Here is a 57,671-nt window from a genome sequence, read left to right on the forward strand (position 1 = left end):
TACTGTGGTGGTACTCCTCAAAGCCGCGTCCGCGTATGGCGGTGACGGGCGTGTTTATGCTTGGTTATGGCTTTAGCCGCTTTATTGTCGAGTTCTTCCGTCAGCCCGATGCCGATCAAGGTTTTATCCTTTTAGGCTGGGTCACCAAAGGGCAGATCTTAAGCGCACCGATGATTATCATTGGTATCGTGCTCATCATTTATGCTTATAAACGTGACATTTATGATTGGGGTAGACAAGCTGCTTATTAGACCCATATTAGACATTAAATAAACTTAGTTGTTATTAAATATTGAAGTTGTAGACCATGATTACTAGCAAAAACGAACAAGCTTATCTTGATTTACTCCAGTACGTGTTGGCTCACGGCACTGAAAAAGGCGATCGCACTGGCACTGGCACCTTAAGTCATTTCGGCGCGCAATTGCGCTTTGACTTGGCAGAGGGTTTTCCCTTACTGACCACTAAAAAAGTACACTTTAAGTCCATCGTGTATGAGCTATTATGGTTTTTAAGCGGTAGCACGCACGTTGATTATTTGCAGCAAAATAACGTACGCATTTGGAATGAATGGGCCACCGCTGAGCAAACCGCGCGCTTTAATCGCCCTGCTGGGGATCTGGGCCCTGTCTATGGCCATCAATGGCGCAACTATGGCGCAACTAAAAACACTGATGAAAGTGACAACAATGTTTATAATGATGACGGCGTCGATCAAATATCGCAGCTTATTGAGCAAATAAAAATTAACCCCAACTCCAGACGTCTTATCGTCTCTGGTTGGAATCCAAGCGAAGCCAGTCAAGTGGCCTTGCCGCCTTGTCATACATTGTTTCAGTTCTTTGTTGCGGATAATAAGCTCTCTTGTCAGCTTTATCAGCGCTCAGCGGATTTATTCCTATTATACCCCCATAACAATAATGCACAATACGGAGTAATAGATCGTATATAATGCAATACATAACTTAGTCTATGTATTGAGATAGTGATTATTATGGATGTTAAAGTTTGTTCTGATACAAAGTTAGATTTATCTAAGTCTTGTTTACTCAATGAGATTCCAAACTTATCATTGAACAAAACCGTAAAAGTGAATGGTGTTGGAGTATTTGATGATGATGGCAAGATCCTTCCTCTTGTTTCTGAGTATTTGTCGTATCGAACCAAACATCAAATAATCTCTTATAAATCAGCAGTTACTTATGGTAGAAACCTAAGCTACTTCTTAAGTTATATTCGTAGTCGTCCAGATTATGATGACAGTGAATCTGATGAAGTATTTATTACAGTTCCAAAATACGTAATTCAAGAATACCTGACATTTTTAATTCGTGAAGATCATAAGAACTCATCTACTGTTAGAAGTAGAGATGAGACAATACATGCCTTCATCGAATACCTTTGTAGCCCTACAGAAGACCGTGATAAGCTTAGAGAAGATAACCCATATAGCGATGGCTTGCTATCAAAACCACCAAAGCGCACACCCATTAGCTCTTGCACACTTGATGACCTTTTTATATTGATTGAATTTACTGATTCAGAACGAGAAAGAGCTTTACTCCAATTTTTATACGACTCTGGCTTACGTCGTTCAGAACTACCTAGAGTTACTCTTCAGGACTTTAACGATACTAACAACTTCAATTCTGAAAAGTTTATTTCCTCCGATAATGAACAGCCTATCCATGCTGATTACGTGCCTTTAAAAGTCAAAGGAAGTAAAGGCCGTGGTAATCAAATTAAGCCACGCTGGACTTTGCTTAGCTTAGCAACTATCAAACGTGTGCAGAAATATCATGCATCTCCCCTGTATAAAAAATATGCCCGTAAATATGTAGACCCGTCTAAAACCCCAGCATTTTTTAATGCTAAAGGTACTCCCTACACGCCTAGTGCAATCAACAAATTGCTTGAACGTATAAGTGAACGTGCAATAAAGAAAGGTCGCCTTGATCGAAGCATCTCTCCTCACAAGTTAAGGCACGGAAATGCTTATTCAATATTGCAGTCAAATGATTTAGGTTCCGATTACTTAGATCGGCTCGTTATTGTGCAAAAAAACTTAGGGCACAACCATCTCCAGACTACACAGATATATACAAGTATCCCCCAAGATATCTATAACAGTATGTGTGATGAGAACGGTGACTTATTAACTAGGGCCGAGAAGATGAGGCGCTTGTCTGAACAAACGCAATTAAGAATTGGCATTAAGGACATCAAATGAAAAACATTGGAATAACCATTGATGAGTTTCATGAGGATTTTCCTGAGCTAGGGATTTTAGGTGCAGACTGTAAAATCGTTGAAGAAAAACAACCAATTAAAGACGCCGAAGCAGCTGTTATAGAATGGGTATCGAAAACAACTGCGGATACAGAAGCATTATGGGAAATACCAATTAGTAAAGCGGATAATACTTTAGGCTTCAGTGTAGCTGTTAAGCATATTCAGAGTGCTGTAGGTGTCTCATACTCTGTTGCACAAAAATATAGGAGTCTTACTACTCCTTTAATTGAAAGGATGATCGAAGAAGGGATTCTAATAATACCAAGTGAAAGCTACGAAGCGGCTGGCATCGAAAACACTAGAAAACTTTTGAATTGGTACAGAAAGCTAACTGTAGAGGAAAAGCACACTTTACCTATTTTCGGCAACAAAATTTCGATAGGAAAAATGTCTCCAGAACAACTACCTATAAAAAAAGAATCCTTAAGATTTAGTGTTGTTAAAGATGCTTGGGAATTCATTCACAAAGACTTAGAAAAAATTGGAATTATTGATCCAAATTATAGAAGCGTTGCTGAAAGAACAAGCGAAGCGAATGTCAATAGAAGAAATCATAGTGAAAGTCAGATAGAGCGTTTTCATAGACTCGCAGCAAGAGAGCTAAATGCAGCTGATGACTTCTTCCCTCCTTCAAAATTAGAACCGTTTATTCAGGTTGAGCAACTGTTTGCTTGTAGTAGCAAAACTGTCTCTTCAAAATCAGGCAAGAGTAATTATAGAGTTGCGAGTAGTTCATTTATAGAGTTCTTATCTAAACTGTATGGAAATAAACCCTTTAGAATCGTAACAACTTTTGATGAATACCTATTATCTAGATATCGGAAATATTTAGAGGACAAGGTAATAAATAAAGAAATATCAAGTTATCATGCAAATACAGTTTTGAGTTCAGTCCGTATAACATTGAATCGGCTGACTCAAGTACGCGATATAGAATATAGCTTTTTCAATATAAATGGATTTGCTACAACTAGAGAAACAGATGTTAAAAAGCCATTTACAATGAACGAGCGACTTCGAATATTAGAGGCTATTGAAAAAGGATTGAGCGAATCTAGAAAAGCCCTCAAACCTTATAAGAAAACGGGTTTAGGCAGCAATCCTTTGGACGAAAAGGGTTCAGTCATTAGAGGCCTTTCGACACTAGAGAATGCGCGATGGCTCTTTGAAAACCGCTTAATGTGTAAGCCAGTTCATTACAATACAGCTAAATCACCTATTGAGAAGTCTTTCTTAAGAATTATTAATGATTCAGATAAGGGTTTGATAGAGGTATACAACGACTGGGGCATTACCCCAATGATAAATATGGATACACTAACGCCTTACGTTTTAAGGCTTGCTCAAATTACTGGTTTAAATGCAAATCCTTTACTTTCTCTTGATATAAACGATTATGTAGATTCCCATCCGGCAACATCGCGGCCTTGTCTTAGATATTGGAAAGAAAGGTCTGATGGTCATAAAGAATACCACCTCGATCTTTTTAATGCAGAACTGACATGGCTTACGTCATCTCAAGCTAAGTCTATAAAAATTATTTTTGAAGAATTAGTCCAATTGACGAGTAGTTTTCGACAAGATATTGAAGATGATGCCTTTAAAGATAGGTTGTTCATCTATCAGTCGAATAGTACAAAAAAGCACGGCAGAGTATCTCCACTATTAGGAAACAAAGAAAAAAATGCAAAAGCATTGGGAGCTAGTTTGTCCAGGTTTGTTAAGAAATATAATTTAAAAAATGATGCAGGAGATCCCCTAACTCTTACAATAAGTCGGTTTAGACCAACATTTGTTAGTGAGATGCTTAGAAATGGCGTAACTGTACGTGAAATTCAACTCATGTTGGGTCACTCCTCACTCCAAACAACTCTCGGTTATATAGATTCTCTAGATTTTAACTCCATGAGTAGAATGAAGATAAATGATGAATTAGAAGAGATACATCAATCGACTCTGGATAAAAAAGTTGAGAAAGTGCCAGAAGATATAGAGTCCAAAAAAAATGATGAGTTGGTAACAACCTTTCATACTCCTCTAGCTGAATGCAGAAATATTTTTGACCCACCAGATTTTGTAAAAAATCTTTCATCCTACATACCTGGTACTCCATGCTCACAATATAACAAATGTTTGGGTTGTGACAATGTCATTATTACAGCTAAGAATCTGCCTGAAATTTTTGCAATGAAGCGTGACTATACGCTTTTGAAAGAGCACTCCCGTGTCATGGATACACCCTATGGGCATGTTATTTCAGAGAATTTAGAACTGATAAAAGGTATTACAGAACCTGAACTATCTAATTTTTCCTTAGAAGAATTAGAAAATGGACGGCGTTTAGCAGAATACATTGAAACGACCACACTAGTTGATGGAGTAATCTAATGGACTATGAAAAAAAGCTGAATGTATTAACAGGTTTTGCAGAACATCGTTTATATGTTTTAGATGCTCTAGACCATGCTACAGTTCAAAAGAAGAAGCACCTTCAAAATAATTACACAGATGACATAGAGTATGTGACGTACCTTATGGACAAACCTGTATCGAAATTATCAAAGTTTTCTGACGACTTTTGGGACTTTAATGACGACTATCCTAATGCTGCACGAAATGTTCAGGGCGCAAAGCTCCGCATTAGTTTTTCAAAGTATACAGATATCCCAAGATTCGTTTTAATAGAAATAAAAATCATATTCGAGTTGGCCTTGCTAAACAATTCGATTTTCAAGCTTCAAAGTAAGGAAGGCCAAAGTCGAACAAAAAAAGTCTTAAAAGCAAACTCTTTAATTACAATTTTTGAAAATGGATTAACGTTTATTAATGAAATATTTAAACAGGCATCTCATGAGTTAGGCCATGAGTTTGTTCAGGAAAAAATCAGAACACTCTCCGATATAACACCCGAACTGTATTCCAAAGCTGCTGAAAACTACGATCGTGTAAAAAATATAGAGCTAGATAAATTTTTCAAATATCTACGCAGTCCAGCGTCGGTTCAGTATGTATTTGAAAAACCTATCGCTTATGTAGAGTTAAATAGCCTGAAATGGAAGAGACTTGCTAATACTAATACTTCGAAAAAAGAACAAGTACTGCCAGATCTGGTATTTGAATCTCTCTCGAAAATGGCTTCCTTTATCATAGTGGACTTTTTAAACGCTATAGGAGCTTCAGCAAAGATATCAGATCCTAACTCCTTAGAAAGATTTAATACAAGCAACCACGTTTCATGGGCAAACGAAGAAGGAGTAACCCACGAAATTTTAAATGCTTATATTGCTATGAGATTAGGAACTAAAGGCTATCCTTCAAGTTTCATTACAAACATAATTGAACCCTATGATTGGATGCTCAAAAAAGACTCTAGTGTCATGGGTGGACGAACTTTACGTAACGCATTGAAAAAACGTGGTTACAAGTTAGATAATCTTAGAGAATACTTTAACCTCGTAGCGTATGCCTGCGCGTATTTAGTGGGTCAATATACAGGTATGAGACCATCTGAACTATCAGAAATAAGAGTTCAGGATTGTTCGTGCTTAATTCAAAGTGACTCCGTCTGGCTGATTGAAAGTACGGTCAAAAAGCATAAAGATGAAGTTAGTACAGGTTTGTTTGACGACAGATGGGTAGCTATACCAATTGTTAAGGATGCAGTATTAGCAGCTTCGTATATCTCAAAAATTAAGGCGTCGCCCTACTTAATTTCTAATGTAGATACTGTTAAACCTGATAACTCCCCCCAGTCAATGACTAGTACTGGTATCGTGTATCAAATGAATAACTTTATTAGCCAACTCTTAGGCGAAAAAGTTGCTAAAGAACTAAAATTCAATCCATATATGTTAAGACACACATTAACATATCAATTGTTTAAGGCTGAAGTTGGATTGCCTCTTATATCGTTTCAATTGAAACATTTTGTAGAGAGCATCTCTAAGTACACATCTACTGGCGCCACCTCGTCAGTTACGTTAGGCTACGGTGATATAGGTGAGATGCTGTCAAAAGACGGCAACCGAAAAGGTGATACGAAATCACTGCGCCGAGCAGCTGAATTAGATGCTATTAAAACTGCCCATAATCCAAATGGTACATATTATGGTGGTAAAGCGAGTGAGCATAAAAAAGGTCTGATCAAGACGTTTAGTGGATATATGGCTGAAGGATACACAGAGGATGAGATTTATGAGGCTATGGTAGATCAAGGGGTTGCCATGGTCTATATGGGACAAGGGCTTTGCTATGGTGGTAGAGCAGAAGAGTATGACTCAAGCCTACCATGTATTGGTTCACTGCGTTGTAACCCAGCTCGATGCAAACAAGCCGTTGTAACTACTAAGCATGCTCCTAAATGGCGTGAAGTTTACATGTTAAATAAAACCAACCTCAATAAACCAGAATATTTGGAGTCTCGTGAGCAAATTCTAGCAGCAATGAACGAGGCCAAAATGGTATTGGAAAATCTTGGTGAGGCAATCGAACTATGAGTAATGAAGCTTATGATCAAAAAAATAATGACGACTATGAAGCAATAACTTCTGCTCTAAATATTGCCTTAATAGATCTTCAAGATAACAAAAAGCTAAAACCCACTATAGCGCAACTTTCGAAGATGACTGGTATTCATCGAAATACTATTACAAACCGTGGTTGGCCCGTCCAAAAGCTAAACCAGATCAAAGATATCAGAAAAGCTGAAGAGAAATCGCGTAAAGACAAAAGAACCATAGATAATGCTGATGTTAAGAATGCGCTTGAAGCAAAGATGATTCAAGCACAAAATGAGGTTATCTACTGGTTTAATGAATATCAAGATATAAAAAGAGTCGCTCAACACTCAGATAAACGGTTACAAAAAATGAAAGAGTCACGAGATTATTATAAAAAACAATCTGATACAGATAAAAGGTCGTTATTAGAAGCTAGACAGGAGATTAAAAAACTGAGACAAATGTTAGCTTTAAAAGATGCAACACCGAACCAGCTGATGCACTAATCTATCGAGACCACCTTTGTTATAAAAGTATAAACTTAATTTCCTTGTACTTAAGAGCTAGCAAGAGCTTAGCTAATAAGCATATACCCTATAGCATAAATCACATATACTGATACTTTATGCCTAATAGAAATTTATCACTTTTCTCGAGCCTTTCCCAAACTCTGTGTAACTGCTTATAATCCACTAACAGGAGAATAAGCAATGACGACTCAATCTGACATTAAAAAACTGGCCGAGCAAATGGCTGGTAGCATGAAAAGCTTTGATGACATTAAAGACTTCCAAAAGCAGCTCATGCAATCCTTTATCGACACTGCACTAGAAGCTGAGATGGAAGATCATCTCGGCTATCCCAAGCATGAAAAGGCGGATAAACCTAATAAGCGCAACGGACACACTAAAAAGAGAGTCCGTAGCGACACAGGCGATATTGAGATATCCACCCCAAGAGACCGTCATGGTGACTTTGAACCTACACTCGTGCGCAAGCATCAAACCCGTATTAGTGGCCTTGATGACAAGATCATATTCCTTTATGCCAAGGGTCAAACCACCACCGAGATTGTAGAGAGCATTAAAGAGCTCTATGACGTCGATATCTCAAGCTCTCTTGTCTCAAGAGTCACTGACAACATCTTAGAGGACATCACAGCTTGGCAGAACCGGCCATTGAGCAGTGTTTATCCTATCGTCTATCTAGACTGCATTGTCGTCAAGGTACGTCAAGACAAGCAGATCATCAACAAGGCGATCTATCTGGCCTTAGGCGTGGGACTTGATGGTAAAAAAGAGCTGCTTGGTATGTGGCTCTCAGAGAATGAAGGCGCTAAGTTCTGGCTGGGTGTTCTTACTGAACTACAAAACCGCGGGGTACAAGATATCCTCATTGCCTGTGTCGATGGTTTAAAAGGCTTCCCTGATGCCATCAACACCGTTTACCCCAACGCTCAGGTTCAGCTGTGTATCGTGCATATGGTGCGTTATTCAATGAAGTTCGTACCGTGGACGGACAAAAAGGCCGTAGCGGCTGATTTAAAGGCCATCTATGGCGCTGATACCCTCGAGATGGCAGAGGCTAATCTTGAGCACTTTGATGATACTTGGGGTAAGGACTATCCGCACGTGGTTAAGTCTTGGCGCAATAACTGGGAGGGCTTAACGGTGTTCTTCGAGTATCCTAAAGATATCAGAAAAGCTATATATACTACCAATGCTATCGAGTCGCTAAACAGTGTCATTCGGACAGCGGTGAATAAGCGTAAGGTGTTCCCCTCTGATCAGGCAGCATTCAAGGTGATTTATCTGGCGACTCAGCAAGCATCGTCAAGGTGGTCGATGCCCATCCGTAACTGGACGTCTGCTCTGAATCGTTTTATGATTATGTTTGATGACCGTATCAGTAAGCATTTAATCTAAATGGCAGTTACACAGAATCTGGGATGGTCTCCTTTTCTCAGCTTTCACTTTATGCTGATATCAAACTGAGAATGGATAGGCAATAGACTCATGATACTGGTATCCTTCAACTCTAAAATCATCCAATGTTACCCATGTTTCAATATCTTCGAGAGACTTAATTTCAGGGTTAATATGAAGCTTAGGTGCCGGATAAGGTTCGCGTTTTAATTGCACGTCACGCATTAATTGTAATTGATCTTCATAAATATGTGCATTTACGATCTTATGATAAGCTTTTCCGGCCTCGTGGCCCGTAATTTGAGCCATGAGAGCTAGTAAGGTAAACACTTGAATCTGATTAAAATTTTGACCTAATGGTACATCACATGAACGTTGTGATGAAGTCAAATAAAGCTTGCCACCTAACAACGAAAATGTATGAGTATGCATACAAGGACGTAAACATCCCATATGAAACTCACCTGGATTGTAGAAGGTTAGAATTTCACCTCGGTCATCAATACCGTTTCGCAAGTTATCATAGATCTTATGAAGCTGGTCAAACTCCTCTCCTACTGAATTACGCCACCTGCGCCCCTGTACACCATAAACTCGGCCCATATCATCCTTACCTTTACGATAAGGATTAGCTAACCAAGCTTCATTTTCATTGGCATTAGCGTTCCATGTATTACATCCAATAGCTCGAAACTGAGCTGCGCTATCATAACCACGTAGATACCCTAATAATTCTGCGATAGCTGCTTTCCAATAACTCTTTCGAGTAGTTACTAAGGGAAACTCATTAGCTCCTACATTGTAGTTTAAATCAGCATTAATAACGGTTAAGCAGCGTTTTCCAGTCCGTTCATTCTCGACCCATACACCCTCATCAACTATACGTTGACATAAATCTAGATACTGTTTCATTCAATAACCTTAGTTGGACTACAAACTTATCTCAAAAGGTGATTTTTGTTGAACTGCGTGGACAATACATTTTACCTTTTGATTTCATTGAGCATTATAAAGTTTCAAGGCTCAATTGTACAAACCTGTTCGTAACAACTAATTGTCTTAATAACTTATCAACAGGCTATGCCCCAATGGATCCAATGAAACCGAATCATTCTATCTAAAACCATTTACCATAATGTACCTTTATGGGAATAAAAAGTACTGCTGGCATACCTAATAACAAGTCCAATGGTTAGGTATTAAGCTCTTCGCTCACCTTTTAATATCATTATTCTCAACAAGATCTAGTGACTTGGCATACCATAGTGATTTGCGATTAGCTCAACGGTGCGATATTGGGCGGGGCGCGAATAGCCCTGAACAACCAGCATTACCTCGTCAACCCCTGTCTTTTCCTGAATATCCTCTAAACCTTTTGCGACCTCGGCAGCAGTACCATGAAGGGTTTGATCAGTATATTTGTCAATAATCTGATGCTCTTGTACATTACCTTGAAAAGCCGCCACTTCATCAGGTGGCAGTAGGGCAAAAGGTTTACGTTGGAACATTCTTAACATTGCCATAGCAGTAGAACTTGACTGGCGACGTGCCTCTACAGGGTCTTCATCTGCAATCGCACCAATACTGACCAAACTGTATGGCTTGGCTAGGATTTTTGAGGGACGGAAATTCTCTCGGTAAATCCGCATGGCATTTAAGACATCAGCACTGCCAAACTGCAAAGCGAATGCATAAGGTCTGCCAAGCTGTGCTGCCAGATGCGCTGAATAAGTCGATGACCCCAAGATCCAGACATCAGCTGTGGTCTTCGATGGTGGCACTCGATTTTGCTCGGCCTGCCATGGGCCTGGCACCGCATGAACCTCACTATAAGGATGGTCTTGTGGAAAACTATTTTCTAAAAAGCCCAACAACTCTGCGACTTGCTGAGGAAACTCATCGTTTGCCGCATGGTGACGACGCAAAGCTGAAGCTGTTGCGCCATCCGTACCTGGTGCCCTTCCCAAACCCAGATCAATCCGTCCTGGCGCCAGCGCATCAAGCATACCAAATTGCTCAGCGACCACCAGAGGCACATGATTCGGTAGCATGATGCCGCCTGCACCAAGCCTAATGCTTTCGGTTTCCCCCGTTAGACGTGCAACCATCATCTGTGGCGAAGGAACCGCGGCGCCAGGCATGGCATGATGTTCAGACATCCAAAACCGCTGAAAGCCCCTTTTATCCGCCAGTTTCGCAAGCGCAATCATCTCTTGAAAGGTGTTCTCTACTGTGTGGCCAACGCCGGTGAAGGCATTGTCAAGCACCGAAAGGACGAAAGGTGCGCTACCTGAATAATTTGGAATATTCATAAGCTGTCTCAGTTGTGCCATATTTATCATGTCTAGCAATACTCAAAAAGTACGACTAGACAAAAGTGATTCTAAAAACAAATCCATAAAGAACTAGAACTTGTAGTACTGACCATCATCAGGGACAAGCGTACGTTGTTTATCCAGATGTTTTTGCTCGATAAAACGGCGCAGCTCTGCCTTCGACAGTGCGCCATGATTGACCGTATCCATGTGCACATTAATTATCTGAGCATTAGGTGAGAATTGATACGCACGGTATACATCGTCTTTACCCATAATGATAGAGTCATCGACAAAGGTAGTCAGCTGTGCATAGCCTGTATTCAAGATAACCGCATCAGGCTTGTAGCGAGTAAGTGCATCTTCTACTTCCTTATCCCAAATGGTATCTCCTACTACATAGACGGTCTTATAGTTTGGCTTTTGGAACACAATTCCCATCGTTTTGCCAAGTAACTGAGCAAGCGCTGGAACTTTATACATCGCATCAGTGCCATGCTGTCCGATGGTTTTATTGATTTTAGTGCCTTTAAACACCACACCTTGCTTTGTCAATACTCTGACATCGGTAAAGCCATCTTTACGTACGATTGCTGCATCGGCTTCATCTTGGGTAAAAATTGGCATGTCACGAGGCACTAAGTTACGTGCAGCATCATCCCAATGATCAGCATGTAAATGGGTCAAAATAATAGCATCCGCCTTAAGCACCTCTTCAACGGATATAGGCAAATCGACCATTGGATAGCGTATTTGGCTATTTACTGTGCCTTCAAACCCTGGATAAGCGTTTTTAGCCGCTAGCATAGGATCCACTAAAAAAGTAGTACCTGCATAATCAAGCTTAATCGTGGCATTACGGATTTGCTGAAATTGAACGGTATTGGTCGCCGTCTGTTTGTCAGCGTTAGGATTAGCCGCTGGAGTGGCAAAGGTGGTACATGCGGTTAACAACATCACGCCACTTAACAGCGTGGTACTGGTGAGCGATTTCGCTATATTCATAATTTGATACCTTGTTAATGAGATTCTTGTTGATGAGTCTGTTTTACGACTTAATGAGGGTTTGGTTAAACACTCAGTATTAACGTGCAATCCAGGTTTGGGTATCAATCACTTCGCCATACATAAACTCAATGGCTGCCATAATAGTGGCATGAACCTGAGCTGCGGGTACGGTCGTGCCATTAAATTCAAGATCAAGCGTGGCACAAGCATCATGAATCGTGGTCGTGGTATAACCAAAGTCCACTGCCGCGCGAACGGTTGCATCAATACACATGTGGCTCATGGCGCCAATTACGGTCACCTCTTTAATGCCTTCTTTATCTAACAGCTCTTTCAGAGTCGTCTCACGGAATGAATTGGCATAATGCTTCACAACGACGACTTCACCCTCTATCGGTTTTACCTTCTCATGGATCTCTACACCATCGGTATTAGGCGTAAATATCGGCGCATCAATAGAGGGCATTTCATGGCGGATATGAATGACGGTATGGCCTTTTTCTCTAGCAGACTCAATCACCAAAGCTGCATTATCAGCGGCTTCATTGATACCTACGAGTGATAATTTACCTTGCGGAAAATACTCATTTTGAATATCTACAACGATAAGTGCTTTTGTGCTCATGATGATTCCTTTTTTTATCAAAGTGACTGTATAGGCGTATATTTTACAAGCTCTATGCTACACTAACGAGTGGCTACATCGACACATAAGAGGTTAATAACGACATATGAATCAAAAATATGCTATTGAAATCGGCTTAATTGTCTATGAGAAAGCACAAATGGCGGCCATCCTTGGGCTAACTGATTTACTGATGGTGGCCAGTAAAATCGCTGCCGAACGTCAAGATACAACCGATCTGCCTTTACAGGTCAGTCACTGGGAGATTACGGGTTCTGAGCAGCAGCCTACCTGCACTTTTTCGAGCAATCCCGATAGTGTAGGAAAATTAAAAGCCGTCATCATTCCACCCACGTTAGAGGCGCCTACTGCAAAGCAAGCAGCAGCACCTTGGCTTGAATGGCTAAAAGAGCATCATTCAGGAGGTGTGATAATGTCATCTGTTTGCGCCGGTGCTTTTTTGTTGGGCGAAACAGGACTACTATCTAAGCGCAAGGCGACTACGCATTGGGGTTATGCAGAGGATTTTAAGCAGCGCTTTTCTGATGTGGATCTTGATGTGGATCGCATTATTATCGAAGACGGCGATATTGTGACCGCTGGTGGCGCGATGGCTTGGACAGATTTAGGACTTAGAATGGTAGATCGCTTTCTTGGCTCACAAGTGATGAATGAGACCGCTCGTGCATTGTTAATTGACCCCTCAAGGCGTGAACAATGCTATTACAGTGCGTTCTCACCCAACCTCACCCATGGTGACGCGGCCATACTAAAGGTGCAGCATTGGCTACAAAAAACAGAAGCACGGGTTATTGATTTATCCACCCTAGCCAGTTGTGCGCAGTTAGAGGAGCGCACTTTTCTGCGCCGTTTCCATAAGGCGACGGGCATGACATCAACAGAATACTGTCAGCGATTACGCATTGGTAGTGCAAAAGACTTTCTACAGTTCTCTTTAATGCCTGTTGAGCAAATAGCGTGGAAGGTGGGTTATAGTGATGTTAGTGCGTTTCGTAAAATATTTAAGCGTGTTGTTGGTTTGACACCAAGTGAGTATCGGCGCAGATTTACTCTGGATAAAGAGTAATGTACTCAGGCGATTACTTTTTTAAAGCGCATCAATAAGATGCAGTTGCTCATTCCAGCTTTTCTCCAACTGGTCAATATTTTCAGATGTGATTCAGCCCATCGTCCTTTCTGTCAAACAGATAGGCTGCGCGTTTATAAGGCTGATTCATTGCGCTTGTGCAGGGAAACCGCCTTTTGCTAAAGCAGCTGTCATCTGCTCAATACTGGCGATGGTTTCGATACTGACCACTTTGGCTGCTAAATCAATCTTAACCTTGGCCTTTGAGTCGATATTCTGAATAGCTGCTGTCACACCACGGGCACAACCGCCACAGTTCATATTTGCAATCAATAGTTTCATACCCTTTCTCCAAATAAGTTTTATTTCATCACTAAGCTTAAGCCTTGTCATAATGGTAAGGTCAAACACATTTTTGAAAAAATATACTTGACCTTACCATGATGTCAACCTATATGCTGTTGATAATAGATTGAACATGATAGAGGCTGTTATGAATTCAGAAAATAGTAAGTCTTATCTTTATAGTGAGACATTGCCCATTGAGGGTATGACTTGTGCTTCATGTGTGGGACGAGTAGAAAAAGCATTAAAAAAAGTTGAAGGTGTTGAAAATGCTGAGGTGAATCTTGCGACTGAAAAAGCCATGATTTCCTCATCTCAACCTTTAGACCTTATCGCAGTAACCAAAGCCGTAGAACGAGCCGGTTATAAGATCTTGGCATCTCAGCCGATTGAGCTGTCGATAGAAGGTATGACTTGTGCTTCCTGTGTGGGACGGGTAGAAAAAGCATTAAAAAAAGTTGAGGGCGTACAACAAGCAAACGTCAACCTTGCTACTGAACGCGCATGGGTACAAGGCAACGCTCAAGTACAGAGCAGCGATTTGATTCAAGCCGTTAAAAAAGCGGGATACACAGCTAAGCAGATTGAGCAAAGTGTGAGTGTTCAACAGGATAAAAAAGCCACGGAACAGCAACAGCTGAAACGAGATTTAATGATCTCTTTAATTTTAGCCATGCCTGTTTTTATTCTAGAAATGGGATCACATATGATTCCAGCTTTTCATATGTGGGTCGTGGACAATATCGGCACGCAACAAAGCTGGTTGATTCAATTTGTTTTGACGACGCTGGTTCTTATCTTTCCAGGGCGACGTTTTTATCAAAAAGGTATTCCGGCATTATGGCGTTTTGCACCGGATATGAATTCATTGGTCGCGGTTGGAACACTGGCGGCTTATAGTTTTTCGCTAGTCGCAACATTTATTCCACAAGTTCTACCCGAGGGCACTGTGAATGTTTATTACGAAGCGGCCGCTGTGATTGTAAGCTTAATTTTATTAGGGCGTTATTTTGAGGCAAAAGCCAAAGGACGTACCTCTCAAGCCATTCAACATCTAGTGGGTATGCAGGCAAAAACAGCGCGTGTTCACCATAATGGGCAAGTGAATGAAGTACCGATTGCAGAAGTAACCACAGAAACGATCGTTGAGATTCGTCCCGGTGAGCGTGTTCCTGTTGATGGTGAAGTGGTTGAAGGTCAAAGCTATATTGATGAATCCATGATTACGGGTGAACCCGTTCCTGTTAAAAAACAAGTGGGTGATCAAGTGGTAGGAGGGACGGTCAATCAGAATGGAACATTGAATTTTCGGGCAACGGCCATTGGCGACTCTTCGGTATTGGCGCAAATCATTCGCATGGTTGAACAGGCTCAAGGATCTAAATTACCGATTCAGGCATTGGTTGATAAAGTCACTATGTGGTTTGTTCCCATGGTCATGTTCTTAGCAGCTCTGACTTTTGCTGTGTGGTTTGTTCTTGGTCCTGAGCCTGCTTTGACGTTTAGTCTCGTTAATGCCGTTGCTGTCTTAATCATTGCTTGTCCCTGTGCAATGGGATTGGCAACCCCTACCTCCATTATGGTTGGTACAGGTCGCGGTGCAGAAATGGGCGTCTTATTCCGTAAAGGTGAAGCGTTACAAGCTTTACAGGAAGTTAAAGTCATTGCGGTCGATAAAACCGGCACCTTGACCGAAGGTAAACCAACCTTAACGGATTTTCATGTCCAACAAGGATTTCAACATGAGCAAGTCTTGCGTATTGTGGCATCGGTTGAAGCAAAGTCTGAACATCCCATTGCCGTAGCCATTGTTCAAGCCGCAGAACAACAAAATATCAGCTTATTACCGATTACCGCCTTTGACTCTGTGACCGGACTAGGGATTAAAGCGGAAGTGACAGGTCAAACCATTCATATTGGTGCTGATCGTTATATGAAGCAATTAGAGCTTGATGTTACACCTTTTGAAAATGAGGCTGCACGCTTAGGACAAGAAGGTAAAACCCCACTTTATGTCGCGATTGACCAAAAGCTAGCAGCCATTATTGCCGTTGCAGACCCTATTAAAGATACCACTTATACTGCTATTGCAGGTTTACATCAACTGGGCTTAAAAGTGGCAATGATTACAGGCGACAATCGGCATACCGCCCAAGCAATTGCAGCAAAATTACATATTGATCAAGTGGTCGCAGAAGTGTTGCCTGATGGAAAAGTAGATGCACTACGTCAGCTGCAACAACAGTATGGACGAGTGGCTTTTGTTGGTGATGGGATTAATGATGCCCCTGCTCTTGCTCAAGCGGATGTCGGTCTGGCAATTGGGACAGGGACAGATGTGGCAATTGAAGCAGCAGACGTGGTGTTGATGTCAGGTAGTCTACAAGGCGTCCCTAATGCGATTGCTTTAAGTAAAGCGACTATCAAAAATATTCGACAGAATCTATTTTGGGCATTTTTCTATAACATTGCCCTGATTCCAATTGCCGCAGGGGTTTTATATCCAGCATTTGGTATTTTGCTGTCACCCATTTTTGCCGCAGGAGCAATGGCGCTATCCTCTGTTTTTGTGCTAGGTAATGCCTTACGTTTAAAGTACTTTCAGGTGCCAGCGATTAAAGCATAGATTATATTAAGATAGGGTTAAAGTAGCCGTTTGGCTTTAACCCTTTTTATATCAGGAGGAAAGTTATGAATATCGGTCAAGCGTCAGAGCGATCAGGAATCTCTCCCAAAATGATTCGCTATTATGAACAAATCGGTTTGCTTGATACCGCCAAACGCTCGAATTCAGGTTATCGAATCTACTCTAATCAAGATATAAAAAACTTATGCTTTTTAAGACAGGCTCGTGATTTAGGTTTTTCCTCCAAACAGATGAAAGAATTGCTTAATTTGTGGAAAAATACAGATCGGCAGAGTGCTGATGTTAAAAAATTAACACTGACACATATAGAAACTTTAAACCGAAAAATAGCTCAGTTGCAAGATATGGTGAGCTTATTACAGATTTCTGCTGATCATTGCTCAGGTAATGAAAACGCAGAGTGTGCCATATTAGAAGATCTTGAACAGGGTGAATAAAATAAATTGAACAGGGTGAATAAAATAAATTGCATTTGATCTTATCTATTTCCTTATCTATATATCAGTCTGAAAAACGTATACCTGCGGTGAACTAATCAGGTGCTTTCACTGGTTCGGTACCCTAGTGAGGACTTGAATCTTAGCCTGTAGCTAAGCGATTTCAATAGTTATAGGCTATTGGGTTTAATTAGTGTACATCTGAGTGTACTTGATAAGATTAGCTTTGTGATTCTTTGACTAGGATATTCCCTAATAACCTAGTCTTTATTCATCCTCTGTCCTTATACCCAAGTTGTTACAACCTAATTGATATCCATTGTCACAAGCCTTGGAAAAGTACTTTTTCGCTATAACTGTATTTCGACGTACGCCTATGCCATTAAGATACATCATGCCAAGATTATATTGAGATCTAGCATCTCCTTGATTGGCGGCTTTTAGATACCACTTACCGGCTTTAGCATAATCCTGAGGAGCACCTTCGCCATAGCTATAGATTGTTCCAAGTTGGTATTGGGCAGGAACATATCCTTGGTCAGCGGCTTTTGTATACCACTCGATAGCTTTAGGATAATCCTGACGTACACCTTTACCCTCGTAGTAAGCGTTACCAATGTTGAATTGAGCCTCAACATCGCCTTGGTTAGCTAATTTCTGCCACGCCTCAACGACTTTGGCATCATTTTGACGCACACGCTCGCTCTTTCGATGTGGTACGCCATTGATGAATTTCATCGGACCAATCCCTTGGTTAACAGCTTTTGTGCGCCAATCGATATGCTTATCGTAATCCTCACGTGTACCTTTGCCATCGTAATTGTGGTAAGTTCTACTAAGTTCAAGTTGAGCCTTAGCATAGCCTTGATTAGCGGCTTTTGTGAACCATTCAATAGCTTTAGAGCGATCCTGATCTACCCCTTCGCCATCGTCGTACATAATTGCAAGGTTATATTGAGCAAGATCATATCCTTGGTTGGCAGATTTTGTATACCACTCAATGGCTTTAGCGTTATCCTCGCGTGTACCTTCGCCCTCGTCATACATTACTGCAAGGCTATATTGAGCCTCAGCATCGCCTTGATTAGCTTGTACTGCAATGTCTTCAAATTCTTTTTCAACAGCTGATTTTACGGCTGAAACTACGTTTTGAGAACTACTTATTTGAGTAACAATGGCTTTATGACACCCTGTCAGCAGAATGCCAGTCAGTAAAAATGTTGCTAGCCTTTTTTTCATAGCTGTTCGTCCTGTTCGTTAATCAAGATAACACTACAATTTATCATTTACATGCCTATCGTGATGATCTTAAATACATTAGTAGATAGTATTGTTAGGCATACTTATAAAATTTACACCAGTGTTTGATTACAGTCCCCTAAATTTGACAGTCTTACCATATCAAAGTAAAGCGACCAAGATTGACCCCTGCCGTCAATCCCGTAGACTTAAATTTGGGAGATTTTAATTACGCAGCCTGACGATAATAGTCAAACCACATCTGTCTTGGCAATTTATAACTCAAACCCTTTTGAATCCTCGTTTGGTTGTAGTACAGCTCAATATAGCCAATGATATCGCTGATGGCTGTAAATCTTGTTTTATAGTCTTCGTGATACACCAACTCATTCTTTAATACGCCCCAGAAACTTTCTATCGGAGCGTTGTCGAAACAATTGCCTTTGCCACTCATAGATCCTGTAAACTGATGCTGTTTAATGATCTTGTGGTAGGCATGGCTACAGTACTGACTGCCTCTATCAGAATGAACGATTAGCCCTTTAGTAGGTCGTTTATTCTTAATCGCTATGTTGAGTGCACGGCATACTAAATCTGCGGTCATACGCTTGTTAATAGCGTAACCGACAAGCTCTTTGGTGTATAAGTCTTTAACACCTGCTAAGTATAGCCAACCCTCATCTGTCCAAATATAAGTGATGTCACTGACCCAAGCCTCATTAGGGCGATTGGCATTAAATTTCTGTTCTAGACGGTTTAGATAGATAAGCTTGTTATGGTTTGAGTTGGTGGTGACTTTAAAGCGCTTGTGACGACGGCATTTTATGCCATGTTCTTCTTTGATACGTCTGACCATGTACAAGCTAATATCATGGCCTTGCTCTATGAGCTTTGCATGCAGTCGCTCAATACCATAGCGCTCACGAGTTTCACTGTGAGCAGCCCTAACCAGTAGCTCAGACTGATTACGATGTACCTGCTGACAGCTGATATGACGACTTAGCCAGTCGTAATAGCTTGATGGCTTAACACTTAGCACACGGCACATAGTGGTGATGCTAAAGAAGTGCTGGTTATCTTTGATAAAGGCGTACCTGACTAGCTGTCACTGCGGACATAGCCCTTCGCCTTGCGTCACTAAAACAGTCTCCCAGACTGTTTCTTAACGTTCCTCATTCGCAAAGTACGCCGTGGCCTCATTCGAACATAGCTCTCATCTTGCGTCGGGGCGAAGCGGTGCTTCGCTTTATCCCTCCTCATTTAGTATTTCGCGTTCCTCTTTAGCCACTTTAAGCTGGCGTTTGAGCTGCTTTATTTCTTGAAGAGCACTTATAAGATCAGGATTATATTGTTCTGTGCCGATAAGTTTGCCTTGATTGGCTTTATTATGCCAATTAGTTAAGGTTTGCATGGGGATGCCAAGCTGCTTTGCGGTCGCTGAAATATTGCCGTTGTTGTCCGCTATCTTTTTAACAGCTTCGGCTTTAAATTCGTCACTGTAGGTTCTTACTTTCTTGGTCATGATAAACTCCGGTTAATACGCTTAGTTTACCAAGTTTAGTTGTACGGTTTCTTCAGCATAGCTCACTCAAAGCTAAGTCTAAGTTTCAATATATGAAAAATAGTAAAGCCATAGGAGCAATGACTTTTATGGCTTTTTTAATTTGGAGGTTTTATCCTAGATTCTGTGTAACTGCCATTTAGATTAAAGGCTTACTAACACGATCATCAAACATAATCATAAAGTGATTTTCTGATGTCTTTAGGGTAGTCAAAGAATACCGTTAAGCCATCCTAGTACTGCGTCAATAAAAAATAGGTTATATCAGCTGATTCTCTTGCCTGTAATGGCTTGGTGTCATGCCATAGTTTTTTTTGAAGGCGCTAGAGAATGCACTGTTATCGATAAAGCCGCTTGCTAATACGATTTGGCTAATAGGCAGCGTAGTATGTTTAAGAATATATTTGGCGTGTTCAAGGCGCAATCGCACGTAATACTGTTGCGGTGAACAACTAAAATTTTTGTTAAATATGCGCTGTAATTGTCTACTTGATAATCCAAGATGATGGGCAATATCCTTAATGCTTAAAGGCTCTTCAAGATTGGTTTTCATCAATGCAATAGCATCTATTACATTGGTATAGCTACTGCTCAGTATTTTTGGCTTGGGCATATGCTGTACGTAAGTAGGCTCACGTATAGAGGTGATAATAAACATGTCTTGTATCTTGGAAACGATATGATGACCATGATGCTTATTGATGATATGTAAAGTCATATCCAATGCGCAAGCTCCACCTGAACAAGAATATAGCTGCGGTGCTATTGTAAATATTTGGTCATTAAAAATAACACCTGGATAGCTTTCTTGGGCTACGCTGATGTTCTCCCAATGCAATGAGGCTGCTTGCTGCTCAAGTAAGCCCGCAGCAGCCAATGCTAGCGCTCCTGTACACAAACCGCCAAGTGCAATATCCCGTACTGCCAATCGCTGAATTAAGGTAATGAGCTTACTAGATTCCAAGTAATCTGTTTGGTGTCCTCCGCATACAAATACCAAGTCGCAGGTTAATAAGTAGTCGAGTGGTGCAGTATGACTTAACTTAATACCGTTACTACTACTGGTTTTATTGTCATCGAACCCTGCCACCACCCACGAGTATAAGAGTTGCTCGCTCACATAATTCGCCATTCGAAGTGGCTCAATGATATTGCTGAACGCGAGCATGGTAAAGCCATTAATCAGTAGAAACCCAATACGCCTAGGCTTGTCTATCATCTTTTCCGTTATCTGAGTCATTTTTTGTCGCCTTCAGAACATACCTAAAATTCTGGCTAATGTTAAGTTGTTTGTCTATATGTCCGATTATAAACATAAAATGTCGCTTATGAAAAAATACCTTATGAATTTTACCTCTATTATCGAACGTGTTCTCAGTTAATTATTACCTACTTTGGAGACGTTCCATGTCAGCACTAAAAGACCTTACTAGCACGTTATCTTCTACAGATTTTTCTCGAGAATTGATGAATTCATTAAACCTAACCTCTTTAGATGGCTCATTAGATAATCTGCATCTCCCAAGTCTAATCGAAATTAAAAACGGCCAGAAAGTGCAACCGACTTTTAGTCATCAAGAATATGCAAATCGTCATGAGAAACTTCGTGAGTATTTAGATAATCATGGCATTGTGGCGGCGCTTTTCACCTCGATACATAACATCAATTACTACTCTGACTTTATATATTGCTCTTTTGGGCGACCTTATGGACTAGTCGTTACTTCAAAAGAAGTCGTGTCAATCTCTGCTAATATCGATGGTGGACAGCCTTGGCGGCGTACTGTGGGCGACAATAATATTGTTTACACTGATTGGCAGCGTGATAACTATTTCAAAGCCATTGCTCAACAAATTCCTCATCACGGCCGTGTAGGTATTGAGTTTGATCATTTACCAATGGATCGCTTTGCTAAGCTCAAAGCTATTTTACCCAATGTAGAGTTTGTTGATATTAGCCTAGCATGTATGACCATGAGAATGGTTAAGTCCTCTGAAGAGATAGCGCTAATAACAAAGGGCGCTCAGGTCTGTGATATTGGTGGGGCGGCATTGGTACAGGCTGTTTATGATGGCGTGCCCGAATACGAAGTTGCCTTGGCATCTACACAAGCGATGGTGAAGGCTATTGGGGAGCAGTTTGGTCAAGTAGAACTCATGGATACATGGACATGGTTTCAGTCAGGTATTAATACGGATGGTGCCCACAATCCAGTAACCAATCGTCGTGTCCAGTCGGGTGATATATTGAGTCTTAACTGTTTTTCTATGATAGCAGGCTACTATACCGCGCTTGAACGCACATTGTTCTTGGATAAATGTGATGCAGATTCACTACGCTACTGGCAGATAAATTGTGAAGTGCATGAAGCAGGTCTTGAGCTTATAAAACCTGGCGTGCGCTGCTGCGATATCGCACATGAGCTGAATAAAATTTATGCAAAATACGACTTATTAGAAAAACGCAGCTTTGGTTATGGACATTCTTTTGGTGTGCTCAGCCATTATTATGGACGCGAGGCAGGACTTGAGCTACGTGAAGATATTGAAACAGTGCTTGAGCCAGGTATGGTCATCTCTATGGAGCCGATGATTATGATTCCAGAGGGCATGCCGGGTGCTGGCGGTTATCGAGAGCATGACATTTTAGTCATCAATGAGACGGGCGCTGATAATATCACAGGCTTTAAGTACGGCCCTGAGCATAATATTATCGGTCGTTAATGTAGGGGAGTGTCATCAATCAATACTGTCTATATTGAGTGGGCTAACATGAATAAGTTTCTTATTTTAAGCCCGCCAATATAGATGATGATGCGCCTCGCACAATGCAATTATTTTCACATTTTACTTATTAAGGAAATAACATTATGGACCTGTTTCTTAACAGCTGGACGTTATTTTGGTTTTTGACCATTAATGTACTGACGCTATTACTGGCAGTGAGTTATTTCTTCGTAGAGCGTCATAACAAGTAATGTAGTAAACGATACGAGGAATCGACATGTTTATTAATTGGATGATATTGTTAGCAGCAATTGCACTTCTCATTGTATTGGCTAGTAAAGCGTCAAAAGTCATGTCAGCAGATGAGGAAAGTGGTTTTTTAGTAGCCGGTCGCTCATTAGGGCCTTTTGTTATAGCAGGTACTGTCGTGGCGACTGGGTTTAGTGGTTGGGGCTTTATGGGTTCACCTGGTGCCGCATACCAATACGGGACGATTGAGCTTTTAGGTAATTTCTTTTTTGCACCAGCCATGGTCGTCGCCGTATTATTCTTTGCGGTCTATTTGCGTAATAGAGCCATGAAGATGGGTAGTAGTACCATTCCTGAATTTATTGTCAACTTGCACTGTAATGATCGAAATTCAATATCTGCTCGCACTTTGCGTATTGTCACGTCTTTGGGCATGGTTATATTTTTGACCGTATTTTTGACGGCTCAGATTAGAGCGCTTGGTATGTTGGGTAGTAGCTGGCTCGGCATTTCACCTCTTCTGGCTTCTGCGCTTTTATTGGTGATTATTACTATTTATACCATGGCAGGCGGATTGCTCGCTGTTGCTTGGACTGATACTTTTATGGTGATTGGGATGGCTACCGCTGCCATTTATATAGTGGTTCAGGTGTTCACTGACATTCCGTTAGCAGATATGATGACGCAGCTGAATGCGATAGATCCAAACCTTGTCAATCCAGAGAGTTCTAACCCATATGGTAATGCCAAAGCTTCTGTTTTTCTAGTATTTGTCTATGCGCTTATCTTTAGTACTGCATTGCCTTATATGTCAGTACGTTTTTTGGCGATGAAATCTAATATTAGTATTGCCAAAACAGGCTTTTATACGGCCATTCTAGGGTGTATTTTGAGTTTGGTGCCTATCGTTGGCTTATATGTTCGTATCAAAAACCCAGGTCTGATCAATCCCGATGAAGCAATGCCTTGGTATTTAGCCAATGCTATTCCAAGTGTGGTAGGTAGTGTGATCACTTTGTTTATTCTTTTTGCTATGAAGTCTACGGCAAACTCTATCTTGCATACCTTATCAACTGCTGCCTCACATGATTTGCGTTTGGCTATATTTGACAATAAACCTCGCACTGAGGCTGAACTATTGAAACTGAATAGATTGTGGGTCGCTATTGTGGCTGCTATCGCCTTCATTTCTACTTTCTTCTTACCTGAAGCGATGCTTAGCTATCTAGGCATATTCTCTAGCGGTACTTTAATGGCAGCTCTATCTGGTGTACTTTTGGTGACTATCTTTTATAAAGGCTCAACGATGGCTGCTATTGCCTCTATTATCGTCGGTGCTGTTTGCAGTAGTTATCTCTTAACATCAGGTATTGTCGGCTGGGTAGAGGGGCCTCTTATCGGATCAGCTGCATCAGCCATCACTTACGTGGTCGTTAGTGTATTGGTTCCTAATAGAGTCAAAGCCATATCAGAAGAATCTGTCAGCGCTTAGATATAGATACTTATATTTATGAATACTTAACAGAGCCTAAACTAACCGCTGAGTTTATTGACTGATAGTCATAAATTCAGCGGTTTACGTATCCAGTAAGGCTGGCAAGTATGAGTTGTATAGATAAGCTAATGCTGATTAACACTCAGTCATTTTGTACCAGTTTTATATTTACTCAATGATATTACGAACATTTTATGTTCAATAATAGAGGTGACTAGTCGTGGAAGTATTGAAAACCAGACCTATAGCGGTTGATGTCAAGCCATGGATTGGCACCATACAAATTGTCATGGCGGCCATATGTTGGGGCACACTTGGTATATTTTCGACTTATCTTAGTCAATTAGGTTTTAGTAGTTGGCAAATTACGATATTGCGTATCATAACGGCAGCTATTATTGCTATAACGATGTTGCCTAAGATCTGGAAACCATTAAGTAGGCTAACACTCGGTCAATGGTTTGGGCTTGGTCTACAATCCCTAATTGGCGTGCTGGGTATGACGGTTTGCTACTTATTTGCAGTGCTTCATGTGGGAGCAGGCACAGCAGTCGCATTACTCTATACGGCGCCAGTCTTTAGCTTGATATTCTCGCACCTATTATTAGATGAGCGAATTACTTATAAAGCTGCATTGTTAGCAATTGTAGCAGTGATTGGCGTTAGTATGACTACGATGGGTGGCACTACTGAAGGGAATTTGGGTATTGCCGTTGGGCTGCTTTCTGGCGTTTGTTACTCTTTATATGGTGTGCTTGGTAAACGCGCCATGCATCATAAACACTCTGCACCACTTGTCTTTTTTACGTCAATTTTGTTCAGTGGCATTGTATTATTGTTCATTCCTACCACGTATACAACTTATTATAAGCTGATACAGCTTCCCGTTATTAGCTGGATATATGTACTGGGCTTATCTTTGGTAGGTACGATTGCACCTTTTGCATTATATATGAAAGCATTAGAAAAACTACCAGCCACACGCGCGTCAGTATTTACTATCTTTGAACCTTTGACCGCAATATTTTTGGCAGTGTTGCTCCTGCATCAAATGTTATCAGGTATTCAATATATAGGCGTTTTTTTGATTTTGCTCGTTGCTTTATTAAATGGGCTAACAAATTCGACCAATGTACAACTGCCGAGATGGTTTAGAAGACAAAAATTATCGTAATTTAGTCTTATAAACATTATTATTTATAGTACAACTCTCTCAAATCAGTTGCTGAGCTCTCAAAAATATTGAGGTGCGCTACAAGTTAATAGACAGTTATTGAAAGCACTCTAAATATTGAGTATACAACTTAGAGTTCGATTCCTGTATAGGGAACCGAACCAGTGCGAGCGTCTGATTGGTTCGCCATAGGTATACCCCAAAGGAACCAGCTATTTCACCCTTTAAACCTATTAACAGACTACTCAAAATAGACTGTTAATATGGAACTATCTATAACAGGCTTTTGAATTATGGGACTGGTCGCCGCGCTTTTGCCCTATCATTAGCCTATACCTTAACAGTAAAATCATTAAATAATAACTCAACCTATCATTAGTCTTGTTTTACATATTAAACGATAGTATTATTCTTAAACACTAAATTACAAGTCTAAACGATAGGATAATGCTATGACAGTCAGAATTTATGTAAGAGCGAGCACTAAAGACCAAGATGCCAAGAGAGCCTTGTCTGAGTTGATTAGCTTTAGCAAAAGCTATGAAGATGACCATGCTGAGTATGTTGAAAATTACAGTGGTACTAAGTTAGATAGACCAGCGCTTACTAAATTGCTTGTTGATGCTAATCAAGACGATATATTGCTTGTTGAGAGTGTAGATAGATTGAGTAGATTATCCCAGGATGACTTTGCTATTTTAAAGCAAAGAATTAAAGACAAAGGGTTAAGGCTAGTAGTAGCAGACCTACCCACCACTCATACAATTAACGTTGGTATGAGTGGTGAAATTCTAAACGTAGTAAATAACATGCTCATAGACTTATTAGCTACGATGGCTAAATTAGATAATGACAAGCGTAGAGAGCGGATCAAACAGGGTTTAGCTAGAAGTGGTTATAAGCCCTCAGGTAAGAAGCCTAATATAGCAAAGCATAAACGTATCTTAGAATTAGATAGTCAAAACACTATGACAAAAGATGAGATAGCCAAGGCGGTTGGTGTTGGTGTGGCTACTGTCTATCGAGTATTAAAAGAGAGCTAGTGTCTTAGGTATTTTAGATAGATATACATCCTTTTCATTGCTCCTATTCATTAGTTTTAATATATGATACAAGTATTTATTAAGAGCTCCTTTGATAGGAGTTTTATATTTACCTTAACTCATAATACCGTCTATTAATATGACTCTATAATTAAAGCATTTGAAGGTTGAACTCAATGCAACTAAAACCTATCGCTGATGTACTCAATCCACTTAATTTAAATTCGCCCGACTTAGAAATGTTACGTCCAGATGAGAGACGATATACAACACTACTTATGCAACCTGATGGTCCTATATTCGCAAGTAAAGAAAGAATAGGAGCATTCGATCAAACTAAAGCCAAGATTAAAGGTAAAAAATTCTTAGAAACTGCAAATGAACGTGGTGCAACTCTTGCGATTACCCCTGAGTATTTTTTGCCTTGGGATACCTTATCAGAAGGTATTGCAGGGGGGTTAGTACCATCTGATAATGCTTTGTGGGTTCTTGGTACTGAAAGTATCACACAAGAGGGACTTGAAAGTTTCAAACAACAAGTTAGTGATCTGTGCATTATTATTCACGAGCCTTTAGAAGATCTTCCTCGAGATCGTCATCTTCTCGGTACGGTAGCACTTTTATTTCAGACAACACATATTGATGGCACAAAAAAACTCATAATATTAATTCAGTTTAAGACGTATCCATCTCGTGACGATTTGTTTTTTGAGGAATCTGTTTTAAGAAGAGGTTCGGTCGTTTACCAGTTCAAGGGTATTAATGGCCCATTAACTGCTGCCGTTATTATTTGTGCAGATGCTTTTGCTCTTGCTGAACTGGACCCTCAATCATTAAGTGACTTCAGTAATCAATCGACACTTATACATATCCAACTCAATCCTGATCCTAGAAATTCTGCTTTTAGGAGGTATCGCACAGCTACTTTTGGTACTGATCCTAGGGTAACAAACTGTCATATTGTTTGTCTTAACTGGGCACAATCCATTGTGCAATGTGATGAGCAAGGAAACGGAATCCATGACTGGCAAAATATAGCAGGATCAACTTGGTACTGTCCTGCCGATTCATGTTCATACAAAGACGAAGTTATTTTGCCTAATCATAAACTTGGTTTGTACTATGCTTATATGAAAGAGCGTCGACACGCTTTACTCTTTCATTATGACGAGGCAGTATTTGAAATATTAGTTCCTAAGATTCTTAGTTTCGGAAATGCAGTTGTTGCCAATCGGAATGGTCCTGTTGCGGTAAGTCGATATGAATGGAAAGAAGACATTAATACGTGGAAGAATGATGTTCCTCCTCCCGAAACAGGTTTTGATAATTTGATAGACAAAACTCCTGATACACGATTAGCACTAACTCACGTATTATCAGAAAACAATGCTATGAATATCGAGCGAGTGCTTGCTTTGAGTGCAGGAGCTATACCTGGAGTAGATGACTGGTATATAGCTAAAAATATAGATTCGTGTCAAATAGAGAAAGATGAAATAATTAATAGAGTGACAGTGGCTCAAGACAATAGTGAGCCTGCCACAAATTTTCGAGATATGAGACTCAAACCAGTTACACATATTCATCATGAACTTATAAACTACGAAAAATGGCCTCCACAGGTTTCAGACATTGATAAGGGTTCCACAATAAACTGGTCAAAAAGAAGCCCTAATTTCAATGTATTAACTTCTGATAAAAAACCTACACTTATTGTTTATCTAGGAGATTCTCCGTCAGCTGATGAGCTAAGTAAAAAAGGGGATATGTTTTACCATCTATTGCGCAAAGAAGGCGGTCCTCATCAGAATCGATTTTGCCTTATATATCGAAAATATGGAGAAATAAAATTCGCTTCGATTCCTACAATGACTCGCATCGATAATCCTATAGAAGATCAAACTGACATTACGTCTGTTACTCCATTTTAAAACATGAGAAATAAAAATGAATGATGTAACCACAGTACTTGAAATAATAAAAAAACAATTTTCAAGCATCCAAGATTTAGGTAAGGGTTTATTCCGATGTGAGCGGTCTTATTCAGGAAAAGTTTTCGCCACAGTTTACTTTGATATTTCAGATGATGTAGTAAAACGTGCTAATAATTTGCACGATTTCCAAGAAGGTTTGTTAGGAGCTGACTTCTTCAAAGTAAATGTTGATAGACGTTGGAATAACTATTTGTATTTTTGGGCAGGTCCAAAATCAAAAAAAGATAGTAAATTTTCTGAAGCGAAGTCTTCTATCGAAAAGGATAGACACTTTGCTCGGAAGTTTGTCCTTTCAGCAGATGAACTCTCAGGACATCTTTGTAGTATAAGTAGCCAAACGTCGCAACCGCATATTAGCGAAGATGCTAGTGTTCGATGGGGAGAGTTGTTAACTTCTGCTTCACTTGGCATAATACTGGAGAAGCGTCCACGTACTCGAGTTATTGAACTTATAAGTTCTGGAGAGGCATTCGTTTTAGATAATAGTCCAGTAGATAAATCAGTTTTAAATTTCGACCAAGATCCATTGGGAACAGGGTTTTTGCATCATTTACAGATTAATGGTTTTAGGCCAGCAATAAATGATAGCAAATTCTCATTTAGCAATGTAAACCTGATATTTGGTCAAAACGGTGCAGGTAAAACCTCTCTACTCGAATCAATAGAGGGTCTTTATTGTGGTCGAATACGGAGAGATTCTGATGCAAATATTAGTGGGATACAGGGTTGTTTAGAAATGCCGAATGGCTCTCTAGTTAATGTTAAGACTACAACTATTGCTTCAGTTATCAAAGAACGTAATCTCAGTTGGTATGGCCGATCTAATCAGCTATCAAGTGCGATTACAAACTCATTTACTAGATTCAACTTCCTTGATACAGACGCCGCTTTTAGACTCGCAAGTGATAATAATGCTGAGGATATAAAGGAAGATCTTAGCCTTTTATTGGTTGGGCCTGAAGCTTCATCCCTATGGACATATATTAAAAAGATAAACAGCGATATAGCCGATAAATATTCTGAAGCTTGCAAACAAATTCCATTTCTTTTAAAAGAAACGGATTATTTAGGTCGTGAACTAAAGCGTTTAAAAGAGTCACCCTCTGAATCAGCCACTCTAATTAAAACATATCAAGCAGGTTTGCAAGCCATTGGTATCAAATGGGATCTAGTAGAAAAATCAACATCTATTAATTTGTCCGAAAGAACTGACTTAGAGTACTTATTGAGAGGCTTTAGGAGTGCTATTTCGGTTGTCCAATCTACATCAGTTACAAAACGATTGCTGCAAGACCACAAAATATTGGTTATGGAAACTATCAATACTTTAAATGATAGTGTCAAAGAGTTTAATGCTATAAGAAAAAAAACTATAGATACTGAAGCGCTGATGAGTAAATATAAATCTGACCTTCATCTACTCAGAAGCTGGATGACATATTGCGAGAATGGTGCTCCGATAGTTCATGAATCCATAGCTCAAAAAACCAAAGCTCTTTCAGTAGTGCGTAAAACCATCGGTGACATATTTATTGATGATGTATATGAACTGTCTGAAAAGTATGAGTTACATTCTATTAGTGATGCTTTGCAAGCTGCAACTGATAATTTGAAACGTGCAACACAAGAAGAAGCTTCTTTTATCAATAGTCTTGAGCAAATAGAAGGACTAGAGGAATCAGTAGACGCATTACGTAGTGATCTGCGTTCTGCAGTAATCTCCATTATAGATCGTACAGGAGATCCAAATCACTGTCCTGTATGTATGACATTTCATAAAGAAAATGAATTATTACAAAAGATTGAAAAGCTTACTTTAGCAGAGGTGTCATCGACTACCGAAACATTACGCCAATCTGTTAAGTCGGCGAAAATGTATGCACAACAAGAAAGAAATGAAATCAAGTCTTTAGAGGCTTTGAAACGTTTTGCCGATACAAATATGCTCTCTAGCAAGCTTGTTGTAGGTGATATTCAGGAATTACTATTATCAAAATATCATGATATTTCTGTTCTTAATGAAGAATTATCAAGTCTTGAGTCCAAATTTGAATCGCTAAGCTTGCTTGGCATAGACTGGAGTAAATATGATGAGATTCGCCATGCTGCAACTATAGTTTTAGGTAAAAATGGTCACGTCTCTTCTTTGGAAGATGTTAATAAACATATACTTCTATTAAATAAAAATATTGAGATAACGTTCAAAGAACTCTCAAATCTTAGGCTTAATTTGAAAGAAATAACTGAGAAATCTTTGCATGGTTCTGCGCCTATAATTGTTCCAAATGACTTAAGTATTACTCCAATAGGACTGTTATCAAATGTGAAAGAAATAGCCGACAACCTTGAAAGCTCGATTAATTTTTTACAAGCAGCCGAACAGCAGATTGATTTAGATAGTAAAGACTCTTTCGAGGAAATCATACTATCTCTAGAGCAAATTTTAAATGATTTTGACCGCGCTTATTATGCTTTTCAAAATGAAGTAGTAGCGAAAACAGAGTTAGTTAAGAAAATGGAAGAGCTGAGCAAATCTACCGAACAGCTATATAAATATTCTTTAAATCGGGATAATTTAGAGAAGGCAAAAGTTTTACTTGACCATATAATACAAGATTACTCTCTTGAAAAAGCAACACAAAAATCTCTTGAGTCTATTCGTACACATGTGAGTAGTATATTCTCAAGAGTTCATGCCCCAATTGAATATACACTTGGGGACTTTCAGAGTGAAACACTGCTAGTTAGTCGCTCAGGAACAAACCACGGTATAAATCAAGTAAGCACTGGTCAAAGAGCAGCATTTGCACTATCTATTTTTCTTGCTCTTAATCTAAGTGCAGAAAGTGCCCCTCCAATCATTCTTATTGATGACCCTATAGCTCATATAGATGATTTAAATGCTCTCTCGTTTATAGATTATTTAAGAGATCTAGCGATTGAAACTAATAAGCAGATTTTTTTTGCTACAGCCGACTCAAAGCTTGCAGCCCTCTTTGAGAAAAAATTTGAGTTCCTAGGTGATCGCTATAAAAAAATTGTTCTAACCAAGTAAGCGACGTCTTCAATGGGTGAGTCATACAGTCTTTTACAATTTAATAATTGCATCGATTTCCTGATATGAGCGGTTCAATCCTAATAGGCTATTAATACACAACATATGTTAGAGTATAGGCTATCACTAACGCTAGCTATATAGGAAACGTACTGCCATGGCTGGTATCAACAAATTAGAATTATCCGAAGCGGACATTATCAGTAAGTTCATTCTACCTGCCGTTATCGGTTCAGGCTGGGATGACATGACCCAAATTCGTGAAGAGGTTAAGCTTCGTGATGGTAAGGTTATCGTTCGCGGTCAAATGGCAGTACGTAAAACAGTCAAGTCTGCTGACATTGTTTTATATCACAAGCCTAATCTGCCGCTTGCTGTTATCGAGGCCAAAGCTAATAAACACTCTATTGGTAAAGGTATGCAGCAAGCGCTTGATTATGCTGGGCTGCTCGAAGTACCGTTTGTATTTTCATCTAATGGTGATGGCTTTATTTTTCATGATAAAACCAATAGCACTATCCTCGAAACAGAGATTTCACTATCAGACTTCCCAACACCAGCTGAGCTATGGGATAAGTATTGTCAGTGGAAAGGCTATACGCAAGCTCAGTTGCCTATCATCACTCAAGACTATCATGATGATGGCAGTGGTAAGTCACCACGCTACTATCAGCTACAAGCCATCAATAAGACCATAGAGGCCATTGCTTGCGGACAGAATCGTATCCTGCTCGTGATGGCAACAGGAACGGGCAAAACCTACACTGCCTTTCAAATCATTTGGCGTCTGTGGAAAGCGAGAGAAAAAAAGCGCATTTTGTTTTTAGCTGACCGCAATATTTTAGTCGATCAAACTCGCGTTAATGACTTTCAGCCTTTTGGCACTGCGATGACCAAAATAGAAGGTCGTACGGTTGATCCTGCCTTTGAGATTCATCTTGGCTTATATCAAGCGTTAACAGGCCCAGAAGAGCATCAGAAAGCCTTTAAACAGGTTGCACCAGACTTCTTTGACCTAATTGTCATTGACGAGTGCCACAGAGGCAGCGCTGCTGAAAACAGTGCTTGGCGTGAGATATTGGAATACTTTAATAGCGCTACGCAGGTCGGTTTGACAGCGACCCCTAAAGAGACTGAAGAGGTATCTAATTCTTATTACTTTGGCGACCCTCTTTATACTTATACCTTAAAGCAAGGTATCGAAGATGGATTTTTAGCGCCCTATAAAGTGGTTCGGGTTGATATCGATATTGATATGCAAGGCTGGCGTCCAACGAAAGGACAGATAGATAAGCATGGTGAGTTGATTGAGGATCGTATCTATAATCAAAAAGACTTTGATCGCACTTTAGTAATTGATGAGCGTACGGAATTGGTGGCTCAGACCATTACAAGCTACCTTGAGCGCACTGATCCAATGGCCAAAACCATTGTGTTCTGTAATGACATTGATCATGCGGAGCGAATGCGTCGTGCGCTGATTAATTGCAATCCAGAGCAGGTCAAAAAGAACGAAAAGTATGTTATGAAAATCACGGGTGATGATGAGTTGGGTAAGGCTCAGCTTGATAATTTCATCAACCCCAAAAAGCCCTATCCAGTGATAGCGACGACTTCAGAGCTGATGACTACAGGTGTCGATGCCCAAACCTGTAAGCTAATCGTGCTAGATCAAAATATCAAATCGATGACCAAGTTTAAGCAAATTATCGGTCGTGGCACCCGTATCAATGATAAATACGGTAAGCTTTGGTTTACGATTCTCGACTTCAAAAAAGCGACTGAGCTATTTGCAGATGAACGCTTTGATGGTGTTCCTGAACGTATCATGACTGTGACGCCATCGCAGATTAATGAAGGCAGCGACGAGCTTGATGAAGTGGTAGATGGTGAGTCAGACGCAGATCTAGATATTGTCAATGGCACCGACCCAGCTTATACAACCCAGAGTGATGATAGGGGCTTTGATTTAGGGGCTGGTATGGGTGATGACATAGGTGTTAGTGAGCCTGCTAAAAAATACCATGTGAAAGGCGTATCTGTAAAAGTAATGGCTCAGCGTATCCAGTACTATGATACTGATGGTAAACTGGTCACCGAATCCTTTCAGGACTATACTCGCAAAACCTTCAGCAAGCAGTTTGCTAGTTTGGATGAGTTTATAAAGCGTTGGAACGCTACTGAGCGTAAACAAACCATTATTGATGAGCTGGCAAACGCTGGTATTATTTGGGAAGCATTGCAAGAAGAGATCGGCTCGGATATGGATCCTTTCGATCTGATTTGTCATGTGGTTTATGACCAACCGCCCTTGACCCGACGTGAACGTGCGAATGAAGTCAAAAAGCGCAATTACTTTACCAAGTACTCAGATACTGCTCAAAAAGTACTGAACGCCTTGCTTGATAAATATGCTGATGCTGGTGTAGAAGAGATCGAAAGCCTAAATGTGCTCAAAGTAAAACCACTTGATCAGTTAGGTAGTCCGATGGAAATTGTCAGAGAAGGCTTTGGTAGCAAAAAAGACTATCAGCAAGCCATTAGTGATCTCGAAGATGAAATATATTGGACACCACCGCCTAAGCAAGCTTAAGCAACTAGAAAGAATTAGCTACGATCTACATATCTAAGCCTCTTATTGAGGCTTGTTTTATTCCTATCGTTTATTAAAAAGAGAAACCACATGTCAATCAGTTCGGTTATCAAGTCTATTCAAGATATCATGCGCCAAGATGCTGGTGTCGATGGTGATGCCCAACGTCTAAGCCAATTGTCATGGTTATTGTTTCTCAAGATATTTGATGCCCAAGAAGAAGCGCTTGAGTTCGAACAAGAAAACTATAAAACGCCCATTCCTGAGAAGTATCTCTGGCGTAATTGGGCAGCTGATCCTGAAGGTATCACTGGTGAGGAGCTACTAGAGTTCGTCAACGATGAAATATTCGTTGAGCTAAAAAACCTGACAGCGCCAGTAGATACCAATCCGCGTGGCTTTGTCGTGCGTCAGGGTTTGAGCGATGCCTACAACTATATGAAGAACGGCACGTTGCTACGCCAAGTAATAAACAAGCTCAACGAAGTGGACTTTAACCGCTCAGATGAGCGTCATCTGTTTGGTGATATTTATGAGCAGCTACTGCGTGATTTACAGAGTGCGGGCAATGCAGGTGAGTTTTATACCCCTCGTGCCGTGACACGCTTCATCGTTGATCGTGTGGATCCAAAGCTCGGTGAGCGCGTCATGGATCCAGCTTGTGGTACAGGTGGGTTTTTGGCCTGTGCGTTCGATCATGTCAAAAACAATTATGTTGAAACTGCTGAAGATCACCAAGTACTACAGCAGCAGATTTTAGGGTTTGAAAAGAAACAATTGCCACATTTGCTCTGTACGACCAATATGATGCTGCATGGTATCGAAGTACCCGTACAGATACGCCACGATAATACCCTAAATAAGCCGCTGTCGAGCTGGGACAGTGATATTGATGTCATCGTAACCAACCCACCTTTTGGTGGCACTGAAGAGCACGGTATCGAAAAGGATTTCCCTGCTGAGTTCCAAACGCGTGAAACGGCAGATTTGTTTTTACAATTAATCATTGAGGTCTTGAAAGATAAAGGTCGCGCTGCCGTCGTATTGCCTGATGGCACCTTGTTTGGTGAAGGGGTAAAAACCAAGCTAAAGAAAATGCTAACCGAAGAATGTAATCTGCATACCATCGTGCGCCTGCCAAATGGTGTGTTTAACCCTTATACAAGCATTAAAACCAATATTCTCTTCTTTACCAAAGGTCAGCCAACCAAAGATATTTGGTTTTATGAGCATCCTTATCCTGAAGGCGTCAAAAACTATAGCAAAACCAAACCAATGAAGTTCGAAGAGTTTCAAACAGAGATTGATTGGTGGGGTGATGAATCTGATGGTTTTACCAGTCGTATCGAAAACAATCAGGCTTGGAAGGTCAGCATTGATGAAGTCATCGAGCGTAACTATAACCTCGATATCTCCAACCCCTACCAAGGTGAAGTCATTGATTATGATCCTAATAAGCTACTGGCTGACTATACTAAACAGCAACAGAGCATCGATACGTTACGCAGCCAATTAAAAGACGTGCTGGGCGCTGCGCTGTCTGCTAACACGACAGAGGGCAAGTAGCTATGAATGTAAAGACGAGCTTAGAGATGAGTAAAGACATAAGCAAGCCAGAGCAGCTAATCACTGAACATATCGATATCTGGACCAGCGCTATACTAGCTAAGTCGACTAGTGGACGTGGCAGCAGTAAAAAGTATGAGCTGTATGGTATTACTAAATTACGTGAACTGATCTTGGAGTTAGCTGTATATGGAAAGTTAATTCCACAAGATCCTACGGATGAGCCCGCTGCGGTTTTACTTGAACGTATTGCGGTAGAAAAATCTCAGTTAGTCAAAGATAAAAAGATAAAAAAGCAAAAAGCATTGCCGTCATTGGAAGAAGCTGGAGTTGAGCAGAATACTTTACCACAGGGATGGACGTGGGCATTTATGCCTCAAGTGATAGCCCACGATGACTATGCAATTAAGAGAGGACCTTTTGGGAGTGCTTTAAAAAAAGCATATTTTGTTAATTCTGGCTATAAAGTATATGAGCAGCAGCATGCAATAAACGATGATTTTTCACGTGGAGAATATTATATTGATGAGACAAAGTTTAATGAGCTGAAAGCATTTGAAGTTAAGCCTTATGACTTGATTATTAGTTGCTCTGGTACTGTTGGTAAAGTCGCAATAGCCCCACCAAATATGGAGAGAGGAGTCATTAACCAAGCTTTACTTAAAATAGCTTTGAATAATAATGCACTTATAAATGAATATTTTAAAATCTTATTCCCTGCCTTTTTTATGCGTACAGATACATTGTCTGATCTAAAGGGGACCGCCCAAAAGAATATGGTTTCAGTTGATACATTAAGGAAAGAACCATTTCCATATCCTCCATTAGCAGAACAACGCCGCATCGTCGCTAAAGTCGATGAGCTGATGCTGCTATGTGATCAGCTAGAGCAGCAAACCGAAGCCAGTATCGACGCTCACGCGACGCTTGTAGAAGTATTATTATCCACGTTGACAGATAGTGCGGACGCTGATGAGCTAGCACAAAATTGGGCAAGAATTGCCGAGCATTTCGATAGCCTATTTACGACCGAGCAAAGCATTGACGCTCTAAAGCAAACCGTTTTGCAATTGGCAGTGATGGGTAAGCTAGTTTCACAGAGTTCAGATGACGAACCTGCTTCAGTATTGTTAGAAAAGATTGCGGAAGAGAAAGAGCAGTTGATTCAAGAGAAGAAGATTAAACCACGTAAAGCATTACCACCTATTGAAGATGAAGAAAGATTATTTGATTTGCCCTTAGGTTGGGAATGGTGTCGATTAGATGATATATGCGATGGTATAACTTCTGGATCAACGCCACCTAAGAGTTCATTTATAGATGATACAGGTATCCCATACTTGAAGGTTTATAATATAAGAAACCAAAAAATAGATTTTGAATACCAACCACAATTTATTGAGGAAGGTTATCACTCTTCAAGTTTGAAGCGCTCTCAGCTTTGCCCAGGAGATGTGATAATGAATATCGTGGGTCCACCTCTTGGAAAGATAGCTATCATTCCCGATACCTATCCAGAATGGAACTGCAATCAGGCCATTGTGATGTTTAGACCATTCATTTCGAATCTAAATAAATTTATCTATACCTACTTAGTTTCAGGTATGTTTCTTGATAAAATTGCGCTTATAGGAACAGCTGGTCAGGACAATATTTCAGTCACAAAAAGTCGTTCAATCTTATTACCAACACCACCTCTTGCAGAACAACATCGCATTGTTGCTAAAGTCGATGAACTAATGGCTATTTGCGATCAGCTAAAAGAGAAGCTAAAGCAGTCCCAAGAGACGCAAGTTCAGCTTACCGATGCGTTGGTTGATCGGGCTTTAGGGTGAGTTTTAGTGTTAGAGCAATCATGTTTTATATGCTTTGGTAAAACTAAAAGAAATAAATAAGACCTTCTATTAACAGCGATATTTTAAAATCAGGTATAATAACCTTGTACGTATAAGTCGTATTGTGCAGAATTAAAAGTGCACAATGCTATTATAGTTGTTAAGGCTATATTATTAGGCGTCTTGTGCATAAATTAGGGGTTATAATATTCCTGGGTGTGCCTTTTAACATCGCCAGTTATGCGCTATTAACGCATATGATCGCGCAAGTGTGTGATTTAGAAGTGGGCGAATTTATCTGGACGGGCGGCGATTGTCATATTTACCAAAACCACCGCGAGCAAGTTGAATTACAGTTGACGCGGGATCTTTATCAGCTGCCGACCTTGTCATTGAATCCAAAAGTTAAAGATATCTTTGCTTTTACTTTTGAAGACATCAGCGTTAATGGTTACGAGTCGCATCCGGCTATCAAGGCGAAAGTCGCAGTTTAAGCGACTAAACTGTAAAATTGAAAATAACTGTAAAACTAGAAAACTAGAAAACTAGAAAACTGATAAATAATAAAAGGGATAAGTGATGAGTTACGCGCATACTGAAGTGGCCCAAATCGCAGCGATTAGTAGCAACCGCTGTATCGGTAAAGACAATGAGCTACCCTGGCATATCTCAGCGGATCTACAGCATTTTAAGGCTATGACCACTAAGCAAAACGATGGCGATGCAGATAGCATTCAAGGTATCGTCATTATGGGCCGCAAAACCTATGAGTCGATGGGCAGTAAGCCGCTTCCTAAGCGAGTCAGCTTTATCATCAGCACTCAGCTTGATTATGCTGAACAAAAGAACCTCACTGATCGTGATGATGCTTATGTGGTGCATAATTTAGATGACGCCTTGACGCAAGCGGCTAGCCTCGCTCATGGCGCGCATTTAGATACAATCTGGGTGATCGGCGGCGAAAAAGTGTTTAAAGATGCGATTATGTACACCGATCGCATCGAGCTGACCCATGTCGATACTGAAATCAGCGATGGTGATGCATTTTTCCCGGAGCTGCCAAGCGATTTTATCGCCGCAGAAACCTCCGACACTCAGCATGATGAAAAAAGTGGTTTGGACTTTCAGTTTGTGAGTTATAGAAGACAAGGTTAGTTTATCATTTGTTAAAAAAATGCTGGGTCAAAAACCCAGCCTACAGCTAGCTAAATTCTAGCCCATAAAAAAGCTAGGCTATTTAAAGCCTAGCTTAAACCAATGCCATTTAAAACCTAGGGCGTGTTGAACATTCACAAATGCGCACTGCTGATCGCTAAAATAGTTCTAGTCTAAGTGAAAATTGCAGGTAATGCTTATTGCATTGGTTAGCTGATTTTATTTAAACAGTCGCAACGACTAGGGCGATTTTAGCATCAGCCCTCACGACAACAATAGGGACAGGACTATTTTTTGCCGCTTTATTGATAAAAATAGACGCTTAGAACGACTAAACTTACCATTTTTATCTGCAAATCGCCTAAAAAATAGTCTCTGTCAGTGCCATGGTCGAATGTTCAACACGCCCTAATATAGCTATAAAATAGCGAGTGGTTGCAAACTCTACTCATGCAACACCTTATAAATCGTCTTGGCAAGTACAGGTCCAATGCCGTTAACGCCTGCCAGCTCCTGCTGCGATGCACCCAATAGTTGCTGCATACCGCCAAAGTGATTGAGCAGATCACGGCGACGCTTTTCGCCCAGTCCAGGTATCACTTCTAACACTGAAGAAGAGCGACGCTTATCACGCTTTTTACGGTGCGCGGTGATGGCAAAACGGTGCGCCTCATCACGGATATGCATCAGTAGATGCAGCGCTTTACTGTCCATAGGTAGATCAAGCGGCTCATGGTCTAAGAAATGTAGCACCTCGAGCCCTGCTTTACGTCCCTCGCCTTTGGCTACGCCAATGAGCAAAGTATCCCCTAAGATTCCAAGTTCTGTCAGCACTTCTTTAGCGATACTCATCTGCCCTTTACCGCCGTCAATCAGTAGTAAATCCGGCAACGGCTGCTTTTTATAACGGCGGGTCAATACTTGCTGCATCGCCGCATAGTCATCGCCGCCGACAATATCGTGAATAGCATATTGACGATAGTCGCGCCGCCGCGCCCCGCCCTGATCGAAGACCACGCAGCTACCGATAGTCGCCTCGCCCATAGTGTGCGAGATATCGAAACACTCAATGCGATCGATGGCTCTATCGGTGACATCAGCGAGCACATCTTTTAGAGCATTGAAGCGCGCATGCAGCTCAAGATAATCACCAAGCTTAGTCTTTAGCGCATTGCTGGCATTAAGAGTGGCCAAATCTAACCATTCAGCGCGGTGTTCGCGCACGTTAGTCTTGATGGTGACTTTACTACCGAAATGAGTCGTTAGCGCCTCGCTGATGGCTTGTTGATCGGGTAGTTTGTGGCTTAAGATAATCTCGCTTGGTAAGTCGTCAGTCACCTGAAAATAAAACGAGGTAATAAAAGCGGATAAATTATCAGCGATAGGCTCGCTGCTATCGACATCAGGGAAGTAGTTCTTGCCACCGAGCACGCGCCCACCGCGGACCGTCAGCACATTCACTGTTGTCATGCCAGCTTGGCTAGAGATGGCGATGACATCGGCCTCACCTTGCACGGTATAGACCGCTTGCCGCGCTTGCACTTCGCGCAGCATCGATAGCTGGTCGCGATAAAACACCGCTTTTTCGAAGTCCAACGCTTCGGCAGCGCCTTCCATTTTTTCGATCAAAGCACTATGGATATCGCTAGAGTCGCCTTTTAAGAAACGAATCGTATTATTGACATCCTCGAGGTACTCTTCTGGCGACACCAGTCCCACGCAAGGCGCACGGCAACGCTTGATCTGATACTCCAAGCAAGGGCGTTTGCGCTGCTTAAAAAAGGTATTAGTGCATTGACGCATTTGAAACATCTTTTGCATCAGCACGAGCGTCTCTTTTGCTGCATGCGCTGAAGGAAAAGGCCCAAAAAAACGGCCTTTTTGATGGTTGCCTTTGCCGCGCCCATAAGCCAAACGCGGATAGGGTTTATCAGCAGAGATAAACACATACAGATAAGACTTATCATCGCGCAGCAGCACGTTATAAGGGGAACGGTATTCTTTAATGAGGTTTTGTTCGAGTAGCAGCGCTTCGGTCTCACTACGAGTAATGATGGTTTCGATATTATGAATACGCGCAACTAAAGCCCGAGTTTTTGGATGGTCGATAGTCTTAGCAAAGTAGCTATTAACGCGGCTTTTTAATGATTTGGCCTTACCCACGTAGAGAATATCACCATTTTTACCCAGCATTTTATAGACGCCTGGCAAGTTAGGTAAGCGCTTGATTAGGTGCTTTAAACGAGCTTTTCTATCGTCTTTACTCTCTACTTCAACAGTATTTTTACTGTTGTCTGCACCCATATTATCGTTTGCACTCATACTGTCATTCGCACTAGCCCCTTTACTAGTAGCACTTTTGACTTCACTACTAGTATCGCTGTCAGTATTCGATTTTAGAACTTTAACCATAACCACTAAAACTCTCGAAGGGTTTGAATTACTATTATTTATGGGGAGCTGCCGACTAGATTACAAGATGAAAAACAACAACCTTATCAAGCCATTATCTGCTTTATTGGACATCTATAGTGTCTATAATATCTATCCTACCTAAATATTTATCTTACTTACGCATTTTTTTACCAAAACACCAATGCAAAAAAAGCCAGCGCTAAGCTGACCTTTTTATTGCTACAACCTGTTTTTGTTTGAGCAGTATTATTTGAGCTGCGACAAAATAGCAACCTCGCGAATATAACTGGCCAGATCTTGCTCAGACTCTTCCATCAGCTCATCGTCTTGCATATGTTTGGCGTACTCAACCCACAATAATAGCTGATATAGGCTATTACGCTCAGAGGCCGTGTATTGCTTAATGAATTGCTTAAGCGTGCTCTCATCATTGATATTGAGCCTGCCGCGCCAGCTTTCTATCTTAGCGACTTGCTCATTCGGAAAAAATGCCTCAAACAGCGCTTTGACAAGCTCGTGACGGTTCTCTTCGCTGATGAGTTTACCGACCCGCTTAGTCTGACGGTTACGCGCATTAGCACTAGTAATATCAGCTAAAGCCATCAATTCCGCCATAAAATAATCACTGGCTGGCAAGGCTTTTAATTGCTTTTTTGATAAATTGGCTAAGGGTATCGATAACGCTTGTAGCCGCTCGTGAGATTTTTTGAGTTCGGTACGCGAAACGCGCATGTCTTGTTCTGACCAATCAATCATAAAAGCTCTCTAAAGATAATGGGAATAAAAGATATAAAGTAGCGACTAAAATAAGCGACTACCAGCGACTTTTTTCACGGTGCTTAGCGACTACGGTTAGCTCTTTTGGTAGGTGCTGGGTCAAATGACGCTGTAGCTTTTCAGTGATAAAAACCGAGCGATGCTTGCCGCCTGTGCAGCCGATAGCGACGGTTACGGTATGGCGATTATTATGCAAAAAATTGGGCAGCCAACGCGTAAGAAAGTGAGCAATATCCTCGCTCATTTCACTGACCTCTGGATAATCCGCAAAAAACGTGGCAACCTCACTATCTAAGCCAGTCGCGCTACGTAGATCGGCATTCCAGTGCGGGTTAGGTAAGATTCTCACGTCAAAGACGAAGTCAGCGTCGATAGGCGTGCCGTATTTAAAGCCGAACGATAGTAAATTAATGACGATTTTGTTTTCTGCTCCAACTTGATCACGCAGGCGCTCTTTGAGCTGATGGATATTGAGCTTGCTAGTATCGATAGTGATATCGGCGCGGCTAGCGATGGGCTGTAATAATTCAACTTCTCTTTTTATCGCGGCGGGTAAGTTATATCTAGTGTTTTCGATTCCATCAGCATCTTGCGACATTAGCGGATGTACACGGCGCGTGGCATTGAAGCGAGCAACCAAGATATCTTCTTGCGCGGTGACATAGATTACTTGTACTTTTGCCTCGCCATAGCGATTATGTAGCTGCTGGTGGATCGCTGCAAAGTTCGACAAGTCAGCTCGCGGTGAGCGAATATCGACACCCAGTGCCACCCGCTTGATGTTACTTTCGTTGACAAGCTTATGCGCCGCTTCAGGCACTAAAGATAACGGTAAGTTATCAATAGAGTAATAGCCCAAATCTTCCAAAGCATTGAGCACTGAGGTCTTGCCTGAGCCTGAGCGTCCAGAGATAATAAGCACGCTGAGCTTATCGCTGTTAGGCGATGGCGTTTGAGCATTTGCGCCGAGCTTGTCCACTTCCATGCTATTACCTTAATCCATAAGCTGATTGATAAATACCGTTACTGCGCTCTAAATGACTGAGCTCACTGTATCTATCCTACGCTATTTATTTGACGATAATATGACTATTTGACCAATGGGCGGTTTAGTAGTACCAATTGATTATCCAGTAGCCTTGCCTGCCCTAAGGTAGCTGCAACTAGAATAATCAAGTCTTGCTGATTTTCTTTGAGCTTAAACGCTTCAAAATCGATAGCTTGTAGATCAGTCGTTTTTACTTGTAGATAGTCTATCTCAAACCCAGCTTGTGTGATACGCTGAGCCGCCTTTGTCAATAACGATTGCAGTACGGACTCATCAAAACTATCTGCTGCTATTTTTTGCGCTAATTGCTCAGCCAAATCTTCTAGGACTTCATGTAACACAGGTGCGGTTTGTCGCTCAGCAGCAGTTAAATATTGGTTGCGCGAAGATAACGCTAAGCCGTCTTCTGCTCGTACGATAGGCGCGCCGATAATCTTTATCTGATAACTCAAATCTCTGACTAACTGCTTAATAATCGCTAGTTGCTGATAGTCCTTTTGACCAAAAAATGCCACATCAGGCTGCACAATATTGAACAGTTTTGCGACGACAATACCTACGCCATCAAAATGCGTCGGCCGCGATTCACCGCACAACTGCATGGCTATATTACCTGCCGTAACCTTGGTAGGCGGTGGCAATTGCGGATACATCTCATCAATACTAGGCGCAAACACATAATCGGCGTCTACGCTTGCAAGCTTGGCCACATCAGCTTCAAGAGTGCGCGGATAGCTATCAAAATCCTCACCAATACCAAACTGAGTTGGGTTGACAAAAATACTGACCACCACGATATCAGCGTGTTGTTTAGCCATTTTGACCAGTTGTAAGTGTCCAGCATGCAAATTACCCATCGTCGGTACTAAGGCAATACGCTGCTGACTACGCAGAGGATTTAAGGTGTCTTGCAAGCTTGCAATATGATGATAAATGATAGGCATCACAGGGTCTTCTTTTGGTATCGGATAATATTAATCAAACTGATGCTGCGCCTGCGGAAAGCTGCCTTCACGTACCGACTGCTGGTACAGCGCAAACGCGCCTTCGATGCTACGTTCCGTGTTGCGCTCATCAGTTAAGAAATCATGAATAAATCTTGGCGCGCGCCCATGCACCATGCCCAGCATGTCATGCATCACTAACACTTGACCGTCGGTATCTGCGCCAGCACCAATGCCGATGACAGGTACCGCGACTGCCTCAGTCACTGTCTTAGCAAGCTCTGCAGGTACGCACTCTAGTACCAATAGCGCCGCGCCCGCTTCTACCACTGCTTTGGCGTCCGCTAATAATTTGTCTGCCGCTTCATCGCTGCGACCCTGAATCTTGTAACCGCCAAAGACATTGACCGACTGCGGCGTTAAGCCTAAATGTACACAAGTTGGCGTACCGGCTTGCGCTAAAGTCGCGACCAAACGACTCAGCTCACGTCCGCCTTCTATCTTGATGACATGCGCGCCTGCCTGCATCAGCTGACGGCTATTAGCGATAGCCTCAGCTTCAAGCGCATAGCTCATAAAAGGCAGGTCCGCTAAGATCAGCGCTTGTTTATTACTACGGGCGATATTCGCGGTATGGTATGCCATATCGTTTACAGTAACTGGCAAAGTCGACTCATGACCTTGCACCACCATACCTAAACTATCACCAACCAAGATAGTATCAATCTCAGCCTTCTCCATCATCCGCGCAAACATGGCGTCATAGCAAGTCAGGCAAGTGAACTTAGTACCGTCTTTTTTGAACTTTTTTAGCGTAGATAAAGTCGTCATATGACCCTCAATGACTTAAATAAAAGTATTTTGAATAGCTAATAAAGATAGGAGCGAGCGGTGACTTTTAGCGTAGCTTTTTGCACTTATTCAATAAGCTTAAGGCCGCTCCAGTCTGCACTCAATGGATGAGCTGAGAGGGGCTGACCCTTAATCGTAAGCTCAGGCGCTAGCTCGCGTAGCGGCACTAACATAAAGTTGCGCTCATGCAGCCCTGCATGCGGCACTATCAACGCTGGCTCATCAATTTGCTGCTGACCATAAAGCAAAATATCAACGTCCAAACTACGCTCGCCCCAACGGCGCACACGCTCGCGCTGCGCTTGCTTCTCTAGCTGCTGACACAAAGCAAGCAGCGCTAGAGGCGCTAAAGTCGTCTCTATTTCCACCACAGCATTAATAAAGTCGGGCTGATCTTGCGGGCCCATTGGCGCTGACGCATAGTAAGAAGACACTCGCAGCTCACGTATGTCCTGATGCTGCTCTAAGCTGAGCAGCGCTTGCTGTAAATGCTCAATGGGCGAGCCAAGCTCATTAGCTAAGTTACTGCCTAAGCCTAAATAACAAGTGGTCCAATGGTTACTCATACGCCTCTTCACTCAGCTTATCACTATCAAGCATTATCGGTACTGTTTTTGCTACTATTTTTAGTGCTAGGCTGACGGCGTCGGCGTTTGGCTGGTACCGCGCCTTTATGAGTTGCTGCTGTCGCTGGCGTAGTATTAGCTTTAGGATGACTAGACTTAGCGGCGGCTTGAGTAGCGGATTTAGTAGCTAGGGCTTTCTTCTCGGCTTTGGCAGCAGTGTCTTTTTTAGCAGCTTTGCCGCTCTTAGAAGCTTCGCCGTCTTGCAGCGCTTTATCTGTACTGTTATTTGCTGCAGGTTCAGATAAATTTAACGGCTTACGGCGACGCTTGCTAGGGACAGGCTCGCTACTTTTAGCACTCGCTACCGACTTTGGCGTTTGCGGTACTGACATAGTGGCTGAAGCTTCTAACTGCTTAGCTTCTGATTGCTTAGCTCCTGATTGCTTAGATTTTGAAGGCTGAGCTGGTGTCTTGTCAGCTGCTGATTGAGCGCTTTCTTGATTGTCTGCAGCGGCTTTATTTTTGGCAGAGACTTTACGGCCGCCAGATTTCACCGCCTTGCTAGCGTTAGCATTGCTATTCGTGCTGTTATGATTGACTCTATCTTTATCAGCATTATCGCTACTATTTTGGCCAGCCAACTGTTTGTTTAGCGGTGGCACAACTCTTTCGTCTTCAATTACAAATAACGGCTTTGGCGCGGCAGGCTTTTTATGCGACTTTTTAGTCGCGGCTAATGACAATTGCTGCAATTGTTCAAGCTCTTGACTATCTTGTTGCAGCTGCTCAGGGCTAGCGCCTTGCTGAGCATTATTCTGAGTGCCCGTTTTATCACTATTGCGGCGGCGACGACGCGAAGGTACATTGGCAGTATCATTTGCCGATTGATTATTATGACTTCGACTGACTTTGACTTGGTCTGGATTGCTGTGAGCAGTCGCTTGGGTAGTATCGTTTTGCTTTTGACGATTACGCCTGCGTCCACGTTGACCTTTTTTGTAAGCGCCGCGGCGGATATTTTCATCAAAATCAGCGATGGCTTGCTGCTTGTCTCTCTCGGACAAGGTTTGATAAGTCTGCCACCACTCACCCATGCCATTGGTAGACTCGGATAACGGATGCTCGCTATCGCCGCACTGCTCACGCAATAATAAAAAGTCGAAACCCGCACGAAAGCGCGGATGCTCAGCCAATTGTTCAATCTGCTTGTTACGCGGCGCCGCAAGCTTCGGCTGCAAAATCCAAATATCACGGATAAATTGTTCAGCGAACTTCGGAATGGCAGTCTTGATGCGCTGACGATCGATCACTTTACCTGCGGCATGTAGCTGCGCATCGCCAAAAGGCATATTACGGTTTTTGGCTTTTTCTAGCTGATGCAGGTAATTCTCCCACAATAAAGCGGCGTAGAAGAAGGCAGGGTTGATACTCTTACCAGCAGCAATACGCTTATCAGTGTTGATAGCGACTTGTTGTACTAATGGACTTGGCTCTGCAGGCGGATAGATAAACAGGTTATCGATAGCACCATATTCGAATAAAAGCGGCAATAGCGGTACCAGATAGCCGCCAGTAAACATCTTTTGCGTCTCGTCATAGAGACGGTGCGGCGAGATTTGCTCAAGCAGTGCCCAATTACTTTCGTGGAACTGCTCGGAGAGCTCTTTGTCAAACTCAAAGCCTAATTTGGCCTTAAAACGTAGCGCCCGTAGCAAGCGCACAGGATCTTCTTCGATGCGAATAGGCGCGTGACCTAACAAGCGAATGATTTTATTGTCAATATCTTCAAGCGCACCGCAAAAATCATGGACTACGCCTTTTAGCGGTTGATAATACAGCGCATTCATTGAAAAATCGCGACGGGCAAAATCTTGCTTGATATCGCCCCAAACATTGTCACGCAAAATCATACCGTCTTGATTGGTGCTTGCTTTATTATTGGGCGGGCCACGAAAAGTGGCCACCTCAATGAGCTCACGGCCCGAATAAACATGCGCTAGCTGAAAGCGGCGACCGATAATGCGGCAGCGCTTACCAAAGACATCTTTTATCTCGTACGGCTTGGCATCGGTAACCGCATCAAAATCTTTGGGCGCAAGCCCTAATAAAGTATCACGCACCCCGCCGCCGACAATATAGGCATCAAACCCAGCTCGCGATAAAGTGGCAATAACTTCGGTAATGGAATTGGGTAATTCAGATTTATTCAGTTCTAACTGCTTGGCGGCACGCTCGGCCATGCATCTACTCCTCGCCGGTATTCTGTCGTTCCCGATAAACACAGCGTTTATCAGGCAAACACATCGGTTAGTTTAACAAATTTTAGGCTTGATTGTTGTATTATGACATTTACTTACAGCCGATTTGCTAAAAAACTTATAACCGATAGCAAATAACAGAGCTACTTTATTAATATAGCTAGTTTTTGGCAGAGATTTTGGCAAGTGCTCAAGGCGTAACGCTTTTGACTGAACTGCCGAATTAAAAAATGATTTAACGCCTAATGCTGCACCCGCATGCGCGCTCGGTTGTTTGCTATGGTTTTAGCGCCGATACCTTTTACTTTCTCTAGCTCATCAACGCTTGTAAACGGGCCAAACATCTCACGATAGAGAATAATGGCTTGCGCTTTACTGCTACCAATACCGTCAAGCGTTACCAGCTCGCCCTCGCTAGCACTATTGATATCGACTACGGCCTGCTCACGCGCTTGCGTCTCATAATTCTCTTGCGCTAATAGATACTCATAAGCCTGCTTTGGATCTGCATAACAAACCGCTGCTTGCACCTTAATTATCATAAAGCATAGGATTAAAACAGACAAAATAGCACTTGACTCAAGGCGTGAGCGTTTATTATGGTTTTGCACACCTCGATAGTTGATAAGCTTATAAAGCGCGTTCATGTTGTTTGGCGGACTCCCAAAGTGCATCCATCTCATCGATATCGCTCTCTTCCAAGCTTTTACCACAAGCTTGCAGCTGATCTTCGATATAACCAAAGCGCGACTTAAATTTATGAACGCAAGTTAAAGTCGCCGCTTCTGCATCAAGATTGAGCTTACGCGCAACATTGACTAAGGCAAAGACACAATCACCAAGCTCTTTTTCAATATCACTACTATTGGCTTTTATCTCAGCCTTGGACTTGCCGGTAATTTCAGTTTTTAATTCATCGATCTCTTCTTCTAGCTTTTCAAACGCGCCTGCCACTCCTTCCCAATCAAAGCCTAACTTTGACGCTTGGCTTTGTACTGACTGCGCTTGCATCAGCGCACTACCTGCCTTCGTCGCATCCAAACGCCGACGCGGTTTGCCCCGCGCTTCGTCGACTCGCCGCTCCTCCGCCTTTATCTCATCCCAGCGCGCTTTTACCGCAGCCTCGTCTTTAAGACTCTCCGCTTCAAACACATGCGGATGACGACGAATTAACTTCTGTTGCAAAGTGGTAATCACGTCACTCATATCAAAACGCCCTTGCTCCGCATAAAGCTGACAGTGAAAAATCACTTGCAATAACACATCGCCAAGCTCGCCTTTGATATCCTCATCGTCATCAGTCTGCACCGCCGCGCCAAGCTCGTACGCTTCCTCTATCGCATAAGGGATCAGGCTGTGATTGGTTTGCTTTTTATCCCAAGGACAATCGCGCCGCAGCCGTGCCATTAAAGCCAGTAAATCGCCTAATTCACCGGTGGCAGTGGGTGTGTCTTTTACCGGCTGCGGTGGTAAGGTTTTAGTCTGATATTCATTAACTTGTGAATTATTATCATCGATAGTCATAACCATAGTCACTCTTATTTTTATCGTTTAACACTAATTACTTAAAGCCGCTTACAAGTTAGTGTACCATTGAATGCTTATTGAAGAATAACAATGCTTTTCACTTTTAAGCCTAGGAATATCTGTTTTATGTCTACTGTCAATACTACCAGCTACCAGCCTACGACTACCTTCGATCCCATCACTATCGGCTCGTTTAAAGCCTACGATATTCGCGGCGAGCTTGGCGTGACTCTCGATGAAGACATAGCCTACCGCATTGGTCGCGCCTTCGCGCAAATTTTATCGCAGCGTATTGATGATGACGCTGAGTTAGAAACGTTGAAAAAAGCAGTGGTCATAGGCTGCGACATCCGCGACTCCAGCGAAGCCTTAAAACAAGCGACTATCGCCGGTATATTGGATGCCGGTGTTGATATTATCGATTTAGGAATGACCGGCACCGAAGAGGTGTATTTTGCTACTAGCCATTACCAAGCGTTAGGCGGTATCGAAGTCACCGCGAGTCATAATCCAATTAACTACAATGGTCTAAAGCTGGTTAAAGAGCACTCAAAACCCATAAGTGCGGACGATGGCTTAGCTGAGATTCAAGCCTTGGCTGAGTCGGGTGACTTTGCTGCGATCAAGCAAAAAGGCGAATTGGCAATACTAACGGATAAAAGCGCTTACATCGATCACGTGATTGGCTTTATCGATATCGACAAGCTCAAGCCGTTAAAAATAGTGATTAATTCAGGTAATGGTAGCGCCGGTCCCGTCGTTGATTTACTGATTGATAAACTCGTGCAAGCTGACGCGCCTATTGAGATCATCAAACTGCACCACAAGCCTGACGGCAGCTTCCCTAATGGTATTCCTAATCCAATGATCTTAGCCAACAGAGAGTCCACTCGCCAAGCGGTATTAGACAATAAGGCTAATGTAGGCATTGCCTTTGACGGTGATTTTGATCGTTGCTTCTTATTCGATGAGACCGGCGAGTTTGTCGACGGTAGTTATGTGGTCGGTATGCTCGCGCAGGCCTTTCTTAATAAGTACCCAAATGAGTCCATCGTTTATGATCCTCGCGTTATTTATAACACCGAAGCGGTGATTGACGATCTCGGTGGCAAGGCAGTGATCAGTAAGTCAGGGCACTCTTTTATCAAGCAAGTCATGCGTGAGTCCGGAGCGGTTTATGGCGGCGAGATGTCGGCGCACCATTATTTTCGCGATTTCTTTTATTGCGATAGCGGTATGATTCCGTGGCTGTTGACCATTGAGCTGTTATCAATTACGGGTAAAAGCTTATCAGAACTCGTCAACGGCTACATCAGCGCTTATCCAAGCTCAGGCGAGCTGAATTTTCGCTTAACCACGCAGGATGCGCAGGCGATTATTGAGAATATAGAAAGTAGATTTGCAGATGAAAAACCCAGTAAATCTACTCTAGATGGGCTTAGTCTTGACTTTGGCGATTGGCGTTTTAATTTGCGGGCTTCTAATACTGAGCCGCTCATTCGGCTCAATATAGAGACTCGTGGCGATAAAGACTTACTGAAAGCCAAAATCAATGAGATTGAGGACTGGCTAGCTCAGCAAGGAGCGGTTCCGGCTTAATAACGGATTAGGCAACGTTCATGCGAAAAGATAGAGTCATACAATCTGTGTTTCTAGTTTGTAGGCTGGAGTAAAACCCAGCCTACGCCAATCAAATGCTTCATTTACAACTGGGATAGCTTTATGGCCTTATTTCGCACGCCCAATACCTGCATAAGCGCCGACAAGCGCGTTTATTTGCGGGCGTGATAAAGCATTTTGTGCATCAAACATCGGCATAGCGAATTGGTTGAGCTGCGCGATGTCTAGCTGATGCTGCGGCGATAGGCTAATAATAAAAATCGCCTGCGCGTAAGCGAGCTGCTCATAAGGACTATCAAGCAGTTGTAGCAGTGGCTGCTGCCCATAGTCCTTGGCAAGCGAGCTTTTGGCTTTATCACTATAGACTAAGGTTTTAATGTTATAAGACCATAGTAGCGCCAGTAGCGGATGGATAGCTGAGCCTGTGGTACGCCCTGAGCCTGACTTATAGCTACCGCCCCAAATCATCACGGTTTTGTTATCTATAAAACCATCATAATGCTGCCAGAATTTGCGGAAAATCAGCTCTTTTTGGTCATCATTGATGTGCAGTACTGACTGCAGTAAAGGCATATTGACGCTATTGTCTTGCGATGATTGCTGCAGCTTGTCAAGCTCAGTCGGTAGCGTATGGCCGCCAAAGCCCCAGCCTGCCTGCAGATAGCTACTGCCTACCCGCGCGTCTAACCCCATAATACGGCTGACTTGACCGATATCCACTTGTTGACTGTCCGCTAAGCGTGATAGCTCATTCATAAAGCTCACTCTCGTCGCTAGCATCGCCATAATACTGCTACGCGCAAACTCGATAGTGGCAATATCAGCATGATGATAAGCGCGAGCATGTTGTAGTAACGGCTGCAGCACAGTTAGCTGATGACTACTCTCAGGCGTTTTTTCGCCCAACAGCCACAGCGAGGGTTTGAGCATTGAGCTGTAAGCCTCACCATCTTGCAAAAACACAAACGGCACATAATAGACCCAAGCGCGCTGCAAGCTGTCTGCTAACTTAGTGATATGACCGAGCTTTTCGATACCACTCATAATAACGGGCGTCGTCTGCTGCTGACTATGATTAAAAGCTATTACCCAGTTATCATCTGTCCAAACGCTTTTGATACTCTCCAAAAATAACCAATAGCAACTGACTGATAAGGGCGTCGCTTTTTGTTCGTCTGGCGATTGGCCAACTTTGCCTTCATAACTTTGAATAAGTTTATCCGCGCTAGCCGGTAATGCACATTGAACGATTTGCTGCTGCTGTCCATATAGCTGCCATAGTGCCTGTAAATGCCGCTCAAAGCCATACTGCTCAACTTGCTGCGCTAACAAGTCTAAATCGGCATAAATGTGCACCTGATGATCTAGGCTCGCTAACACCACCGCGCTAGTAATGGCTTCGATACTATGACCGATGATCACGCAGACCTCAGATGACTTGTCGTTCAATGCGTGATCATTATTAACAGCAGACTCAGAGCTCATAGCATTCCCTTAATTATCGTTTTCTCAGCCGCAAAGTCGACTCTCATTTCTATACTTTGTCTTGCCATCGTTATTCAAATAACTGCTTGATATGCGCAAGGAGCTGATTGGTAGAGCTATCAAAAGGCGCGGTGCTGTCTTGTTGCATTGCCTGATAGACAGTTTCGGCCATCTGCTTACCCATCTCAACCCCCCACTGATCAAAAGGGTTGACGTCCCATATACTCGCCATCACGTAGACCTTATGCTCATATAAAGCAATCAGCTCGCCTAAACTATGTGGGGTCAGCTCATCGAGCAGCAAGGTCGTAGAAGGCTGATTGCCGCGATAATGCTTGTATTTATCCGTAGTACAAACCGTCGTACTGACAGCAGCGACAGCAGCGTTACCGAAGGCTAATACTCGGCTCTGCGCCAAACAGTTAGATAAAGACAACTCATGCTGATGCTGTAGTGAGCTGTTTTGCACCTCATCACTATAGTGACGCACGCAAGCGATAAAGTCGCAAGAGACATGCTGAGTGCCCTGATGTAGCAGTTGATAAAACGCGTGCTGGGCATTGGAGCCAATCTCGCCCCATAAAATCGGGCAAGTATCATAGTCGATATGAGTACCGTCATGTGTCACTGACTTACCGTTACTCTCCATCTCCAGCTGAGTCAAGTAGCTTGGCAAGTACTCAAGCCGACCATCGTAAGGCAAGACGGTATGCGCGTGTATCTGTAAAAAGGTACTATTCCAAACCGCAAGCAAGCCTAATAGCACTGGTAGATTGTCTTTGAAGTTCGCGGTCGCAAAGTGCTGATCCATACTATGAGCGCCAGCGAGCAGTTCACGAAACTGACTCATACCGATACGAATGGCAATCGCCAGCCCAATCGCCGACCATAAAGAAAAGCGACCACCGACCCACTCCCAAAGCTGCAGCTGATGCTCAGGATGAATGCCCCATGCCGTCATCTTGGCGCTGTTAGCGGAGATACCGATGAAGTGACGGCGCAGCACGCTATTTTGCGAGCCTGAATATAGAGCCGCTGTCGTCAATAGCCAAGACAGTGCCGTTTGTGCATTAGATAGCGTATCAACGGTGCCAAAAGATTTAGAAGAGATGATAAATAGCGTCGTCTCAGCATCTAAACGTTTTAGCAAGTTATCGAGCTGTGAGCCATCCATATTAGAGACGAAATGCACGATAATATCTGTATCAGCCCACTCATCTAGCGCAGACGTTGCCATTAGTGGGCCTAAGTCTGAACCACCGACGCCGATATTGACCACATCAGTGATGGCTTTACCCGAAAACCCGCGCCAAGTACCATTACGAATCCGCGCCGATAAACGCTCAACTTGCTGTAAGCTGTGATGCACATCACTGACCACGTCCTGCTCATTGACGACTAACTCTGCGCCCTCAGGCAATCGCAGCGCAGTATGTAGTGCCGCACGCTCTTCGCTAGTATTGACCATAGCGCCTTGTAGCAAATCTTTGATACGCGCTGTTAGCTCACAGCTCTCAGTCAAATGTAACAAACTTGCTAATACCGACTCATCGATACATTGCTTGCTATAATCCATATACAGGCTACCTGCCTGCGCGCAAAAGCGCTGCGCTCGACTGCTATCCTCTGCAAACAGCTCCGCTATCGACCACTTCTGCTTCGCTAACGTTTGCAATTGCTGCCAATACTCAGAGTCGCGAGCACTGCTATAAATGTTATTGGCACTCATATCGTTCATCAGCTACCCTTTAGATGCGAGCTGCTGCTCAGCAAAGTAAATAAAAGCTTGCATATAAGAGTGCATGTCACCAGCATCGTAGCTATCACCGCGCATGGTGGTGACATTAACACCAGACTCACTAATCAGCGCATCGATAGCATCGGTTAGCTGAATCTCGCCGCCGACAGAAGCTTTGGTGTTGGCCAAATAGTCAAAGATTTGATTACTAAACACATAACGACCCACTACCGCTAGGCGCGACGGCGCATTGGCTAAATCAGGCTTTTCGACAAATCCCGCTACCCCAAAGCTAGCATTACTGTCTGTACTGTCACTGATCTCAGTAGTGCTATCGACAAGTTTGGCAATGCCATATTTATGGACGTCGCTATCGGCGACTTGCTCAACGAGTATCTGTGAATGCTGATCTTTAGCAAATTCCGCCAACATAAAGGCTAAGTTGTCAGTAGCCATATCGCCAGTAAAGGGATCAAGCACGACATCGGGCAGTAAGACTGCAAAGTCATTGTCAGCGACAATGGGACGCGCTGCTAATACCGCATGACCTAAGCCCAAAGCCCTACCTTGGCGGATCATCGACACGCTGACATCATCCGGTAGCCAGTTGAGACTATCAGCCAGCTCGTCTTTGCCTTTATGACGTAATTGCGTATCAAGCTCGGCATTGATATCGAAATAGTCTTCAATCGCGCTTTTTTGCGCATGACCGACAAGGACGATATGCTTGATGCCGGCGGCGATAGCTTCCTCGACGACGTAATGAATGGCCGGGCGATTTCCTAAAGGCAATAACTCTTTAGGTACGGACTTGGACAGTGGTAGCATACGAGTGCCGAAGCCTGCGACAGGAATAACGGCATGGGTTATTTTTTTCATAGATTAATAGTGCTTTTAGTTAGTTTTAAGGCAATATAGCGATTTTTTCTTGGCTACTCTAGTATAACCGCGTCTATTTTGTGTTATAGCCGTCAGGATTCATGCTTTGCCAGCGCCAAGTATCTTCACACATATTAGTAATGGAAAGCTTAGCTTGCCATCCTAGCAGCTCTTGCGCTTTATCAGCACTAGCATAACAGCTTGCAATGTCACCAGCACGCCGCGCCGCAAACTGATAAGGGATATCTATTTTATTTACTTTACTAAAAGCGTTAACCAACTCCAGAACTGAGCTACCTCTGCCTGTGCCCAAATTAATAGGCAAAAATCCTGCTGCATGAGTCTGCTGCTGCAAATGATCAAGTGCAGCGACATGGCCTTGTGCTAAATCAGTAACATGAATATAGTCACGCACCCCTGTACCATCGATAGTCGGATAGTCATTACCAAAGATACTAAGCTTGTCTCGTCTACCTACAGCTACTTGCGAGATAAAAGGCATCAGGTTATTTGGAATACCGCTTGGGTCTTCACCAAACTGTCCTGACTGGTGCAGAGCAATACAGGTATGAGTACCAATATACCCAGCACCACCCGTCACTAATATTTTATTATTCATAGCAATTTTCAAACATAAAAAAACACCCCATTATAGGGGTGTCTCTCTTACTTCTCAACATAGCTTTAGTAGTTGGTTCTTAACTCTTTATCTACTATCGAGAATACCTGACTTACCAGCCAGTAACTTCTTTTAGCTTATCACCAATTTTTGATGGGTCACGCGTGTAAGCGATACCTGCATCTTCAAAGGCCTTAAATTTCTCTTCAGCTGTGCCTTGACCGCCAGAGATGATTGCGCCAGCATGGCCCATGCGCTTACCAGCAGGTGCTGTGACGCCAGCGATATAGCCGACAACAGGCTTAGTAACGTTGTCTTTAATATAAGCGGCCGCTTCTTCCTCAGCGGTACCACCGATTTCACCGATAAGTACAATAGCTTCAGTCTGTGGATCGGCCTCAAACAGTTTTAGCGCATCGATCTGGTTCATGCCTGGGATAGGGTCACCGCCGATACCGATACAGGTTGACTGACCAAAGCCAAGCTTCGTGGTTTGCGCCACCGCTTCATAAGTTAGCGTACCTGAGCGGGAGATGATACCGACTTTACCTGGCAGATGGATGTGACCTGGCATGATACCGATTTTGCACTCGCCTGGCGTGATGACACCTGGGCAGTTCGGACCGACCATACGTACATCACCAGCTTCTTCGATATAGCGCTTCGCTTTTAGCATATCGATCGTCGGTACGCCTTCGGTAATGACGATAATCAGCTTAACGCCGGCATCGACCGCTTCAACGATAGAATCTAGCACAAATGGCGCAGGCACATAAATGACTGACGCATCCGCTTGTGTTTCATCCATTGCTTCTGCCATCGTGTTAAAGACTGGCAGACCTAAATGCGTTTGTCCGCCTTTACCTGGGGTTACGCCGCCAACGACTTTAGTGCCATATTCGATCGCTTGCTCAGAATGGAAAGTACCGTTTTTACCGGTGAAGCCTTGTACTAATACTTTGGTATCTTTATCAATTAATACACTCATTGTTTTATCCTTGTATTCGCTTGTCTGATAGCTGTTAGTAATAGCGGCTTACTCGCTATAGGCAAGCAAGCAGCGACTATTACTGATGAACTCTACTGTTTACCTACTAATGATAAGTTAGGCTTGAACAGCATCGACGATTTTTTGGGCAGCGCCCGCTAAGCCTTGAGCAGAGATGATTTTGACATCGGACTGCTCGAGCAGCTCGATACCTTTCTCAGCATTGTTACCCTCTAAGCGCACAACGACAGGTACTTGTACATCGACTTCTTTTACCGCGGCAATGATAGCTTCTGCAATCATGTCACAGCGCACGATACCGCCGAAGATGTTAATGAGTACGCCCTCGACACTGCTGTCTTCTAGAATAATCTTGAACGCTTCAACGACGCGATCTTTAGTTGCGCCGCCGCCAACGTCTAAGAAGTTAGCAGGCTTGCCGCCGTATAGCTTAATGATATCCATGGTCGCCATAGCAAGGCCGGCACCGTTGACCATACAACCGATGTTACCTTCTAGCGCAACATAGTTAAGGTCAAACTCTGCAGCTTTTAGCTCACGCTCATTTTCTTGCGTTTTGTCTTGTAGCGCGGCGATTTTTGGCAGACGGAATAACGCGTTTGAATCGATACCAATTTTGCCATCGACACAGACGATCTCGCCATTTTCACGTACCGCTAATGGGTTAACTTCGAGTAAAGCAAAGTCATTATCCACAAAGGCATTATAAGCACCAGTCATGATTTTCACGAACTGATTGATTTGTTTGCCTTCTAGACCTAACTGGAACGCAACATCACGCGCTTGATAAGGCATGAGACCGACTAATGGATCTACAGTGACTTTGAAGATTTTTTCTGGCGTCTCATTAGCGACTTCTTCGATGTCAACGCCGCCTTCGGTTGAGGCCATAAAGGTGACACGGCGGGTAGAACGATCGACAACTGCGCCTAAATATAGCTCAGTCTGTACCGGATACATATCTTCTGCGACTAAGACAAAATTGACCGGTTGGCCATCAGCGTCAGTCTGAAAAGTGACTAAGTTAGTACCGATAAGCTCATCAGCAACTTGCTTAGCTTCTTCGCG

Annotated in this window: 43 protein-coding genes and 2 pseudogenes (2 of these 45 cut by a window edge); 22 read left to right on the forward strand and 23 right to left on the reverse strand. The window is 42.4% G+C overall.

Going from position 1 to position 57,671, the window contains the following annotated elements; genetic code table 11:
• From lgt to AAEY83_RS02125, 7 genes are all read left to right on the forward strand, one after another.
• On the forward strand, positions 1–251 hold the final stretch of the coding sequence (lgt, locus tag AAEY83_RS02095; RefSeq protein ID WP_025646068.1) for a prolipoprotein diacylglyceryl transferase. It extends 634 nt beyond the left edge of the window; 251 of the gene's 885 nt are visible here — the last part of the coding sequence; its start codon lies beyond the left edge, outside the window; the stop codon is at positions 249–251.
• 56 nt (positions 252–307) lie between these two features.
• Positions 308–952 carry a thymidylate synthase gene (gene thyA / locus AAEY83_RS02100; RefSeq protein WP_025646070.1) on the forward strand — a complete coding sequence of 215 codons (645 nt, stop codon included), beginning with the start codon at positions 308–310 and terminating at the stop codon, positions 950–952.
• A 42-nt stretch (positions 953–994) separates the two neighbouring features.
• Positions 995–2,230, forward strand: coding sequence for a tyrosine-type recombinase/integrase (locus tag AAEY83_RS02105; protein ID WP_007394866.1), 1,236 nt, complete (start codon positions 995–997; stop codon positions 2,228–2,230).
• Complete coding sequence (locus AAEY83_RS02110) at positions 2,227–4,680, forward strand: tyrosine-type recombinase/integrase (RefSeq protein ID WP_025646077.1); 2,454 nt, start codon at positions 2,227–2,229, stop codon at positions 4,678–4,680. Before AAEY83_RS02105 ends, AAEY83_RS02110 begins: the two co-directional genes overlap by 4 nt.
• Positions 4,680–6,788, forward strand: a complete 2,109-nt coding sequence (locus tag AAEY83_RS02115; RefSeq protein ID WP_025646079.1) for a site-specific integrase — start codon at positions 4,680–4,682, stop codon at positions 6,786–6,788. The genes AAEY83_RS02110 and AAEY83_RS02115 overlap by 1 nt, the downstream gene beginning before the upstream one ends.
• Positions 6,785–7,297: a hypothetical protein gene (locus tag AAEY83_RS02120; RefSeq protein ID WP_025646081.1), complete on the forward strand. Its 513-nt coding sequence runs from the start codon at positions 6,785–6,787 to the stop codon at positions 7,295–7,297. The genes AAEY83_RS02115 and AAEY83_RS02120 overlap by 4 nt, the downstream gene beginning before the upstream one ends.
• A 204-nt stretch (positions 7,298–7,501) precedes the next feature.
• On the forward strand, positions 7,502–8,716 hold the full coding sequence (locus tag AAEY83_RS02125; protein WP_025646083.1) for an IS256 family transposase: 1,215 nt from the start codon (positions 7,502–7,504) through the stop codon (positions 8,714–8,716).
• A 60-nt stretch (positions 8,717–8,776) separates the two neighbouring features.
• On the opposite strand, the gene AAEY83_RS02130 is transcribed toward AAEY83_RS02125, so the two are convergent.
• The 4 genes from AAEY83_RS02130 to AAEY83_RS02145 all read right to left on the reverse strand — a co-directional run bounded on the left by AAEY83_RS02130 (position 8,777) and on the right by AAEY83_RS02145 (position 12,664).
• Positions 8,777–9,628: a thymidylate synthase gene (locus AAEY83_RS02130; protein ID WP_007394861.1), complete on the reverse strand. Its 852-nt coding sequence runs from the start codon at positions 9,626–9,628 to the stop codon at positions 8,777–8,779.
• 332 nt (positions 9,629–9,960) lie between these two features.
• Complete coding sequence (locus tag AAEY83_RS02135; RefSeq protein WP_025646087.1) at positions 9,961–11,028, reverse strand: LLM class flavin-dependent oxidoreductase; 1,068 nt, start codon at positions 11,026–11,028, stop codon at positions 9,961–9,963.
• Between the two features lie 93 nt (positions 11,029–11,121).
• On the reverse strand, positions 11,122–12,036 hold the full coding sequence (locus AAEY83_RS02140) for an MBL fold metallo-hydrolase (protein ID WP_025646088.1): 915 nt from the start codon (positions 12,034–12,036) through the stop codon (positions 11,122–11,124).
• A 79-nt stretch (positions 12,037–12,115) separates the two neighbouring features.
• Positions 12,116–12,664, reverse strand: a complete 549-nt coding sequence (locus AAEY83_RS02145) for a cysteine hydrolase family protein (protein WP_025646090.1) — start codon at positions 12,662–12,664, stop codon at positions 12,116–12,118.
• Positions 12,665–12,770: 106 nt separating this feature from the next.
• Here AAEY83_RS02145 and AAEY83_RS02150 point away from each other — a divergent pair, with 106 nt between their 5' ends.
• On the forward strand, positions 12,771–13,751 hold the full coding sequence (locus AAEY83_RS02150; RefSeq protein WP_025646092.1) for a GlxA family transcriptional regulator: 981 nt from the start codon (positions 12,771–12,773) through the stop codon (positions 13,749–13,751).
• Positions 13,752–13,898: 147 nt separating this feature from the next.
• On the opposite strand, the gene AAEY83_RS02155 is transcribed toward AAEY83_RS02150, so the two are convergent.
• The gene (locus tag AAEY83_RS02155; protein ID WP_025646094.1) at positions 13,899–14,093 is read right to left on the reverse strand and encodes a heavy-metal-associated domain-containing protein; all 195 of its coding nucleotides are present in this window, start codon (positions 14,091–14,093) and stop codon (positions 13,899–13,901) included.
• 151 nt (positions 14,094–14,244) lie between these two features.
• Between AAEY83_RS02155 and AAEY83_RS02160 the strand changes: the two genes are divergently transcribed.
• Together AAEY83_RS02160 and cueR are read left to right on the forward strand one after the other, a co-directional pair.
• The gene (locus AAEY83_RS02160; protein ID WP_025646097.1) at positions 14,245–16,722 is read left to right on the forward strand and encodes a heavy metal translocating P-type ATPase; all 2,478 of its coding nucleotides are present in this window, start codon (positions 14,245–14,247) and stop codon (positions 16,720–16,722) included.
• Between the two features lie 65 nt (positions 16,723–16,787).
• Entirely contained in the window at positions 16,788–17,180 is a 393-nt protein-coding gene (cueR, locus tag AAEY83_RS02165; RefSeq protein ID WP_007394853.1) for a Cu(I)-responsive transcriptional regulator, read from the forward strand.
• Between the two features lie 267 nt (positions 17,181–17,447).
• Here cueR and AAEY83_RS02170 read toward each other — a convergent pair whose 3' ends face one another.
• The 3 genes and pseudogenes from AAEY83_RS02170 to AAEY83_RS02185 all read right to left on the reverse strand — a co-directional run bounded on the left by AAEY83_RS02170 (position 17,448) and on the right by AAEY83_RS02185 (position 21,220).
• Positions 17,448–18,419, reverse strand: a complete 972-nt coding sequence (locus AAEY83_RS02170) for a tetratricopeptide repeat protein (protein ID WP_025646099.1) — start codon at positions 18,417–18,419, stop codon at positions 17,448–17,450.
• Between the two features lie 229 nt (positions 18,420–18,648).
• A pseudogene (locus tag AAEY83_RS02175) lies at positions 18,649–19,941 on the reverse strand (IS3 family transposase).
• A gap of 298 nt (positions 19,942–20,239) precedes the next feature.
• The gene (locus tag AAEY83_RS02185; RefSeq protein ID WP_051397418.1) at positions 20,240–21,220 is read right to left on the reverse strand and encodes a GlxA family transcriptional regulator; all 981 of its coding nucleotides are present in this window, start codon (positions 21,218–21,220) and stop codon (positions 20,240–20,242) included.
• Between the two features lie 227 nt (positions 21,221–21,447).
• Between AAEY83_RS02185 and AAEY83_RS02190 the strand changes: the two genes are divergently transcribed.
• The 11 genes from AAEY83_RS02190 (at position 21,448) to AAEY83_RS02240 (ending at position 38,866) form a co-directional block, all read left to right on the forward strand.
• Positions 21,448–22,704, forward strand: coding sequence for a M24 family metallopeptidase (locus AAEY83_RS02190; RefSeq protein WP_180952642.1), 1,257 nt, complete (start codon positions 21,448–21,450; stop codon positions 22,702–22,704).
• 280 nt (positions 22,705–22,984) lie between these two features.
• Entirely contained in the window at positions 22,985–24,448 is a 1,464-nt protein-coding gene (locus AAEY83_RS02195) for a sodium:solute symporter family protein (protein ID WP_025646105.1), read from the forward strand.
• 223 nt (positions 24,449–24,671) lie between these two features.
• Positions 24,672–25,625, forward strand: a complete 954-nt coding sequence (locus AAEY83_RS02200; protein WP_025646106.1) for a DMT family transporter — start codon at positions 24,672–24,674, stop codon at positions 25,623–25,625.
• Between the two features lie 452 nt (positions 25,626–26,077).
• Positions 26,078–26,668 (forward strand): recombinase family protein, encoded by a 591-nt coding sequence (locus AAEY83_RS02205; RefSeq protein ID WP_025646108.1) that lies wholly within the window; start codon positions 26,078–26,080, stop codon positions 26,666–26,668.
• Between the two features lie 176 nt (positions 26,669–26,844).
• On the forward strand, positions 26,845–28,599 hold the full coding sequence (locus AAEY83_RS02210) for a hypothetical protein (protein ID WP_025646110.1): 1,755 nt from the start codon (positions 26,845–26,847) through the stop codon (positions 28,597–28,599).
• A 16-nt stretch (positions 28,600–28,615) separates the two neighbouring features.
• Positions 28,616–31,717 carry a hypothetical protein gene (locus tag AAEY83_RS02215; protein WP_025646112.1) on the forward strand — a complete coding sequence of 1,034 codons (3,102 nt, stop codon included), beginning with the start codon at positions 28,616–28,618 and terminating at the stop codon, positions 31,715–31,717.
• Between the two features lie 166 nt (positions 31,718–31,883).
• Positions 31,884–34,310, forward strand: a complete 2,427-nt coding sequence (gene hsdR, locus AAEY83_RS02220; protein ID WP_198013334.1) for an EcoAI/FtnUII family type I restriction enzme subunit R — start codon at positions 31,884–31,886, stop codon at positions 34,308–34,310.
• 90 nt (positions 34,311–34,400) lie between these two features.
• A complete protein-coding gene (locus AAEY83_RS02225; protein WP_025646116.1) occupies positions 34,401–35,876 on the forward strand; it encodes an N-6 DNA methylase in 1,476 nt (491 codons plus the stop codon).
• Between the two features lie 2 nt (positions 35,877–35,878).
• Complete coding sequence (locus AAEY83_RS02230; protein WP_198013332.1) at positions 35,879–37,711, forward strand: restriction endonuclease subunit S; 1,833 nt, start codon at positions 35,879–35,881, stop codon at positions 37,709–37,711.
• 185 nt (positions 37,712–37,896) lie between these two features.
• The gene (thyA, locus tag AAEY83_RS02235; protein ID WP_084212637.1) at positions 37,897–38,205 is read left to right on the forward strand and encodes a thymidylate synthase; all 309 of its coding nucleotides are present in this window, start codon (positions 37,897–37,899) and stop codon (positions 38,203–38,205) included.
• 85 nt (positions 38,206–38,290) lie between these two features.
• On the forward strand, positions 38,291–38,866 hold the full coding sequence (locus AAEY83_RS02240) for a dihydrofolate reductase (protein ID WP_025646119.1): 576 nt from the start codon (positions 38,291–38,293) through the stop codon (positions 38,864–38,866).
• A 444-nt stretch (positions 38,867–39,310) separates the two neighbouring features.
• Here the strand turns inward: AAEY83_RS02240 and uvrC are convergent, their stop codons facing one another.
• The 9 genes from uvrC to mazG form a co-directional block, all read right to left on the reverse strand.
• Positions 39,311–41,170, reverse strand: coding sequence for an excinuclease ABC subunit UvrC (uvrC, locus tag AAEY83_RS02245; RefSeq protein WP_037059316.1), 1,860 nt, complete (start codon positions 41,168–41,170; stop codon positions 39,311–39,313).
• 357 nt (positions 41,171–41,527) lie between these two features.
• A complete protein-coding gene (gene yjgA, locus AAEY83_RS02250; RefSeq protein WP_025646123.1) occupies positions 41,528–42,037 on the reverse strand; it encodes a ribosome biogenesis factor YjgA in 510 nt (169 codons plus the stop codon).
• 58 nt (positions 42,038–42,095) lie between these two features.
• A complete protein-coding gene (gene rapZ, locus AAEY83_RS02255; RefSeq protein ID WP_025646125.1) occupies positions 42,096–43,043 on the reverse strand; it encodes an RNase adapter RapZ in 948 nt (315 codons plus the stop codon).
• A 104-nt stretch (positions 43,044–43,147) separates the two neighbouring features.
• Positions 43,148–44,050 carry a pantoate--beta-alanine ligase gene (gene panC / locus AAEY83_RS02260; protein WP_025646127.1) on the reverse strand — a complete coding sequence of 301 codons (903 nt, stop codon included), beginning with the start codon at positions 44,048–44,050 and terminating at the stop codon, positions 43,148–43,150.
• 30 nt (positions 44,051–44,080) lie between these two features.
• On the reverse strand, positions 44,081–44,881 hold the full coding sequence (gene panB / locus AAEY83_RS02265; RefSeq protein WP_025646128.1) for a 3-methyl-2-oxobutanoate hydroxymethyltransferase: 801 nt from the start codon (positions 44,879–44,881) through the stop codon (positions 44,081–44,083).
• Positions 44,882–44,967: 86 nt separating this feature from the next.
• On the reverse strand, positions 44,968–45,468 hold the full coding sequence (folK, locus tag AAEY83_RS02270) for a 2-amino-4-hydroxy-6-hydroxymethyldihydropteridine diphosphokinase (protein ID WP_025646129.1): 501 nt from the start codon (positions 45,466–45,468) through the stop codon (positions 44,968–44,970).
• 26 nt (positions 45,469–45,494) lie between these two features.
• Positions 45,495–47,708 carry a polynucleotide adenylyltransferase PcnB gene (gene pcnB, locus AAEY83_RS02275; RefSeq protein ID WP_025646130.1) on the reverse strand — a complete coding sequence of 738 codons (2,214 nt, stop codon included), beginning with the start codon at positions 47,706–47,708 and terminating at the stop codon, positions 45,495–45,497.
• 260 nt (positions 47,709–47,968) lie between these two features.
• Complete coding sequence (locus tag AAEY83_RS02280; RefSeq protein ID WP_025646131.1) at positions 47,969–48,373, reverse strand: ComEA family DNA-binding protein; 405 nt, start codon at positions 48,371–48,373, stop codon at positions 47,969–47,971.
• A complete protein-coding gene (gene mazG / locus AAEY83_RS02285; protein ID WP_025646132.1) occupies positions 48,357–49,256 on the reverse strand; it encodes a nucleoside triphosphate pyrophosphohydrolase in 900 nt (299 codons plus the stop codon). Before mazG ends, AAEY83_RS02280 begins: the two co-directional genes overlap by 17 nt.
• A 123-nt stretch (positions 49,257–49,379) precedes the next feature.
• Here mazG and AAEY83_RS02290 point away from each other — a divergent pair, with 123 nt between their 5' ends.
• On the forward strand, positions 49,380–50,852 hold the full coding sequence (locus AAEY83_RS02290; protein WP_025646133.1) for a phosphohexomutase domain-containing protein: 1,473 nt from the start codon (positions 49,380–49,382) through the stop codon (positions 50,850–50,852).
• A gap of 129 nt (positions 50,853–50,981) precedes the next feature.
• Here the strand turns inward: AAEY83_RS02290 and AAEY83_RS02295 are convergent, their stop codons facing one another.
• From AAEY83_RS02295 to sucC, 6 genes and pseudogenes are all read right to left on the reverse strand, one after another.
• Complete coding sequence (locus tag AAEY83_RS02295; protein ID WP_025646134.1) at positions 50,982–52,358, reverse strand: UDP-glucose/GDP-mannose dehydrogenase family protein; 1,377 nt, start codon at positions 52,356–52,358, stop codon at positions 50,982–50,984.
• A 70-nt stretch (positions 52,359–52,428) separates the two neighbouring features.
• Positions 52,429–54,096: a glucose-6-phosphate isomerase gene (pgi, locus tag AAEY83_RS02300; RefSeq protein ID WP_025646135.1), complete on the reverse strand. Its 1,668-nt coding sequence runs from the start codon at positions 54,094–54,096 to the stop codon at positions 52,429–52,431.
• 3 nt (positions 54,097–54,099) lie between these two features.
• Positions 54,100–54,975 carry a UTP--glucose-1-phosphate uridylyltransferase gene (locus tag AAEY83_RS02305; RefSeq protein WP_025646136.1) on the reverse strand — a complete coding sequence of 292 codons (876 nt, stop codon included), beginning with the start codon at positions 54,973–54,975 and terminating at the stop codon, positions 54,100–54,102.
• Positions 54,976–55,048: 73 nt separating this feature from the next.
• A pseudogene (locus tag AAEY83_RS02310) lies at positions 55,049–55,537 on the reverse strand (GDP-mannose 4,6-dehydratase); the annotation flags it as partial.
• Between the two features lie 169 nt (positions 55,538–55,706).
• Positions 55,707–56,582, reverse strand: coding sequence for a succinate--CoA ligase subunit alpha (gene sucD / locus AAEY83_RS02315; RefSeq protein ID WP_025646140.1), 876 nt, complete (start codon positions 56,580–56,582; stop codon positions 55,707–55,709).
• 117 nt (positions 56,583–56,699) lie between these two features.
• Positions 56,700–57,671 carry the 3' portion of an ADP-forming succinate--CoA ligase subunit beta gene (gene sucC, locus AAEY83_RS02320; protein ID WP_025646142.1) on the reverse strand. 195 nt of this gene lie beyond the right edge of the window, so 972 of the gene's 1,167 nt are visible here — the last part of the coding sequence; the start codon falls outside the window, past its right edge — the gene reads right to left on this strand; its stop codon occupies positions 56,700–56,702.

Source organism: Psychrobacter sp. TB20-MNA-CIBAN-0197 (assembly GCF_040309765.1).
Lineage (GTDB): Bacteria > Pseudomonadota > Gammaproteobacteria > Pseudomonadales > Moraxellaceae > Psychrobacter > Psychrobacter submarinus.

Excerpts from the sequence above, each read along its gene's own strand:
- AAEY83_RS02295 (WP_025646134.1), bottom strand. The coding sequence starts at position 52,358 with ATGAGCTCTGAGTCTGCTGTTAATAATGATCACGCATTGAACGACAAG.
- folK (WP_025646129.1), bottom strand. The coding sequence starts at position 45,468 with ATGAGTAACCATTGGACCACTTGTTATTTAGGCTTAGGCAGTAACTTA.
- thyA (WP_025646070.1), top strand. The coding sequence starts at position 308 with ATGATTACTAGCAAAAACGAACAAGCTTATCTTGATTTACTCCAGTAC.
- AAEY83_RS02290 (WP_025646133.1), top strand. The coding sequence starts at position 49,380 with ATGTCTACTGTCAATACTACCAGCTACCAGCCTACGACTACCTTCGAT.
- rapZ (WP_025646125.1), bottom strand. The coding sequence starts at position 43,043 with ATGGAAGTGGACAAGCTCGGCGCAAATGCTCAAACGCCATCGCCTAAC.
- AAEY83_RS02280 (WP_025646131.1), bottom strand. The coding sequence starts at position 48,373 with ATGAACGCGCTTTATAAGCTTATCAACTATCGAGGTGTGCAAAACCAT.
- AAEY83_RS02135 (WP_025646087.1), bottom strand. The coding sequence starts at position 11,028 with ATGAATATTCCAAATTATTCAGGTAGCGCACCTTTCGTCCTTTCGGTG.
- AAEY83_RS02115 (WP_025646079.1), top strand. The coding sequence starts at position 4,680 with ATGGACTATGAAAAAAAGCTGAATGTATTAACAGGTTTTGCAGAACAT.
- cueR (WP_007394853.1), top strand. The coding sequence starts at position 16,788 with ATGAATATCGGTCAAGCGTCAGAGCGATCAGGAATCTCTCCCAAAATG.
- AAEY83_RS02190 (WP_180952642.1), top strand. The coding sequence starts at position 21,448 with ATGAATTCATTAAACCTAACCTCTTTAGATGGCTCATTAGATAATCTG.
- AAEY83_RS02110 (WP_025646077.1), top strand. The coding sequence starts at position 2,227 with ATGAAAAACATTGGAATAACCATTGATGAGTTTCATGAGGATTTTCCT.
- pcnB (WP_025646130.1), bottom strand. The coding sequence starts at position 47,708 with ATGGCCGAGCGTGCCGCCAAGCAGTTAGAACTGAATAAATCTGAATTA.
- AAEY83_RS02205 (WP_025646108.1), top strand. The coding sequence starts at position 26,078 with ATGACAGTCAGAATTTATGTAAGAGCGAGCACTAAAGACCAAGATGCC.
- AAEY83_RS02230 (WP_198013332.1), top strand. The coding sequence starts at position 35,879 with ATGAATGTAAAGACGAGCTTAGAGATGAGTAAAGACATAAGCAAGCCA.
- AAEY83_RS02160 (WP_025646097.1), top strand. The coding sequence starts at position 14,245 with ATGAATTCAGAAAATAGTAAGTCTTATCTTTATAGTGAGACATTGCCC.
- AAEY83_RS02170 (WP_025646099.1), bottom strand. The coding sequence starts at position 18,419 with ATGAAAAAAAGGCTAGCAACATTTTTACTGACTGGCATTCTGCTGACA.
- AAEY83_RS02195 (WP_025646105.1), top strand. The coding sequence starts at position 22,985 with ATGTTTATTAATTGGATGATATTGTTAGCAGCAATTGCACTTCTCATT.
- AAEY83_RS02305 (WP_025646136.1), bottom strand. The coding sequence starts at position 54,975 with ATGAAAAAAATAACCCATGCCGTTATTCCTGTCGCAGGCTTCGGCACT.
- AAEY83_RS02130 (WP_007394861.1), bottom strand. The coding sequence starts at position 9,628 with ATGAAACAGTATCTAGATTTATGTCAACGTATAGTTGATGAGGGTGTA.
- AAEY83_RS02240 (WP_025646119.1), top strand. The coding sequence starts at position 38,291 with ATGAGTTACGCGCATACTGAAGTGGCCCAAATCGCAGCGATTAGTAGC.
- yjgA (WP_025646123.1), bottom strand. The coding sequence starts at position 42,037 with ATGATTGATTGGTCAGAACAAGACATGCGCGTTTCGCGTACCGAACTC.
- AAEY83_RS02185 (WP_051397418.1), bottom strand. The coding sequence starts at position 21,220 with ATGACTCAGATAACGGAAAAGATGATAGACAAGCCTAGGCGTATTGGG.
- AAEY83_RS02125 (WP_025646083.1), top strand. The coding sequence starts at position 7,502 with ATGACGACTCAATCTGACATTAAAAAACTGGCCGAGCAAATGGCTGGT.
- AAEY83_RS02120 (WP_025646081.1), top strand. The coding sequence starts at position 6,785 with ATGAGTAATGAAGCTTATGATCAAAAAAATAATGACGACTATGAAGCA.
- sucD (WP_025646140.1), bottom strand. The coding sequence starts at position 56,582 with ATGAGTGTATTAATTGATAAAGATACCAAAGTATTAGTACAAGGCTTC.
- panC (WP_025646127.1), bottom strand. The coding sequence starts at position 44,050 with ATGCCTATCATTTATCATCATATTGCAAGCTTGCAAGACACCTTAAAT.
- AAEY83_RS02155 (WP_025646094.1), bottom strand. The coding sequence starts at position 14,093 with ATGAAACTATTGATTGCAAATATGAACTGTGGCGGTTGTGCCCGTGGT.
- pgi (WP_025646135.1), bottom strand. The coding sequence starts at position 54,096 with ATGAACGATATGAGTGCCAATAACATTTATAGCAGTGCTCGCGACTCT.
- mazG (WP_025646132.1), bottom strand. The coding sequence starts at position 49,256 with ATGGTTATGACTATCGATGATAATAATTCACAAGTTAATGAATATCAG.
- AAEY83_RS02150 (WP_025646092.1), top strand. The coding sequence starts at position 12,771 with ATGAATCAAAAATATGCTATTGAAATCGGCTTAATTGTCTATGAGAAA.
- AAEY83_RS02210 (WP_025646110.1), top strand. The coding sequence starts at position 26,845 with ATGCAACTAAAACCTATCGCTGATGTACTCAATCCACTTAATTTAAAT.
- AAEY83_RS02225 (WP_025646116.1), top strand. The coding sequence starts at position 34,401 with ATGTCAATCAGTTCGGTTATCAAGTCTATTCAAGATATCATGCGCCAA.
- panB (WP_025646128.1), bottom strand. The coding sequence starts at position 44,881 with ATGACGACTTTATCTACGCTAAAAAAGTTCAAAAAAGACGGTACTAAG.
- AAEY83_RS02215 (WP_025646112.1), top strand. The coding sequence starts at position 28,616 with ATGAATGATGTAACCACAGTACTTGAAATAATAAAAAAACAATTTTCA.
- AAEY83_RS02145 (WP_025646090.1), bottom strand. The coding sequence starts at position 12,664 with ATGAGCACAAAAGCACTTATCGTTGTAGATATTCAAAATGAGTATTTT.
- AAEY83_RS02105 (WP_007394866.1), top strand. The coding sequence starts at position 995 with ATGGATGTTAAAGTTTGTTCTGATACAAAGTTAGATTTATCTAAGTCT.
- AAEY83_RS02140 (WP_025646088.1), bottom strand. The coding sequence starts at position 12,036 with ATGAATATAGCGAAATCGCTCACCAGTACCACGCTGTTAAGTGGCGTG.
- uvrC (WP_037059316.1), bottom strand. The coding sequence starts at position 41,170 with ATGGGTGCAGACAACAGTAAAAATACTGTTGAAGTAGAGAGTAAAGAC.